The sequence below is a fragment of the Paracoccus yeei ATCC BAA-599 genome (assembly GCF_000622145.1).
In the GTDB taxonomy this organism is placed as follows: Bacteria; Pseudomonadota; Alphaproteobacteria; order Rhodobacterales; family Rhodobacteraceae; genus Paracoccus; species Paracoccus yeei.
The window spans coordinates 1-54,017 of record NZ_KK211404.1; the positions used below are offsets into that span (position 1 = coordinate 1).

At 69.2% G+C, this 54,017-nt stretch carries 56 protein-coding genes and 1 pseudogene (1 of these 57 running past the window's edge); 26 read left to right on the plus strand and 31 right to left on the minus strand.

What is annotated here, in order from left to right; all coding sequences use genetic code 11:
• Together BU28_RS25805 and pheT are read right to left on the minus strand one after the other, a co-directional pair.
• A pseudogene (locus BU28_RS25805) lies at positions 1-136 on the minus strand (IS110 family transposase); the annotation flags it as partial.
• A gap of 277 nt (positions 137-413) precedes the next feature.
• On the minus strand, positions 414-2,801 hold the full coding sequence (gene pheT, locus BU28_RS0120690; RefSeq protein WP_028721123.1) for a phenylalanine--tRNA ligase subunit beta: 2,388 nt from the start codon (positions 2,799-2,801) through the stop codon (positions 414-416).
• A 228-nt stretch (positions 2,802-3,029) separates the two neighbouring features.
• On the opposite strand from pheT, the gene BU28_RS0120695 reads away from it, so the two are divergent.
• From BU28_RS0120695 to BU28_RS0120705, 3 genes are all read left to right on the plus strand, one after another.
• The gene (locus BU28_RS0120695; protein WP_028721124.1) at positions 3,030-3,341 is read left to right on the plus strand and encodes a TM2 domain-containing protein; all 312 of its coding nucleotides are present in this window, start codon (positions 3,030-3,032) and stop codon (positions 3,339-3,341) included.
• A 123-nt stretch (positions 3,342-3,464) separates the two neighbouring features.
• Positions 3,465-3,977, plus strand: a complete 513-nt coding sequence (locus BU28_RS0120700; protein ID WP_028721125.1) for an AmiS/UreI family transporter — start codon at positions 3,465-3,467, stop codon at positions 3,975-3,977.
• Between the two features lie 104 nt (positions 3,978-4,081).
• Positions 4,082-4,408 (plus strand): TM2 domain-containing protein, encoded by a 327-nt coding sequence (locus tag BU28_RS0120705; protein ID WP_028721126.1) that lies wholly within the window; start codon positions 4,082-4,084, stop codon positions 4,406-4,408.
• Positions 4,409-4,534: 126 nt separating this feature from the next.
• Here BU28_RS0120705 and pheS read toward each other — a convergent pair whose 3' ends face one another.
• From pheS to pyk, 7 genes are all read right to left on the minus strand, one after another.
• On the minus strand, positions 4,535-5,617 hold the full coding sequence (gene pheS / locus BU28_RS0120710; protein WP_028721127.1) for a phenylalanine--tRNA ligase subunit alpha: 1,083 nt from the start codon (positions 5,615-5,617) through the stop codon (positions 4,535-4,537).
• A 46-nt stretch (positions 5,618-5,663) separates the two neighbouring features.
• The gene (locus tag BU28_RS0120715) at positions 5,664-6,020 is read right to left on the minus strand and encodes an arsenate reductase family protein (protein WP_028721128.1); all 357 of its coding nucleotides are present in this window, start codon (positions 6,018-6,020) and stop codon (positions 5,664-5,666) included.
• Positions 6,021-6,051: 31 nt separating this feature from the next.
• Positions 6,052-7,398, minus strand: coding sequence for a cytochrome P450 (locus BU28_RS0120720; protein ID WP_028721129.1), 1,347 nt, complete (start codon positions 7,396-7,398; stop codon positions 6,052-6,054).
• 169 nt (positions 7,399-7,567) lie between these two features.
• Complete coding sequence (gene rplT, locus BU28_RS0120725; RefSeq protein ID WP_028721130.1) at positions 7,568-7,927, minus strand: 50S ribosomal protein L20; 360 nt, start codon at positions 7,925-7,927, stop codon at positions 7,568-7,570.
• A 12-nt stretch (positions 7,928-7,939) separates the two neighbouring features.
• Entirely contained in the window at positions 7,940-8,140 is a 201-nt protein-coding gene (gene rpmI / locus BU28_RS0120730) for a 50S ribosomal protein L35 (protein ID WP_024843601.1), read from the minus strand.
• Between the two features lie 108 nt (positions 8,141-8,248).
• Positions 8,249-8,617 carry a hypothetical protein gene (locus tag BU28_RS24015; protein WP_036763959.1) on the minus strand — a complete coding sequence of 123 codons (369 nt, stop codon included), beginning with the start codon at positions 8,615-8,617 and terminating at the stop codon, positions 8,249-8,251.
• A gap of 41 nt (positions 8,618-8,658) precedes the next feature.
• On the minus strand, positions 8,659-10,104 hold the full coding sequence (gene pyk, locus BU28_RS0120740) for a pyruvate kinase (RefSeq protein WP_028721131.1): 1,446 nt from the start codon (positions 10,102-10,104) through the stop codon (positions 8,659-8,661).
• Between the two features lie 123 nt (positions 10,105-10,227).
• Here pyk and BU28_RS0120745 point away from each other — a divergent pair, with 123 nt between their 5' ends.
• Together BU28_RS0120745 and BU28_RS0120750 are read left to right on the plus strand one after the other, a co-directional pair.
• Positions 10,228-10,968, plus strand: a complete 741-nt coding sequence (locus BU28_RS0120745; RefSeq protein WP_036763962.1) for an N-formylglutamate amidohydrolase — start codon at positions 10,228-10,230, stop codon at positions 10,966-10,968.
• Between the two features lies 1 nt (position 10,969).
• Positions 10,970-11,893 carry a cation diffusion facilitator family transporter gene (locus tag BU28_RS0120750; RefSeq protein ID WP_028721133.1) on the plus strand — a complete coding sequence of 308 codons (924 nt, stop codon included), beginning with the start codon at positions 10,970-10,972 and terminating at the stop codon, positions 11,891-11,893.
• A 25-nt stretch (positions 11,894-11,918) separates the two neighbouring features.
• On the opposite strand, the gene BU28_RS0120755 is transcribed toward BU28_RS0120750, so the two are convergent.
• Positions 11,919-14,120 carry a primosomal protein N' gene (locus BU28_RS0120755; RefSeq protein WP_028721134.1) on the minus strand — a complete coding sequence of 734 codons (2,202 nt, stop codon included), beginning with the start codon at positions 14,118-14,120 and terminating at the stop codon, positions 11,919-11,921.
• Positions 14,121-14,291: 171 nt separating this feature from the next.
• Between BU28_RS0120755 and fsa the strand changes: the two genes are divergently transcribed.
• From fsa to BU28_RS0120775, 4 genes are all read left to right on the plus strand, one after another.
• Positions 14,292-14,945 carry a fructose-6-phosphate aldolase gene (gene fsa / locus BU28_RS0120760; RefSeq protein WP_028721135.1) on the plus strand — a complete coding sequence of 218 codons (654 nt, stop codon included), beginning with the start codon at positions 14,292-14,294 and terminating at the stop codon, positions 14,943-14,945.
• A complete protein-coding gene (locus BU28_RS0120765; RefSeq protein ID WP_081791497.1) occupies positions 14,942-15,691 on the plus strand; it encodes a DUF484 family protein in 750 nt (249 codons plus the stop codon). The genes fsa and BU28_RS0120765 overlap by 4 nt, the downstream gene beginning before the upstream one ends.
• A gap of 11 nt (positions 15,692-15,702) precedes the next feature.
• Positions 15,703-16,641 carry a tyrosine recombinase XerC gene (locus BU28_RS0120770; protein ID WP_028721137.1) on the plus strand — a complete coding sequence of 313 codons (939 nt, stop codon included), beginning with the start codon at positions 15,703-15,705 and terminating at the stop codon, positions 16,639-16,641.
• Between the two features lie 187 nt (positions 16,642-16,828).
• Positions 16,829-17,587, plus strand: a complete 759-nt coding sequence (locus BU28_RS0120775; protein ID WP_028721138.1) for a TSUP family transporter — start codon at positions 16,829-16,831, stop codon at positions 17,585-17,587.
• Between the two features lie 196 nt (positions 17,588-17,783).
• On the opposite strand, the gene BU28_RS0120780 is transcribed toward BU28_RS0120775, so the two are convergent.
• Positions 17,784-18,770 carry an asparaginase gene (locus tag BU28_RS0120780; protein WP_028721139.1) on the minus strand — a complete coding sequence of 329 codons (987 nt, stop codon included), beginning with the start codon at positions 18,768-18,770 and terminating at the stop codon, positions 17,784-17,786.
• A gap of 151 nt (positions 18,771-18,921) precedes the next feature.
• Here BU28_RS0120780 and BU28_RS0120785 point away from each other — a divergent pair, with 151 nt between their 5' ends.
• The 8 genes from BU28_RS0120785 (at position 18,922) to BU28_RS0120820 (ending at position 26,639) form a co-directional block, all read left to right on the plus strand.
• A complete protein-coding gene (locus BU28_RS0120785) occupies positions 18,922-19,449 on the plus strand; it encodes an invasion associated locus B family protein (RefSeq protein WP_028721140.1) in 528 nt (175 codons plus the stop codon).
• 110 nt (positions 19,450-19,559) lie between these two features.
• Positions 19,560-20,744: a dual-specificity RNA methyltransferase RlmN gene (gene rlmN / locus BU28_RS0120790; protein ID WP_028721141.1), complete on the plus strand. Its 1,185-nt coding sequence runs from the start codon at positions 19,560-19,562 to the stop codon at positions 20,742-20,744.
• 63 nt (positions 20,745-20,807) lie between these two features.
• Positions 20,808-21,215 (plus strand): OsmC family protein, encoded by a 408-nt coding sequence (locus BU28_RS0120795; protein ID WP_028721142.1) that lies wholly within the window; start codon positions 20,808-20,810, stop codon positions 21,213-21,215.
• Positions 21,216-21,321: 106 nt separating this feature from the next.
• The gene (gene gpmI / locus BU28_RS0120800) at positions 21,322-22,842 is read left to right on the plus strand and encodes a 2,3-bisphosphoglycerate-independent phosphoglycerate mutase (RefSeq protein ID WP_028721143.1); all 1,521 of its coding nucleotides are present in this window, start codon (positions 21,322-21,324) and stop codon (positions 22,840-22,842) included.
• Positions 22,839-24,047 carry a murein hydrolase activator EnvC family protein gene (locus BU28_RS24020; protein WP_036763967.1) on the plus strand — a complete coding sequence of 403 codons (1,209 nt, stop codon included), beginning with the start codon at positions 22,839-22,841 and terminating at the stop codon, positions 24,045-24,047. Before gpmI ends, BU28_RS24020 begins: the two co-directional genes overlap by 4 nt.
• Complete coding sequence (locus BU28_RS24025; RefSeq protein WP_051578364.1) at positions 24,044-25,498, plus strand: S41 family peptidase; 1,455 nt, start codon at positions 24,044-24,046, stop codon at positions 25,496-25,498. The genes BU28_RS24020 and BU28_RS24025 overlap by 4 nt, the downstream gene beginning before the upstream one ends.
• Positions 25,495-26,016, plus strand: a complete 522-nt coding sequence (locus BU28_RS0120815) for an RNA pyrophosphohydrolase (protein ID WP_223850349.1) — start codon at positions 25,495-25,497, stop codon at positions 26,014-26,016. The genes BU28_RS24025 and BU28_RS0120815 overlap by 4 nt, the downstream gene beginning before the upstream one ends.
• A 305-nt stretch (positions 26,017-26,321) precedes the next feature.
• Positions 26,322-26,639 carry a DMT family transporter gene (locus BU28_RS0120820; protein WP_028721145.1) on the plus strand — a complete coding sequence of 106 codons (318 nt, stop codon included), beginning with the start codon at positions 26,322-26,324 and terminating at the stop codon, positions 26,637-26,639.
• A 125-nt stretch (positions 26,640-26,764) separates the two neighbouring features.
• Here the strand turns inward: BU28_RS0120820 and urtE are convergent, their stop codons facing one another.
• From urtE to dapD, 9 genes are all read right to left on the minus strand, one after another.
• Positions 26,765-27,475, minus strand: a complete 711-nt coding sequence (gene urtE / locus BU28_RS0120825) for an urea ABC transporter ATP-binding subunit UrtE (protein WP_028721146.1) — start codon at positions 27,473-27,475, stop codon at positions 26,765-26,767.
• Between the two features lies 1 nt (position 27,476).
• A complete protein-coding gene (gene urtD, locus BU28_RS0120830; protein WP_028721147.1) occupies positions 27,477-28,220 on the minus strand; it encodes an urea ABC transporter ATP-binding protein UrtD in 744 nt (247 codons plus the stop codon).
• Entirely contained in the window at positions 28,217-29,449 is a 1,233-nt protein-coding gene (gene urtC / locus BU28_RS0120835) for an urea ABC transporter permease subunit UrtC (RefSeq protein WP_028721148.1), read from the minus strand. The genes urtD and urtC overlap by 4 nt, the downstream gene beginning before the upstream one ends.
• A gap of 1 nt (position 29,450) precedes the next feature.
• Positions 29,451-31,370 (minus strand): urea ABC transporter permease subunit UrtB, encoded by a 1,920-nt coding sequence (gene urtB / locus BU28_RS0120840; protein ID WP_028721149.1) that lies wholly within the window; start codon positions 31,368-31,370, stop codon positions 29,451-29,453.
• Positions 31,371-31,421: 51 nt separating this feature from the next.
• The gene (gene urtA, locus BU28_RS0120845; protein ID WP_028721150.1) at positions 31,422-32,705 is read right to left on the minus strand and encodes an urea ABC transporter substrate-binding protein; all 1,284 of its coding nucleotides are present in this window, start codon (positions 32,703-32,705) and stop codon (positions 31,422-31,424) included.
• A gap of 168 nt (positions 32,706-32,873) precedes the next feature.
• Positions 32,874-34,127: a lytic murein transglycosylase gene (locus tag BU28_RS0120850; protein ID WP_028721151.1), complete on the minus strand. Its 1,254-nt coding sequence runs from the start codon at positions 34,125-34,127 to the stop codon at positions 32,874-32,876.
• A 68-nt stretch (positions 34,128-34,195) separates the two neighbouring features.
• Positions 34,196-34,522, minus strand: a complete 327-nt coding sequence (locus tag BU28_RS0120855) for a hypothetical protein (RefSeq protein ID WP_028721152.1) — start codon at positions 34,520-34,522, stop codon at positions 34,196-34,198.
• 112 nt (positions 34,523-34,634) lie between these two features.
• A complete protein-coding gene (locus BU28_RS0120860; protein WP_028721153.1) occupies positions 34,635-34,889 on the minus strand; it encodes a GlsB/YeaQ/YmgE family stress response membrane protein in 255 nt (84 codons plus the stop codon).
• 68 nt (positions 34,890-34,957) lie between these two features.
• On the minus strand, positions 34,958-35,782 hold the full coding sequence (gene dapD / locus BU28_RS0120865) for a 2,3,4,5-tetrahydropyridine-2,6-dicarboxylate N-succinyltransferase (protein WP_028721154.1): 825 nt from the start codon (positions 35,780-35,782) through the stop codon (positions 34,958-34,960).
• Between the two features lie 92 nt (positions 35,783-35,874).
• Between dapD and BU28_RS0120870 the strand changes: the two genes are divergently transcribed.
• The gene (locus BU28_RS0120870) at positions 35,875-36,732 is read left to right on the plus strand and encodes an LOG family protein (protein ID WP_028721155.1); all 858 of its coding nucleotides are present in this window, start codon (positions 35,875-35,877) and stop codon (positions 36,730-36,732) included.
• On the opposite strand, the gene BU28_RS24390 is transcribed toward BU28_RS0120870, so the two are convergent.
• The 4 genes from BU28_RS24390 to BU28_RS0120890 form a co-directional block, all read right to left on the minus strand.
• Positions 36,729-37,304 (minus strand): hypothetical protein, encoded by a 576-nt coding sequence (locus BU28_RS24390; protein ID WP_051578365.1) that lies wholly within the window; start codon positions 37,302-37,304, stop codon positions 36,729-36,731. The two genes, BU28_RS0120870 and BU28_RS24390, sit on opposite strands and share 4 nt — an antisense overlap.
• A 99-nt stretch (positions 37,305-37,403) precedes the next feature.
• The gene (rlmH, locus tag BU28_RS0120880) at positions 37,404-37,871 is read right to left on the minus strand and encodes a 23S rRNA (pseudouridine(1915)-N(3))-methyltransferase RlmH (RefSeq protein ID WP_028721156.1); all 468 of its coding nucleotides are present in this window, start codon (positions 37,869-37,871) and stop codon (positions 37,404-37,406) included.
• Between the two features lie 12 nt (positions 37,872-37,883).
• Complete coding sequence (rsfS, locus tag BU28_RS0120885) at positions 37,884-38,294, minus strand: ribosome silencing factor (RefSeq protein ID WP_028721157.1); 411 nt, start codon at positions 38,292-38,294, stop codon at positions 37,884-37,886.
• Positions 38,295-38,418: 124 nt separating this feature from the next.
• Positions 38,419-38,664, minus strand: a complete 246-nt coding sequence (locus tag BU28_RS0120890) for a hypothetical protein (protein ID WP_028721158.1) — start codon at positions 38,662-38,664, stop codon at positions 38,419-38,421.
• Positions 38,665-39,061: 397 nt separating this feature from the next.
• On the opposite strand from BU28_RS0120890, the gene leuC reads away from it, so the two are divergent.
• Positions 39,062-40,498 carry a 3-isopropylmalate dehydratase large subunit gene (gene leuC / locus BU28_RS0120900; RefSeq protein ID WP_028721159.1) on the plus strand — a complete coding sequence of 479 codons (1,437 nt, stop codon included), beginning with the start codon at positions 39,062-39,064 and terminating at the stop codon, positions 40,496-40,498.
• Here leuC and BU28_RS0120905 read toward each other — a convergent pair.
• On the minus strand, positions 40,479-41,093 hold the full coding sequence (locus BU28_RS0120905) for a hypothetical protein (RefSeq protein ID WP_223251948.1): 615 nt from the start codon (positions 41,091-41,093) through the stop codon (positions 40,479-40,481). The two genes, leuC and BU28_RS0120905, sit on opposite strands and share 20 nt — an antisense overlap.
• 87 nt (positions 41,094-41,180) lie before the next feature.
• Here BU28_RS0120905 and leuD point away from each other — a divergent pair, with 87 nt between their 5' ends.
• Both leuD and BU28_RS0120915 read left to right on the plus strand, forming a co-directional pair.
• Positions 41,181-41,786 carry a 3-isopropylmalate dehydratase small subunit gene (gene leuD / locus BU28_RS0120910; RefSeq protein WP_028721161.1) on the plus strand — a complete coding sequence of 202 codons (606 nt, stop codon included), beginning with the start codon at positions 41,181-41,183 and terminating at the stop codon, positions 41,784-41,786.
• Positions 41,777-42,814: an endonuclease/exonuclease/phosphatase family protein gene (locus BU28_RS0120915; protein WP_036763972.1), complete on the plus strand. Its 1,038-nt coding sequence runs from the start codon at positions 41,777-41,779 to the stop codon at positions 42,812-42,814. The genes leuD and BU28_RS0120915 overlap by 10 nt, the downstream gene beginning before the upstream one ends.
• Here BU28_RS0120915 and mtgA read toward each other — a convergent pair.
• Together mtgA and BU28_RS0120925 are read right to left on the minus strand one after the other, a co-directional pair.
• Entirely contained in the window at positions 42,811-43,578 is a 768-nt protein-coding gene (mtgA, locus tag BU28_RS0120920) for a monofunctional biosynthetic peptidoglycan transglycosylase (protein ID WP_028721163.1), read from the minus strand. The two genes, BU28_RS0120915 and mtgA, sit on opposite strands and share 4 nt — an antisense overlap.
• Before the next feature lie 58 nt (positions 43,579-43,636).
• Entirely contained in the window at positions 43,637-44,257 is a 621-nt protein-coding gene (locus BU28_RS0120925) for a DUF1269 domain-containing protein (RefSeq protein ID WP_028721164.1), read from the minus strand.
• A gap of 170 nt (positions 44,258-44,427) precedes the next feature.
• Here BU28_RS0120925 and BU28_RS0120930 point away from each other — a divergent pair, with 170 nt between their 5' ends.
• Both BU28_RS0120930 and BU28_RS0120935 read left to right on the plus strand, forming a co-directional pair.
• Positions 44,428-44,766, plus strand: a complete 339-nt coding sequence (locus tag BU28_RS0120930; RefSeq protein ID WP_028721165.1) for an antibiotic biosynthesis monooxygenase — start codon at positions 44,428-44,430, stop codon at positions 44,764-44,766.
• Between the two features lie 3 nt (positions 44,767-44,769).
• Entirely contained in the window at positions 44,770-45,822 is a 1,053-nt protein-coding gene (locus BU28_RS0120935) for a glycosyltransferase 61 family protein (RefSeq protein ID WP_028721166.1), read from the plus strand.
• Between the two features lie 97 nt (positions 45,823-45,919).
• Here the strand turns inward: BU28_RS0120935 and betC are convergent, their stop codons facing one another.
• Together betC and choX are read right to left on the minus strand one after the other, a co-directional pair.
• Entirely contained in the window at positions 45,920-47,416 is a 1,497-nt protein-coding gene (gene betC / locus BU28_RS0120940; RefSeq protein WP_028721167.1) for a choline-sulfatase, read from the minus strand.
• Positions 47,417-48,361: a choline ABC transporter substrate-binding protein gene (gene choX / locus BU28_RS0120945; RefSeq protein WP_028721168.1), complete on the minus strand. Its 945-nt coding sequence runs from the start codon at positions 48,359-48,361 to the stop codon at positions 47,417-47,419. It lies immediately after the preceding gene.
• Positions 48,362-48,542: 181 nt separating this feature from the next.
• Between choX and fzlA the strand changes: the two genes are divergently transcribed.
• The 3 genes from fzlA to BU28_RS0120960 are packed head-to-tail and all read left to right on the plus strand — an operon-like array spanning position 48,543 to position 51,185.
• Entirely contained in the window at positions 48,543-49,223 is a 681-nt protein-coding gene (gene fzlA / locus BU28_RS0120950) for an FtsZ-binding protein FzlA (protein WP_028721169.1), read from the plus strand.
• A complete protein-coding gene (gene queG, locus BU28_RS0120955; RefSeq protein ID WP_028721170.1) occupies positions 49,204-50,247 on the plus strand; it encodes a tRNA epoxyqueuosine(34) reductase QueG in 1,044 nt (347 codons plus the stop codon). Before fzlA ends, queG begins: the two co-directional genes overlap by 20 nt.
• Positions 50,244-51,185, plus strand: coding sequence for a DMT family transporter (locus tag BU28_RS0120960; RefSeq protein ID WP_028721171.1), 942 nt, complete (start codon positions 50,244-50,246; stop codon positions 51,183-51,185). The genes queG and BU28_RS0120960 overlap by 4 nt, the downstream gene beginning before the upstream one ends.
• Positions 51,186-51,188: 3 nt before the next feature.
• Here the strand turns inward: BU28_RS0120960 and BU28_RS0120965 are convergent, their stop codons facing one another.
• Positions 51,189-52,583 (minus strand): hypothetical protein, encoded by a 1,395-nt coding sequence (locus BU28_RS0120965; protein ID WP_028721172.1) that lies wholly within the window; start codon positions 52,581-52,583, stop codon positions 51,189-51,191.
• A gap of 1 nt (position 52,584) precedes the next feature.
• On the minus strand, positions 52,585-54,017 hold the 3' portion of the coding sequence (locus BU28_RS0120970; protein ID WP_223850348.1) for a beta-1,6-N-acetylglucosaminyltransferase. Its footprint extends 274 nt past the window's final position; the window shows 1,433 of its 1,707 coding nt (coding positions 275-1,707); its start codon lies beyond the right edge, outside the window; its stop codon occupies positions 52,585-52,587.

The following is a 54,017-nucleotide window of genomic DNA, read 5'->3' on the forward strand; positions in this document are numbered from 1 at the left end:
GTAGCTGGCTGAAGAACGCCAGCACCTGGTCCCGCCGAAGCTTCTTGCGCAGCACCGCTCGCCCAGAAGCGTCGGCCCCGTGAAGCTGAAACACATGCTTCGCAAGATCGAGCCCGATCGTGGTAATCTCCGACATGACCTCTCCCCTCTGTGGATCGTCCCAGACCCACCCTGGCACAGCGAAGCCGTCGGGGGGGCGGTCACATCATCAGAGCCATATGCAGGGTAAATCTCTGTTCGGTCCGTTCTTTCGCCTACGTTTCGACCGGACTATCCGGTCACGCGACTTCCGCCGGAGGGTTTTCCTGACTCGACCTAGAGCCAAACAGAGCTGAGAATGCGAAAGCGGCCACTCTTGGCCGCTTTCATCTGTTAAATACAATCAAGAGCAGATTAGGCATCGCCTCGGCAGCCTAGCCCCGCAGCACGCCCCCGGTGGCCTTGCCGACCTTTTCGACGATCTTCGCCGAAACCGCCTCGATCTCGGCGTCGGTCAGGGTCTTGTCCCTGGGTTGCAGGCGGGCGGTGATGGCGATGGACTTGCGGCCGTCCTCCAGCCCGGTGAACTGGTCGAACACCGTCACCCGCTCGATCAGCGCCTTGTCGGCGCCGGCGGCGGCGTTGACCAGGGCCAGCGCCTCGACCTGCGGATCGACGACAAAGGCAAAGTCGCGCTCGACCGCCTGCAGGTCCGACAGCGCCAGCGCCGGGCGCGAGGGCGATTTCACCTTGGGCAGCGGCACCGCCGCGATGCGCAGGGTAAAGCCCACCGCCGCGCCCTTGATCCCGAAATGGCGCAGCACGCGCGGGTGGATCTCGCCGAAGGTCGCCAGCGTGTTCGGGCCCAGCGCGATGTTGCCCGCCCGGCCGGGGTGCCACCAGCCGTCCAGCCTGCGGTTGATCTGCGCTTTCGCCGGCGCGCCGATCTGGGCCAGCACCGCCTCGGCATCGGCCTTGGCGTCATAGATGTCCACCTTGCGGCGCGAGGCGAAGGGATCGCGCGGCGCGGTATGGCCGACCATGATCGCGGTCAGGTGCAGGTCCTGCTCTCCGGGCTCGCCGCCGCTGAACACCGGCCCGCATTCGAACAGCGCCAGGTCCATGAAGCCGCGCGCCTGGTTGCGCGCCGCCGCCGCCAGCAGGCCGGGCAGCAGGTCGGGGCGCATATGCGTCATCTCGCTGCTGATCGGGTTCTCGATCCGTACCGCATCGGACCCGCCGCCGAACAGCGCCGCCGCGGCCTGGTCGATGAAGCTGTAGGTGACGCATTCGTTATAGCCCAAGGCCGCCGCCATGCGCCGCGCCGCCGATTCCCGGCGCTGCAAGGGGGTCAGCACCGGGGCCGGCACGCCCGCCTGCGGGCGCGGCAGGGGCTGGCCCTGCAAGCCGCTCAGGCTGGCGATGCGCGCCACCTCCTCGACCAGATCGGCCGCGCCCTGCACGTCGGGACGCCAGCTCGGGACGAAGGCTTGCTGGCCCTCCAGGCGGAAGCCCAGCGCCTCCAGCGTGGCGCGCTGCCTGTCCTCGGGGATTTCCATGCCGACCAGGCTGGACACCTTGGCCGGGTCCAGCGGATAGCTGCGCGTCGTGTCGGGGATGGCGCCCGCCGTCACCACCTGCGACGCCTCGCCGCCGCACAGGTCCAGGATCATCCGCGTTGCCAGCTCCAGGCCCTTCTGGGTGAAGGCCGGGTCCGCACCGCGCTCGAAGCGATAGCGCGCGTCCGAGGTGATCTTCAGCGCTCGGCCGGCGGTAGCAATGGCGATCGGGTCCCAATAGGCGCTTTCCAGGAAGACCTCGGTGGTCTCCTCGGAACAGCCCGAAAGCTCGCCGCCCATGATGCCGGCAATGCTTTCCGGGCCTTGCTCGTCGGCGATCACCATGGTGCCGGGGGCAAAGGCATAGGTCTTGCCGTCCAGCGCCAGCAACTCCTCGCCCTCATGCGACGGGCGCACCACCAGGTCGCCCCGGACCTTGGCCGCGTCAAAGACATGCAGCGGCCGGTTCAGGTCGAAGATGAAGAAGTTCGTGATGTCGACCAGCGCATTGATCGGCCGCAGTCCGATGGCGGTCAGCCGCTTTTGCAGCCAGTCGGGCGACGGGCCGTTCCTGACGCCCCGGATCAGCCGGCCGCTGAAGAACGGCGCCTTGTCCGCCACCTCGGGCGCGATGCGGATCCCGATGGGCGAGGCGAAGCCGCCCGGCACCGTGACCTCGGGAACGGGCTTCAGCGTGCCCAGGCCCCGCGCGGCCAGATCGCGGGCGATGCCATGCACGCCCAGCGCGTCGGGGCGGTTCGGGGTGATCTTGATCTCGATGACCGGATCGACCGCTTCGGGACGGTTCGCCGCCAGCCAGTCGACGAATTTCTCGCCGACCTCGCCCGAAGGCAGCTCGATGATGCCATTGTGCTCGTCCGACAGTTCCAGTTCGCGTTCCGAGGCCATCATGCCATGGCTCTCGACGCCGCGGATCTTGCCCACGCCCAGCGTGGTGTCGATGCCGGGAACATAGTCGCCGGGCTTGGCCAGGACCACGGTGATGCCGGCCCGCGCATTCGGGGCACCGCAGACGATCTGTTTCTCGCCCTCGTCCGTCATGACCTTGCAGACCCGCAGCCGGTCGGCGTCCGGGTGCTGCACCGCCTCGATCACGCGCGCGATGGTGAAGGGGGCAAGTTTCGCGGCCGGGTCCGTCACCCCCTCGACCTCAAGGCCCAGGTCGGTCAGCGCCTCGGTGATCTCGTCCAGCGTGGCGGTGGTCTCGAGATGCTCCTTCAGCCAGGAGAGGGTGAATTTCATTGCGGCGGCTCCGTCGGGTTCGGGCGGTCCATGGGGATCGGCAGGTTCGGGCTCCCTTAGCGCATGGCGCGGCGGAATGGTAGGGGCGCGCGGGCGCCCCCCCCTCCCCCGGTCCGACGGCCGGTGTACGGCCTGTGTACGCGCGGTGTACGCCCGTCACGGCCCGGCGCTTGCAGGAAACCCGGCGCGCCCTATATGTAAGGGACATTAACATGGGCAAGGGAGCCAATGGACACGCAACGCGAGATGCTGATCGAACAACGGGTCGCCAATGACGCGAAATCCCCCCTGGTCGCCTATCTGCTGGCGATCCTGCTGTGGGGTTTCGGCGCACACCGGATGTATCTCGGCCGCTGGGTCAGCGGTCTGATCATGCTGGCGATGTCGGGCCTGGGCTGGCTGACCGCGCCCATCCTGATCGGCTGGCCGCTCCTGGGCCTGGTCTGGGTCTGGGCGGTGATCGACCTGTTCCTGATCCCCGGCATGATCCAGGAGGACAAGGACGAGATCCGCCGCAGGCTCGGCTCGGGCCTGTACTGATCCCGCATAACCTGCGGCGATTGCATCGATTTTCCTGATGCTGATTATCCGCGCCGGCCCATGGCGCCGGGGCGGTGGCCCGGCTAGAGCCTCGCCCAGCCTTCCGGCTGCGATGGGGGAAACATGCTGACCGGCTTCGTTCTGTTCTATGTGGGCGCCGTCCTGGTCATCAACGGGCTGTGGCTTCTGGACCGGATCGACGGGCGCGAGATCGTCGTCATCAACATCGTCACCGCGCTGGTCTCCGGCGCCGTGGTGCTGCACGACGCCTTCGGCCCTAAGGCCGACGCCGAGTCCATCCGCAACGCCACGCTGTCGCTGCTGTTCTGCACGACCTACCTGTGGGTCGCCTGGAACCGCCTCTCGGGCGCCGACGGCCGCGGCCTGGGCTGGTTCAGCCTGTTCGTGGCCGTAACAGCCCTGCCGGTTTCCGTGCTGGCCTTCCGCGACGCCCTGAACACCGGCGAAACCTGGATGGCCGCGAACTGGCTCGCCTGGGCGGGGCTGTGGTTCCTGTATTTCCTGATGCTTGCGCTGCGCTATCCGGTCACGCGGCAGGCCGGCTGGGTCACACTGCTGGCGGGGGTGTTTACCGGCTGGCTGCCGGGGTTTCTGATGATCCAGGGGGCATTGTGAGGGGGCGGTCGACCGACCGTTAACCACAAACCCGATCAGCCGTTTTGCGCTGGGACGGCAGGGGCTATTTTCAGGGATATTGTTTCTTTACACGGATTCCGGTCATGGCCCTTGATACCCACCAACAGATGCTGATCGAACAACGCATCAGCAATGAGGCGAAATCCCCGCTTCTTGCCTATCTTCTGCTGATCTTCGTGGGCGGCCTTGGCATTCACCGCTTCTATCTGGGGCGCACCGGCTCGGGCGTTGCCATGTTGCTGCTGCTGATCCTGGGCGCCGTCACCCTTCCGATCGGCGTGGGCCTGATCCTGCTGCTGGCCCTGGGCATCTGGATGCTGGCCGATCTGTTCCTGATCCCCGGCATGGTCAACCAGCAGCGCGACCTGCTGCGCCAAAGCCTGCGCAGCGAGTTTGCAGCGAACGCCTGAGGCTGCACCAAGGTCGGATGTGCCTGACCACGCACAGGCCAGACACAAGGGCCCGAGTTTCTTTCGTGCCGAAATATCCCGGGGGGGAGAGGAGCGTCAGCGACGAGGGGGGCAGAGCCCCCCCGATCACCGCGACAACCCGCCCGCCACGCTCGGCACATCCCCCGCCGCAAAGCCGTAGTGCTTCAGCCACCGCAGATCGCTCTCAAAGAACGCCCGCAAATCCGGGATCCCGTATTTCAGCATGGCGATCCGGTCGATGCCCATGCCAAAGGCAAAGCCCTGCCACTGGTCCGGGTCGATCCCGCCCGCGGCCAGCACCTTGGGGTGCACCATGCCCGAGCCCAGGATCTCCAGCCAGGAATTCCCCTGCCCCAGCGTCAGCTTGCCGCCCTCCCAGGAACAGCGGATGTCGACCTCGGCCGACGGTTCGGTGAAGGGGAAATGGCTGGCGCGAAAGCGCAGCTCGACCTCGTCCAGTTCAAAGAAGGCGCGGCAGAATTCCTCCAGCGTCCATTTCAGGTTCGCCATGGAAATGTCGCGGCCGAGCGCCAGCCCCTCGACCTGGTGGAACATCGGCGCATGGGTCTGGTCCATGTCCATGCGATAGACCCGACCGGGGGCGATCACCCGGATCGGCGCGCCGGTCGCCTGCATCGCCCGGATCTGCACCGGCGAGGTATGCGTGCGCAAGACATGCGGCGGGCGCGGGTCGCCCTCGGCCCGGGCCATGAAGAAGGTGTCGTGCTCCTGCCGGGCCGGATGTTCGGGCGGGATGTTCAGCGCGTCGAAGTTGAACCAGTCGGATTCGATCTGCGGCCCCTCGGCCACGCGAAAGCCCATGTCGGCAAAGATAGCGGTGACCTCCTCGGTCACCTGGCTGACGGGATGGATGGTGCCCTGCGGACGCGGCCGGCCGGGCAGGGTCACGTCCAGCCATTCCTCGCGCAGCCGGGCGTCCAGCGCCGCATCCTCCAGCCCCTGCTTGCGGGCGCGCAGCGCGGCATCGACCTCGTCCTTCAGGCGGTTCAGCGCGGCGCCGCGGGTCTGGCGCTCTTCGGGCGTCATGCGGCCCAGTTCCTTCATCATGCCGCTGATCTCGCCCTTCTTGCCCAGGGCGGCCAGCCGCACCTGTTCCAGTGCGTCGCTGTCGGCGGCGCCGGAAATGCGGTCAAGATAGGTCTGGCGAAGGCTGGTCAGGTCGGACATGGCAGGCTTTCCTTGCGGTTCCGCCGCCGATTAGCACGGCCGGAGATCAGGGAAAAGCCTGGCGGGACAGGGTTTCGCGGACCAGCTCGGCAGGGCGGCACAAACGCACCCCGCCGGGACCGCAGACGAAGGGACGTTCGACCAGGACGGGGTTCTCGACCATGGCGGCCAGGATCGCCTCGTCACCGGCATCGGGCAGGCCGCGCTCGGCCGCGTCGGTGCCCTTGACGCGCAGCGCCCCGCGCGGGGTCACGCCGGCGGCGGCGAACAGGCCCAGCAACTGGGCGCGGGTCCAGCCCTCGCGGACATAGTCGATGACCAGGGGTTCGAACCCCGCATCGCGGATCATCTGCAGGACCTTGCGCGAGGTCGAGCAGTTCGGCTTGTGATGGATGACGATCATGGCCGCGACCTTAGCGCCCCGCACGCCGGGATCAAGCCCGCGCGCGAACCGACAGCCACAGCCCGCCATGCGGGCGCAGCGTCAGGATCATGCGCGGCTGCGGCTGGCGGGCGGTCAGGTCGAACCGCAGCCGGGCGACCAGCGTGGCCAGGATGATCACCGCCTCCTGCAGGGCAAAGCTCGCGCCGATGCAGATGCGGGGACCGGCGCCGAAGGGCAGGAAGGCAAAGCGGTCGCGCGTCACGCCGGGGGCAAAGCGGTCCGGGTCGAAGGCGTCGGGATCGTCCCACAGCAGGTGGTGGCGATGCAGCGCATAGATCGGCAGCATCACCGTGTCCCCCGGCAGCACCTCGCGCCCGCCCAGGCTGTCGTGGATGCGGGCGGTGCGCGACAGGAACGCGGCCGGAGGGTAAAGCCGCAGCGCCTCGTCCACGATCTGGCGGACATAGGGCAGGCGCGGCAGGTCGACGGCCGTGGCGGCGCGATCCCCCAGCGCGGCCCGCGCCTCGGCGGCCGCCCGGTCCTGCACCGCCGGGTCGAAAGCCAGCAGGTAAAGCGCCCAGGCCAGCGTCAGGGCGGTCGTCTCGTGCCCCGCGACGATGAAGGTCAGCAGGTTGTCGCGCAGCTCGCCCGGGGTCATGCGGCGATGCGTCTCGGGATCCTCGCCCGCGCGCAGCAGATCCAGCAGATCCGGCACCGGGCGCGGCCCCGACCGGGCGCGGGCGCGGATCGCATCGTCGGCCACCCGCTTCATCCGCCGCAGGTCGCCCCCCGACCGCAGCCGCCCCGGGCGCGGGATCCAGCCCGGCAGGCCCAGGATGTCCAGGACCGAGATCCGCGCCGTACTCTCGATATAGGCGTCGATGGCATGGTGCACCGCGTCGCGGTCGAAGCCCTCGTCGCCGGAAAAGGTCACGTCGGAAATCACCTCGAAGGTCGCGGCGACGGTTTCGGCGAACACGTCGACCGTGCCGCCAGCCGCTGCCGACAGCCGCCGGGCGCTCGCCTCGGCGGCGGCGGTCATCACTGGCGCCAGGGCCTCGACATGGCGCTGGGCAAAGGCCGGGGCGGCGGCGCGGCGTTGCCAGCGCCAATGCGCGCCCTCGGCCACGAACAGCGACTCGCCCACCGCCGGCTCAAGCAGCAGCTTGGTGACCAGCGACTTCGGGTAATCCTCGACCCGGTCCTTCAGCACCACGCGCAGGGCGTCGGGGTCCATGACCATGTGCCAACGCTTGCCGACCTTGCCCGAGACCATGGGCTGGCGCACGGCGATCTCGGGGATCAGCTCCAGCACATTGCGCCGCGCGACCAGGGCGCTGCCGATCACGCCCAGGGGCTTGCGGTGCAGGGGAACGCGGGCTGGATAACGGCTCATGCCTTCAAAACCGCCGCGGCCTCGCCCGGTTCCTCGTGTTTTCACCGTTTCCCAAATACCCCCGGGGGTGCCGGGCCTGCCCGGCGCGGGGGCAGCGCCCCCCGAACGCAAAGCAAAAAACCCGCGCCGAGGCGCGGGTTTTTCCGTATTCCTGCAAGCCTGCCGGCAATCAGGCGGCGGCTTTCGCCTGCGCGACCACGGCGGCAAAGGCCTCGGGCTCGTGCACGGCCAGGTCGGCCAGGACCTTGCGGTCCACCTCGATCCCGGCTTTCGCCAGCGCGGCGATGAAGCGCGAATAGGTCATCTCGGCATCGACGGCGCGGACGGCGGCGTTGATGCGCTGGATCCACAGAGCGCGGAAGTTGCGCTTGCGCGTCTTGCGGTCGCGGGTCGCGTACTGGTTGGCCTTGTCGACCGCCTGGGTCGCGGTGCGGAAGTTGCGCGACCGGTTGCCGTAATAGCCTTTCGCCGCGTCAAGAACCTTCTTGTGGCGGGCGTGGGTGACTTTACCCGATTTGACTCGTGCCATGTCCGGTTCTCCTTAGCGGTTATAGGGCATGTATTTCTTGACGATCTTCGCGTCCGCGTCGGACAGGATCATGGTCCCGGTCACGTCGCGGATGAATTTCGTCGAGCGCTTGATCATGCCGTGGCGCTTGCCGGCCGGACCAGCTTTCACTTTGCCCGAGGCCGTCATCGAGAACCGCTTTTTCGCGGCCGATTTGGTCTTCATCTTCGGCATTTTACTCTCCTTGCGGTCAGAGTGAACGCGCGACTCGGCAATGCCATATCGGCCGGCCGCGCGGGTGGAAGCGCGCCCTATAAGGCCGCGCCGGCGAATTGGCAAGCCTTATTGGGCCGGAGCCGGGGTCTGGGGCGCCCCAGCAGACGTCGGAGCCGGAGCGGGTTCCGGCGCCGGCGCAGGCTCGGCCACAGGCGCCGCGGGCTCGGCGGTCGGCTCGGCAGCGGGGTCGGCCGGCGGCAGCACCGGGTCGGCGCCAAAGCTTTTCCCGCTGACCAGCCGCTCCCACGCGTCGCAGACGCTGCGCCAGCCAAAGGGCCGCTCGTCCAGCCAGCTTGCCGCGAACAGCGCCACGATGCCCAGCACCAGGGCCAGCGCGGCCCCGCGCGGCGCGCGCGTGCGCGCCACCGAAACGACGGCCATCACGACCGAGAGCGCGCAAAGCGCCACCCCCGCCAGCAGCAGAAGGTCGATCATCGGGGCCACCCTTTCCTTGCTAAATCCCTTGGCTCCGGGACTTATTCCGGATCGGTGCGATAGATCAAGCGTTCGTCGCAGGGCGCGATGCGCAGGATGTTGGTCGTGCCCGACTGGTTGAAGGGCACGCCGGCCATCACGACGATCTGGTTCGTCTCGTCGGCAAAGCCGAAATCGCGCGCCGCCTTGGCCGCGTTGACCACCGCCTGCTTGAAGCGCACCAGCTCGGGCGTCAGCACGCAATGCGTGCCCCAGGTCAGGCACAGCCGGCGCAGGGTGGTTTCCTCGGCGGTCATGGCAATGATCGGCACCCGCGGGCGTTCGCGCGCCACCAGGCTGACCGTGGTCCCGGACGAGGTGAAGGCGCAGATCGCGGAAATGTCGGTCGTCTCGGCGATCTCGCGCGCGGCGGCGACGATGGCGTCGGCCACGGTCTGGCGCTTGGCCTGGCGCGAGCTTTCGATGATCTCGCGATAGGTCGGATCGCTTTCGACCGAGCGCGCGACATTGTCCATGGTCGCCACCGCCTCGACCGGATAGCTGCCGGCGGCGCTTTCGGCCGACAGCATGATCGCGTCCGCCCCCTCATAGATCGCGGTCGCCACGTCGCTGACCTCGGCCCGGGTGGGCATCGGGCTTTCGATCATGGATTCCAGCATCTGGGTGGCGACGATCACCGGCTTGGCGGCCGCACGGCAGGCCCGCGTCAGGCGTTTCTGGATCGGCGGCACGGAATGGACCGGCAGTTCCACCCCCAGGTCGCCCCGCGCCACCATGATCCCGTCCGAGACCTTCAGGATCTCGGGAAAGGCCCGCACGGCGGCCGGCTTCTCGATCTTGCTCAGGATCGCGGCGCGGCCCTTGGCCAGTTCGCGGGCCTCGATCACGTCCTCGGGGCGCTGGACGAAGGACAGCGCCAGCCAGTCCACGCCCAGCTGGCAGGCGAATTCCAGGTCGTCGCGGTCCTTGTCCGACAGCGCCGCCAGGGGCAGCACCACGTCGGGCACGTTCACGCCCTTGCGGTTCGAGATCGGCCCGCCCGCCGTCACCACGCAATCGGCGAAATCCGGCCCGCAGCGTTCGACCCGCAGCCGGATCTTGCCGTCGTTGACCAGAAGCTCGGCGCCCGCGTCCAGCGCGGCGAATATCTCGGGATGGGGCAGCTGCACGCGCGCCGTGTCCCCCGGCGCCGGGTCCAGGTCAAAGCGGAAGCTCTGGCCGTCGTGCAGGTCGTGAGGCCCCTGGGCAAAGGTGCCGACGCGCAGCTTCGGCCCCTGCAGGTCGGCCAGCACCGCGATGGGGCGGCCCGATTCCGCCTCGACCCGGCGGATGATGTCATAGCGGGCGCGCTGTTCGTCGTGGGTCCCGTGGCTCATGTTCAGGCGGAACACGTCCGCCCCGGCCTCGAAAAGCGCGCGGATGGTGGCGAAATCGCTGGAGGATGGTCCCAGCGTTGCCACGATCTTGACCTTGCGATGCCGTCTCATCCCTGATCCCCCGGACTGTTTGCGCTATCACCTGCGCTGTCTTACGTCAGGCCCCGCCCCGCGGCAACTGGCCCCGTGGACATGGCTTGCACTAATGTTTGCCCCATGCAAGGCAAAGGGACCATGACGGCAGAACCATTTTCCATCCTGGGCGAGGACCGCCCCTCGCGCTGGCTGATCACCTGCGATCACGCCACGAACCGCGTTCCCGACTGGATCGGGGGCGGCGATCTGGGGCTTCCGCCCGAGGACATGGCCCGCCACATCGCCTATGACGTGGGCGCGGCGGGGCTGACGCGAAAGCTGGCCCAGCGGATGGGGGCGCCGGCGATCCTGTCGGATTTCTCGCGCCTGGTGATCGACCCGAACCGGGGCGAGGACGACCCCACCCTGCTGATGCGGATCTATGACGGCACCGTCATCCCCGCGAACCGCCACGCCGACGCGGCCGAGCGCGAACGCCGGCTGGACCGGCTTTACCGCCCCTATCACGCCGCCTATGCCGCGCTGGCCGCCCGGCGCCCAGACCGGGCGATCTGCGCCGTCCACAGCTTTACCCGCCAGCTGCGCGGCCGCCCGCGCCGGCCCTGGTCGGTCGGCGTGCTCTATTCCCACGACGACGCGCGGCTGGGCCCCGCCCTGATCCGCGAATGCCGCGCGCAGGGCTGGGTCACCGGCGACAACGAACCCTATGCCGGGCATCTGGCGGGCGATTCCATCGACCGCCACGCCATCGCCCACGGCCGCCCCAACGTGCTGATCGAGGTCAGGAACGACCTGATCGAGGACGACGCCGGCCAGACGCTCTGGGCCGAGCGGCTGGCCGGGGTGCTCGACGGCTTCCTGGAACGCTGCGGGGTCTAGGATGCGGTCCGAGCAGTCGATCCTGCGCCTGTCCATCGCAGTGACCTTTGCGCTGGCCGGGTTCGGGGTGATCTTCGGCGTGCTGACCGGCTCGTCCTCGATCATCTTCGACGGCATCTATTCGGCCATGGACGCCAGCATGACCATGCTGGCCCTGCTGGTCTCGCGCCTGATCACGCAGTCGCTGGCCGAGCGGACCCAGGCCCGGCTGCGGCCGCATTTCACCATGGGCTTCTGGCATCTGGAGCCGATGGTGCTGGGGCTCAGCGGCAGCCTGCTGATCGGGGCGGCGGGCTATGCGCTGGTCACGGCGGTCAGCAGCCTGATGGCGGGCGGGCGCGAGCTGCAGTTCGGCCAGGCCATCCTTTACGCCATCGTCACCGTCGTCACGGCGTCGGGCATGGCGCTTTACGGCCGCCGGGCGAACCGGCGCATCGGGTCGATGTTTCTGGAACTCGACGCCAAGGCCTGGGCCATTTCGGCCGCGATGACCGGGGCGCTGCTGACGGCCTTCGGCTTTGGCTGGGCGATCCAGGGGACGGCCTGGGACTGGATGTCGCCCTATGTCGACCCGACGATCCTGGCCGTGGTCAGCCTGGTCGTGCTGCCGATGCCGATCCCGACCGTGCGCCAGGCGCTGGCCGACATCCTGCTGGTCACGCCGCAGGACCTGAAAAGCCATGTCGACGACGTGGCCCGGGCCGCCGCCGCGCGGCACGGGTTCCTGGGCCACCGCGCCTATGTCGCGCGGGTCGGCCGGGGCCGCCAGATCGAGCTGTTCTTCATCGTGCCCCAGGGCGCCCCCGCCCGCACGCTGGAGGAATGGGACGCGATCCGGGACGAGGTCGGGGACCAGATCGGCGACGAAGGCCCCGACCGCTGGCTGACCATCGCCTTCACCACGGACCCCGAATGGGCGTCCTGACCGGGACGCGCGCGGGCCCTGCCCGTCAGAAAAAGCTTTGCGGGTCGATGTCCACCGACAGGCGCAGGTTGGTGGGCGGCTTCGGCGCCCCGGCCAGCCATTCGGCGATGGCCTGCTGCACCGGCGCCTGGCGCGGCGCGCGGATCAGCATGCGCACGCGGTGGCGGCCCCGGATGCGGGCGATGGGCGCGGGCGCGGGCCCCCAAAGCTCGGCCCCCACCGCCTGCAGGGGCGCGGCGCGGCGGGCCAGGGCGCGGGCGTAATCCTCGACCACGGGCTGGTCGGGGTGGGACAGGATGATGCCCGCCAGCCGGCCGAAGGGCGGCATCCCCGCCGCCTGCCGCTGCGCCGCCTCGGCATCCCAGAACGCCTCGTCCTCGCCCGACAGGATGGCGCGGATCACCGGGTGGTCGGGCTGATAGGTCTGCAGAAGCGCCAGCCCCCGCGCCTCGCCCCCCTCGCGCCCGGCGCGGCCCGCGACCTGGCGCATCAGCTGGAACGACCGCTCGGCCGCGCGCAGGTCGGCGCCCTGCAACCCCAGGTCGGCGTCGATCACGCCGACCAGCGTCAGGCGGGGAAAGTTGTGGCCCTTGGCGACGATCTGGGTGCCGATGATGATGTCGGTCTCGCCCGCGCTGATCTGGGCGATCGCCTCCTTCAGCGCGCGGGCCGAATGGAACAGGTCCGAGGACAGCACCGCCGCCCGCGCCTCGGGAAAGCGCTCGGCCACCTCCTCGGCCAGGCGCTCGACGCCGGGGCCGATGGCGGTCATCTTGCCCTCGGTCCCGCAGCTCGGGCAGGCGGTGGGGATGGGCTTCGTCGCGCCGCACTGGTGGCAGACCAGGCGGTTCTGGAAGCGGTGCTCGACCATGCGGGCGTCGCACTGGTCGCAGCCGATCTGCTGGCCGCAGGCCCGGCAGGCGGTGATCGGGGCATAGCCGCGCCGGTTCAGGAACAAAAGCGACTGTTCGCCGCGTTCCTTGCGCGCCGCCACCTCGGCAGCCAGGCGCGGGCTGATCCAGCGGCCGCGCTCGGTCTCCTGCGCGCGCAGGTCGATGGTGCCCATCTCGGGCAGTTCGGCGCTGCCATAGCGCGCGCGCAGGTCGATGCGTGCGTATTTCCCGGCCTGCGCATTGACCCAGCTTTCCAGCGACGGCGTGGCCGAGGCCAGCACCACCTGCGCCCCCTCGATGCTGGCGCGCAGCACGGCCATGTCGCGGGCGCTGTAATAGACCGCGTCCTCCTGCTTATAGGACGAATCGTGCTCCTCATCGACGACGATCAGGCCCAGGTCGGCAAAGGGCAGGAACAGGGCCGAGCGGGCGCCGACGACCAGGCCCACGTTCTGCGTCGCGGCCATGGTCCACAGCCGCCGCCGCTCGGCCCGGGTGATACCCGAATGCCATTCGCCGGGCCGCGCGCCGAAGCGCGCCTCGACCCGGTCCAGGAACTCGGCCGACAGCGCGATCTCGGGCAGCAGGACCAGCGCCTGCCGGCCCTGGCGCAGACATTCCGCGACGGCCTCGAGATAGACCTCGGTCTTGCCCGAGCCGGTGACGCCGCGCAGCAGCGTGGTGCCATAGCCCCGGCCCCGCAGCGCCCCCTGCAGCGCGGCCGCGGCCTCGGCCTGGTCGGGCGCCAGCGGCTTTCCGGGCAGCGCGGGGTCGAGCCGCGGATAGGGCAGATCGCGCGGCGCCAGAACCTCGGTCAGGGTGCCGGCCTTGACCAGCCCGTGGACGACCGAGGCGCCGACCCCGGCCAGCTGCGCCAGTTCGCCCGGGGCGAACCCCGCCCCGCCGTGGTCCTCGATCACCCGCAGCACGGCGGCGCGGGCGTCGGTCATCCGCTCGGGCGCGGGACCCGCGCGATGGACGATGCGCCGGGCACCGGGCGGCTGGTCCAGGTCCGGCGCCCGCGTCGCCATGCGCAGCATCGCGGGCAGCGGCGTCAGCGTGTATTCCGCCATCCGGGCCATGAACTCCAGCATCCCGGGCGCCAGCGGCGGGGCGTCGATCAGCCGCGCCACGGGCCGCAGCCGGGCCAGGTCGAAATCGCCCACCCCCGGCCCCCAGACCGCGCCCATGACCCGGCGCGGGCCCAGAGGCACGACGACCAGCTGGCCCAGCCGCACGCCGCCCTCGGGCGCCAGGTAGTCCAGGATGCCCACCACCTCCTGCGTCAGCACGGCGATGCGGGCGCCCTGGGGATAGAACGGCGGCCGGTTCATCAGGGCAGCGGGCGCGGCTGGGGTCTGGCGGTCAAGGCGGCCTCCGGGGAAACTGGACAGGGGCGGACTGTGCCACGGGCGCGACAGGCCCCGCAAGCGGCCCCCTGCGGACTTTCCGCCCTGCCGGTTTTGCGCTAAACCCCTGGGCAAAGCCTATGGAGGGGCCCGAGCATGAAATTCTTCGTCGACACCGCCGACACCGCCGCCATCCGAGAGCTGAACGACCTGGGCATGGTCGACGGCGTGACCACCAACCCCTCGCTGATCCTGAAGTCGGGCCGCGCCATCGCCGAGGTGACGCGCGAGATCTGCGAGATGGTCCAGGGCCCCGTCAGCGCCGAGGTGGTGGCCGCCGACGCGCAGGAGATGATCCGCGAAGGCAAGCACCTGGCGCAGATCGCGTCCAATATCGCGGTCAAGGTGCCGCTGACCTGGGACGGGCTCAAGGCCTGCAAGGCGCTGTCCTCCGAGGGCCACATGGTCAACGTCACGCTGTGCTTTTCCGCCGCGCAGGCGATCCTGGCGGCCAAGGCGGGGGCCACGTTCATCAGCCCCTTCATCGGCCGGCTCGACGACCTGAACCTGGACGGCATGCAGCTGATCGAGGACATCCGCACGATCTACGACAACTACGACGTCCAGACGCAGATCCTCGCGGCCTCGATCCGCTCGGTGAACCACATCACCGACGCGGCCCGCATCGGCGCCGACGTGATCACCGCGCCCCCCGCCGTCATCAAGGCGATGGCCAGCCACGTGCTGACCGACAAGGGGCTCGACCAGTTCAACGCCGACTGGGCCAAGACGGGGCAGAAGATCGGATGAGCGGCGCACCCGCCGACCCCGGGGCCGCCGCCGCGCCCACATCCGAAACCGCGCCCGAGGCGCTGTCCCCCGAGGACCGCGCCCGCCTGCTGGCCCGCCCGGACCTGATCCTCGGCGACCGCGACCTGATGCGGGCGCTGATCGGCGCGCGCGACGCAGACCTGGGCGACAATGTCATCGACATCCGGGGCCGCGCCATGCAGGCCCTGGAAAGCCGGCTCGACCGGCTGGAATCGGCCCATGAATCGGTGATCTCGGCCGCCTACGAGAACCAGTCGGGCATGAACACCATCCACCGGGCGGTGATCTCGCTGCTCGAGCCGGTCGATTTCGACGGCTTCCTGGAAAACCTGGGCAGCTCGGTCGCGCCGATCCTGCGCATCGACACGCTGCGGCTGCTGATGGAATCGGGGGCGGCGCCGGCCGCGGACCTGTCCGGGCCCCTGGTCATCACCCCCGCCGGCCGTATCGCCGAGCTGATTCGCGCCGGCCGCCGCACGCCGCGCGGCGACGACATCGTGCTGCGCGCCGCGGCCGCCGAAACCCTGCCCTATCACGAGGGCGCCCGCGCGCCCATCCGGTCCGAGGCGCTGCTGCCCATCGACCTCGGGCCGCAGCGCTTCCCCGCGCTGCTGCTGATGGGCTCGGCCGAGGCGGGGCGCTTCACCCCGGCCCAGGGCACGGACCTGCTGCGCTTCTTCGGGCAGGTGTTCCGGCTGGTGCTGATCTCGTGGCTGCGCGAGTAAGGGGCCAGGGCATGACCGGCCCCGAGCAGCCCCTGGCGCTGGCCCCGCTGATGGCCGACCAGCTGCAGCGCTGGCTGGACAGCGAACGGGGTGCGCGCGACCGCTCGGACCATACGATCAAGGCCTATCAGGGCGACCTGCTGGCTTTCCTGTCCTTCCTCGGCCGCCACCAGGGCGGGCCCGCCCTGCCCGCGACGCTGGGCAGCCTGACGCAAACGGACATGCGCGCCTTTGCCGCGTCCGAGCGGGCGCGGGGCCTGGGCGCGCGCTCGCTGGCGCGGCGGCTGTCGGCGGTGCGCAGCTTCCTGCGCTGGATGTCGGACCGGCACGGGTTCGACGCCTCCAGGGCGCTCGCCTCGCGCGGGCCGCGCTTTACCCGGTCCCTGCCCCGCCCGCTCGAGGTGGATCAGGCCCGCGAGTTGCTGGACCTTGCCGGCCATACCCACCCCGAGCCCTGGATCGCGGCCCGCGACGCGGCGGTGCTGACGCTGCTTTACGGCTGCGGCCTGCGCATCTCGGAAGCGCTGGGACTGACGGGCGCCGACTGGCCCTTCCGCGAGGCGCTGACCATCCGCGGCAAGGGCAAGAAGGAGCGCCAGGTCCCCGTCCTGCCGGTCGCGCGCCAGGCGGTCGCGGCCTATCTGGAGCTCTGCCCCCATCCCCGCGCGCCGGACCAGCCGCTGTTTCGCGGCGCGCGCGGCGGCCCGCTCAACGCCTCGGTCATGGCCAAGGCCATGAGCCTGATGCGCCAGTCCCTGGGCCTGCCGGACACGGCGACGCCGCATGCGCTGCGCCATTCCTTCGCCACCCACCTTCTGGCCGCCGGGGGCGATCTGCGCACGATCCAGGAATTGCTGGGCCACGCGAGCCTTTCGACCACGCAGGTCTATACCGGGGTGGACAACGCCCATCTGCTGGCCGTCTACCGCGCGGCCCACCCCCGGCGCTAGGCACCCCGCGCGCCCTGCCCGTGGCCGGCGCCGCAATGGGTATTTGGAAAACAGTGAAAGAGAGCCCGCCCGCGCCCTTGCAGACGTCAGGACCCAGGGGTTCTCACCGTTTTCCAAATACCCATGCGACCGCGCCATCCTCGCCGCCCTTTACAATTCCGCGCCCCCGCCGCATCACGCCCCGGCCATGTTCGAGCTTTCCCTTGATCTTGTCCTGATGCTGGTGGCCGCGGCCTTTGCCGCCGGCTTCGTCGATGCCATCGCCGGCGGCGGCGGGCTGATCACCGTGCCCGCGCTGATGCTGGCGGGCATTCCTCCGGCGCAGGCGCTGGCCACGAACAAGGTGCAGGGCGCCTTCGGCGCGGCGACGGCGGCGATCTCCTATGCCCGGCGCGGCCTGGTGGACCTGCGCGCGCAAAAGGGCGCGGCGGCCGTGGCCTTCGCCGGCGGGCTGGCGGGCGCGCTCTGCGTCGCGGCGATCCCCACCGACCTGCTGCGCTATCTCCTGCCGGTCCTTCTGATCGCCATCGCGGTGTTCTTTGCCCTGAAGCCGGGGCTGAACGACCTCGACCGCGCGCGGCGGCTTTCTCCGGGGCTTTTCACCGCCAGCGTGGTGCCGCTGATCGCCTTTTACGACGGGCTGCTCGGGCCCGGGACCGGGGCCTTCCTGATGCTGGGTTTCGTCATGCTGGCGGGCTACGGCATCCTCAAGGCGACGGCTCATACCAAGCTGTTGAACTTCGCCTCGAACCTGGGCGGGCTGGTGGCCTTTGCCGCGGTGGGCAAGCCGCTGTGGCTTCTGGGCGCGGCGATGGCCGTGGCCCAGATCGCCGGGGCCACGCTGGGCGCGCGCCTGGCCATGCGGATCGGCGCGCGCATCATCAAGCCCCTGCTGGTCGCGACCTCGACCCTGCTGGCGCTGCGGCTGATCTGGCAGATGCTGTGACCCGCCGCGGCCCGTTCAGGTAAAGTCGAACATCGAGGCGCCGAGCTGGGACAGCGGCACCCCTCCAGCACCAGGCTGTCGCCGCCATGGGTTCTCCTTGGGACAAAGTGCGGATGCCCCGACCTTATGCCACAGCCGTGACGCTGCGGCGACGCGCATCGCACGGATGGGCGGATTTTCGACGCGGCCGCCGCGATCAGGCCGGAAAGCCCGCCGCCAGGCGCAGCCCGCCCGTGACCAGCCCGCGCCAGTTCCGCTGCGGCCCGGTCAGCAGCGCATCGACCACCGGATCCCCGGCGTCGAGCAGCCCCAGGTGCAGCAGAAGCGCGGTGATCGCGGCCTCGGACCCGCGCGTCGCCCCGTCCGAGATCTTCAGCGCGATCCCCAGGCCGCGCTCGGGCACGATGCCGACGAAGACGCCCTCGGCCCCGGTCTTGACGGCGGCGCGCCCGCGCAGGGCGCGCATCAAGGCCGTGCAGGCCCGCCCCTCGCCCGCGACCAGGTCGGGATGGGCGATCATCGCCTGGACCAGCCGGGCCTGCGCCTCGCCCCGCCGGCCGGGGCCGGGCCGGGCGAACGCGGCCATCGCGCGCGCCAGACCTTCCAGCGTGCAGGCAAAGTTCGGGGCCGAGCAGCCGTCGATGCCCCAGCCCGCGGCGGTCTCGCCCGTCACCTCCTCGAAGGCGCGGCGCACGGCGCGCTGCACGGGATGGTCGATCGCGACATATTCCGGCCCGGCCTTCACATGCCGCACCAGCGTCAGAAAGCCCGCATGCTTGCCCGAACAGTTGTTGTGCGCCTGGCAGGGGCTTTCGTCCGAACAGACCACGCGCTTGCGCTCGGCCGGGTCGGCCGGCAGATGCGCGCCGCAGCGCAGGTCCTCGTCCTCGAGCCCGAGCCCCGCCAGCCAGGCCCGCACCCGCCCGACATGCGCCGCCCCGCCCTGGTGGCTGGCGCAGGCCAGGGCCAGATGCTCGGTGGACAGCCCCGCCGCATCGGCCGCACCGCTTTCGACCAGCGGCAGCGCCTGGATCATCTTGCAGGACGAGCGCGGATAGATCACGGCCGCCGGATTGCCCCAGGCCTCGACGATGCCGCCCGCGTCGGCGATCACCGCATGGCCCAGATGCGCGCTCTCGCACAGGCCGCCGCGCCACAATTCCACAAGTCTGGCCGCCGTCATGGGTCGTTTTCCTCTGACAATCGCGCGATTTTCTGAACGAGGGGGTTTTTCCCGCCGGGTTTTTCGCATTATCCTGCCGCCGGATGGTTGAAAACGCCACCACGATCAGCAACAAGCCCGGACAAACCGGACCATGGCAGGAGGCCAGAGCATGTTCACATCCGCGCCGCGTGTGGCGGCCGCAGCCACCGCATTCGCAATCGCGCTTTCCACCCCCCTGATGGCGCAGGAATCGACGAACGCCATCGGGTCCGAAGGGGACTGGACCGCGTTCTCGGCCGCCAGCCCCAAGGAATGCTGGGCCGTCTCGGCGCCGAAATCGACGCAGAACACCGACGCGAACGGCAATCCGCGCGAAGTGACGCGCGGCGACATCCGGCTTTACGTCGCCTATCGCCCCGGCCAGTCGGGCGAGGTCTCCTTCGCCGGCGGCTATCCCTTCGCGCCCGATTCCACGGTCGAGGTCAATGTGGGCGGCAATGTCTTCAAGCTGTTCACCGAAGGCGAAAGCGCCTGGACCGGCTCGCCGTCCGAGGATGGCAAGCTGATCTCGGCGCTGCGCGGCGGCTCCTCGGCCATCGTGACCGGGCGTTCGGCGCGCGGCACCGTGACCAAGGACACGTTCAGCCTGGCCGGCATCACCGCCATGACGAACAAGGCCCAGGCCGCCTGCAAGTAAGACGCCGGACCGGGACGACACAGACAGGGGCCTCGGCCCCTGTTTTCTTTTGGGGCGTTTTACCTTATATAGACGCCTTCGCCCCCCATCCGCCCGGACCTCGCCCAGCCATGAACGCCCCGATCACCCAAGACCTTCTGACCATTCCGCGCAAGCTGCCCGACACGGCGCTGACCAACATCGTCGGCCTGACCCGCGACCAGCTGCGCCAGGCGCTGATCGACGCCGGCACGCCGGAAAAGCAGGCCAAGATGCGCGTGGGCCAGATCTGGCAATGGGTCTATCACTGGGGTGTGCGCGACTTCGCGCAGATGACGAACCTGGCCAAGGACTACCGCGCCTTCCTGGCCCAGCGGTTCGAGATCGCCCTGCCCGAGATCGTGACCCGCCAGATCAGCGCCGACGGTACCCGCAAGTATCTGCTGCGCATCAGCGGCGGACACGAGGTCGAGACCGTCTACATCCCCGAGGAAAACCGCGGCACGCTGTGCATTTCCAGCCAGGTCGGCTGCACGCTGACCTGTTCCTTCTGCCACACCGGCACGCAGAAGCTGGTGCGCAACCTGACGGCGGGGGAAATCGTGGGCCAGGTCATGGTCGCCCGCGACGACCTGGGCGAATGGCCGCAGCCCGGCGCGCCCAAGGACGAAACCCGGCTGGTCTCCAACGTCGTGCTGATGGGCATGGGCGAGCCGCTTTACAATTTCGAGAACGTCCGCGACGCCATGAAGGTGGTGATGGACGGCGAAGGCCTCAGCCTGTCGCGCCGCCGCATCACGCTGTCGACCAGCGGAATCGTGCCCGAAATCGCCCGCACGGCCGAGGAGATCGGCTGCCTGCTGGCCGTCAGCTTCCACGCCACCACCGACGAGACGCGCAACATGCTGGTGCCGGTGAACCGCAAGTGGAACATCGAGACGCTGCTGAACGCGCTGCGCGACTATCCGCGCCTGTCGAACAGCGAACGCATCACCTTCGAATATGTCATGCTGGACGGCGTGAACGACAGCGACGAGGACGCCCGCCGCCTGGTCAGGCTGATCCGCGGCATCCCGGCCAAGATCAACCTGATCCCGTTCAACGAATGGCCGGGCGTGGCCTACAAGCGCTCAAGCTGGGAGCGGATCGAGGCATTCGCCGACATCATCCACAAGGCCGGCTATGCCAGCCCCATCCGCACGCCGCGGGGCGAGGACATCATGGCCGCCTGCGGCCAGTTGAAATCCGCGACCGAACGCGGCAGGAAATCGCGGGCCGAGATCGCGGCCGAGGCCGCGGGCGCCGCCCCGGCCTGACCGGCTGACAGAAGCCGCCATTCCTGCTAGCATCGACGCAGGCCCCAGCCCGGGATGTTTGCGATGCCGACGGTCCTTGCCGAGTTCACCGATCTGCCCGGAACGCAGGCGGCCGTGGGCCGGTCGGGCGGGCATGTCGTCGTGGCCGACCGCCCCGAGGGCGCGGCGGGGGGCGCGGGCCTGGGCTTCAACGGCGCCCAACTGCTGGCGCTCGCGCTGGGGGCGTGCCTGTGCAACGACCTGCGCTATCTGGCGCAACGCCGGGGCGTCGCCATCGCCGCGCTGTCGGTCCGCGTCGCGCTGCAGCTGGACGGCGATCCGGTCGTCGCGACCTCGGCGGAACTCACGGTCGATTGCCGGCTGGCCGATGGCAGCCCCGGCCTTGCCCTGATCGACGAGGCGCGGGGCAGCTCGATGGTCGCCCTGACCCTGGCCCGGGGCATCCCGGTCACGATCACGCCGCGGGCCTGATCCGGCGCTGGCCTGATCCGGCATCGAACCGCCCCCAGGCTGTGCGCCGAACTTGCCCCGCGCGCCGCACGGGCGTAGAAAGCGCCGACCCGCGAACGAGGCACCCATGACCCATCCGAAACCCGTCGTCCTGTGCATCCTCGATGGCTGGGGCATTTCCAACCGCCCCGACCAGAGCGCGCCGGACCAGGCCCGGACGCCGAACTTCGACCGGCTGATGCGCGATTGCCCGCATGGGACGCTGGTGACCTTCGGGCCGGACGTGGGCCTGCCGCGCGGCCAGATGGGCAATTCCGAGGTCGGCCACACCAACATCGGCGCCGGCCGGGTGGTGGCGATGGACCTGGGCCAGATCGACCTCGCCATCGAGGACGGCAGCTTCTACGAAAACGCCGCGATCCGCGAATTCGTGCGCAAGCTGCGCGCCAGCCACGGCACGGCGCATCTGATGGGCGTGGTGTCGGACGGGGGCGTGCACGGGCATATCCAGCACGTCATCGCCGCCGCCCGCGCCATCGCCGACAAGGGCGTGCCGGTCGTCGTCCATGCCATCACCGACGGGCGCGACGTGCCGCCGAGTTCCGCCCTGGCCTTCGTCAAGGAACTGCGGGCCGCCCTGCCCGAAGGCGCGCGCATCGGCACCGTGATTGGGCGCTACTACGCGATGGACCGCGACAACCGCTGGGAGCGCGTGGCCCGCGCCTACGCCGCCATGGTCCGGGCCGAGGGGCTCTCGGCCGCCGATCCGGTCGAGGCCGTGACCGCCTCCTATGCGCGCGAGGAAACCGACGAATTCATCCGGCCCACCGTGATCGGCGATTACGCAGGCGCGCGCGACGGCGACGGCTTCTTCTGCCTGAACTTCCGCGCCGACCGCGCGCGCGAGATCCTGGCCGCCATCGGCCAGCCGGGCTTCGACGCCTTCGACACCGGCACCCGGCCGCAATGGGCGGCGCTGCTGGGCATGGTGGATTATTCGGCGAAACACGACGCATACATGCAGGCCGCCTATCCCAAGCGGCAGGTCGAAAACACGCTCGGCGCCTGGGTCGCGCAGCGCGGCCTCAGGCAGTTCCGCCTGGCCGAGACCGAGAAATACCCCCATGTCACCTTCTTCCTGAACGGCGGCAAGGAGACGCCCGAACCCGGCGAGGACCGCTTCATGCCGCAAAGCCCCAAGGTCGCGACCTATGACCTGGCGCCCGAGATGGCCGCGCCCGAGGTCAGCGCCAGCCTGGTCGGCGCGATCGAGGCGGGCTACGACCTGATCGTGGTGAACTACGCCAATCCCGACATGGTCGGCCATACCGGCAGCCTGCCCGCCGCCGTCCGCGCCTGCGAGGCGGTGGACCGCGGCCTCGGCCAGATGCTGGACGCGCTGGAGCGCGCGGGCGGCGCGGCCGTCGTCATCGCCGACCACGGCAATTGCGAAACCATGATCGACCCGGAAACCGGCGGCCCGCACACCGCCCATACCGTGAACCCGGTGCCGGTCATCGTCTATGGCGGCCCCCAGGGCGCCAGCCTGCGCAACGGCCGCCTGGCCGACGTCGCGCCGACGGTCCTCGACCTGATGGGCCTGCCGCTCCCGCCCGAGATGACCGGCCGGTCGCTGATCGTCCGATGAACCGTCCCGCCCTTGCCCTGCTGCTGGCCGCATCCCTGGGCCTTGCCGCCCCCGCCGTCCCCGCCCAGCCGGCCGAGCCGCTGGGCCAGGCCGCCGACGAGGCCGCCCGCGCCGCCGAGATGCTGCGCCAGGCCACCGGCCAGCTTGACCAGGCCCTGACCAAGGAGGATCAGGTCGCCTCGCTGACGCAGATGATCCGCGCCTATGAACAGGGCCTTGCCGCCCTGCGCGAGGGGCTGCGCCGCGCCGGTGTCCGCGAACAGGAGATCCGCGCCGAGTTCGACGCCCGCCGCGACAGCCTGGGCCGCGTGCTGGGGGTGATGACCTCGATGCAGCGCTCGCCCGAAACCATGCTGCTCCTGCACCCCTCGGGGCCCGAATCCTCGGCCCGGGCGGGGATGATCCTGTCCTCGGTCGCGCCGGGGCTGCAGGCCGAGGCGCAGGCCATGCAGGACAAGCTGCAGGAAATCCGCACCGTCCGCACCATCCAGCTGAACGCCGCGAACACCCTGGCCCAGGGCCTGGGCCAGGTGCAGGAGGCGCGCCGCCTGCTGGCCTCGGCCACCACCGACCGCTCGGACATGCCCGCCCGCTATGGCGAGGACCCCGAGGAGCTGCGCCAGCTGGTGCAGTCGGCCGACACGCTCGACGCCTTCGCCTCGGGCATCACCAGCATGGAAAACGACGTCGGCGCCCCCATGGCCGATTTCGAGGGGGCCCAGGGCAGCCTGGCCCTGCCGGTGATCGGAACCGTGCTGCGGCGCTACAACGAACCCGACGCGGCCGGCGTTACCCGGCCCGGCCTGGTCATCGCGACCGGCCCCGCGGCGCTGGTCACCACGCCCTGGGCCGCCACCATCCGCTATCGCGGCCCGCTGCTGGATTACGGCAATGTGATGATCGTTGAACCCGCGCGCGGCTATCTGATGATATTCGCCGGGCTGGCGCAGGTTTTCGGCGAAACCGGCGACGTGCTGGTGGCGGGCGAGCCGGTCGGCCTGATGGGCGGCACCGAGCCCCCCGCGCAGGAGTTCGGCGCCCAGTTCGTCGCCGACGCCGCCACCGGCACCGGCGCTGGACAGACCGAAACACTGTATGTTGAACTCCGCAAGGGCAAGGAAACACTGGACCCGGCGGAATGGTTCGTGATGAATCCCATTGTGGCCCAGACAGGCGACGCAACCGCGCAGGACGCAACCGAATGAAACATTATCTTCTGGCCGGCGCGATCGGCACCCTTGCAGGCGCGGTCGCGGCCACGCAGCTGGCCGGCCCGCTGATCGCGCAGGAAACCGGCAAGAACGCCTCGGTCTATGAACAGCTCGACCTGTTCGGCAACGTGTTCGAACGCGTGCGCTCGGATTACGTCGAACAGGTCGACGACAAGAAGCTGATCGAATCCGCGATCAACGGCATGCTGACCTCGCTCGACCCGCACAGCTCGTTCCTGTCGGCCCGCGACTACGAGGACATGCAGACCCAGACCCGCGGCAGCTTCGGCGGCCTCGGCATCGAGGTCGGGCAGGAGGACGGCCTGGTGAAGGTCATCTCGCCCATCGACGACACCCCGGCGGCCGAAGCCGGCGTCAAGGCCGGCGACTACATCACCCATGTCAACGGCGAATCGCTGATGGGGCTGAACCTCGACGAGGCGGTCGAGAAGATGCGCGGCCCGGTCGGGTCCGAAATCAAGATCACCATCCTGCGCGAGGGCGAGAAAGAGCCCTTCGACCTGACCATCACCCGCGACGTGATCAAGCTGACCGTGGTCAAGACCCGCATCGAAGGCCATGCGGTCGTCCTGCGCGTCACCACCTTCAACGACGAAACCATGTCGACCCTGCGGACCGAGATGGAAAAGGCGATCCAGCAGGCCGGCGGCATCGACAAGGTGACGGGCTTCGTCCTCGACCTGCGCAACAACCCCGGCGGCCTTCTGAACCAGGCCATCGAAGTGTCCGACGCCTTCCTCGACAAGGGCGAGATCGTGTCGACCCGCGGCCGCAAGCCCGAGGAATCGGAACGCTGGAACGCCAAGCTGGGCGATCTTGCGCAAGGCAAGCCGATGGTCGTGCTGATCAACGGGGGCTCGGCCAGCGCGTCCGAAATCGTGACCGGCGCGCTCCAGGACCACCGCCGCGCCATCGTCGTGGGGACGAAATCCTTCGGCAAAGGCTCGGTCCAGACGGTGATGCAGGTGACACCCGACAGCGCCATCCGCCTGACCACGGCGCGCTATTACACGCCCTCGGGCCGGTCGATCCAGGCGCTGGGCATCCAGCCCGACATCATCGTCGAACAGCCCGCGCCCAAGCCCAAGGACGAGGAGGACGCCGACACCCCGCGCAGCGCCTCGAAATTCTCGAACTCGGAAGCCGACCTGCGCGGCGCGCTGAACAACGACGCCGTGTCGGACGAAGAGAAGAAGCAGATCGAGGAAGAGGCCCGCCAGGTCGAGGCCACCGCCAAGCTGCGCGAAGAGGACTACCAGCTCGCCTATGCGGTCGACATCCTCAAGGGCCTGTCGGCGGTCGATTTCCGCGCCGATGCCGTGCCGGAAAGCGTCAAGCCCGCCGTGACCGGCGAGGGCGCGGCCGATGGCGACGCCCCCGGCGGGACGCAGGGCGGCGACAGCGGGGGCGCGTTGCGGCAATGATCGACCCGATCCACGACAACCTGATGGTGGGCCCCTCGGGCCTGCCCTATCGGCCCTGCGCGGGCGTCCTGCTGATCAACGACCAAGGCCTGGTCTTTGCCGGGCAGCGCATCGACCAGGGCGGCGGCGAGCCGGGCGGCGCCTGGCAGATGCCCCAGGGCGGCATCGACCGGGGCGAGACCCCGCGCGACGCCGCGCTGCGCGAACTGGGCGAGGAAACCGGCATCACCGACCCCGACCTGGTCGAGATCCTGGCCGAATCGCCCCGCTGGGTGACCTATGAACTGCCGCCCGAGCTTCTGGGCAAGATCTGGAAGGGCCGCTACGGCGGCCAGCAGCAGAAATGGTTCGCCATGCGCTTCCTGGGCGAGGATTCGCAGGTCGACATCAAGACCGAGGAACCCGAGTTCCTGCGCTGGCAATGGATGCGCGCGGGCGACCTGATCGGCGCCATCGTGCCCTTCAAGCGCGCCGTCTATGAACAGGTCTTCGCCGATTTCCGCGACTATCTGGCCTGAAGGCCCAAGTCTGAGGGCGCTGGCCTGTCGGCCCGCGCCGGGCCGGGGCGCCTTGCCCCCCCATCAGACCTGTCAGCCCCTTCCTCGCTGAAAAAGGCGCGCCGGACCGTTTTCCCGGGGCGTTCGGAGGCCCCCAAGGATATTTGCGCACGAAAGAAGCCTTGGGATCGTCGCGCCGGGGGGCGTGGCGCGCGCGTGGCGGCGGCGCTTGTCCTTGGCCCCGGCCTGTTTCATAGTGGCGGCGGGGACGGCCCCACCATCACGGTCAAGCGCGCGGGACGGCCCGGCAGGACAAGGATTGTGTCGTGGCCTGGTTCTATCTTTTCACCGCAGGCATCCTGGAAATCGTCTGGGCCTTCGCCATGAAGAAATCGGCGGGCTTCACCCTGCTGGTGCCCAGCATCGTTACCCTGGTCGGCATGGTGGCCAGCTTCGGCCTGCTGGCGCTGGCGATGCGCTCGCTGCCGCTGGGGACGGCCTATACGGTCTGGACCGGCATCGGCGCGGTCGGCGCCTTCGTGCTGGGCGTCCTGCTGCTGGGCGAGGGGCTGAGCCCCGGACGGGTTCTGGCGGCGGCGCTGATCGTCGCGGGGATCGCGATGATGAAGCTGTCTAGCCCCTGACGCGTCCGACGCGCGGTGTACGCCCCGTGTACGCGCGGTGTACGCATGTCACGGGCGGTTTTCGTTGCATTTGAAAGGCTTGGGCCGGGGGCGTTGCGCCCCCGGCGCACGCTTGTTGCGCGCCCTCAGGCCGCCGCGCCCAGTCCCGCCAGCCGCGCCTTGAGCGTGTCGCGCGCCACCTCCGCGCGGCTGCCCGAGATAACCGCCCGGCCCCGCTCCAGCATCAGGAAGCGGTCGCCCAGGTCATAGGCGAAGTCGAAGAACTGCTCGACCAGCACGATCGCCATGTCGCCCCTGTCGCGCAAGCCCTTGATGACGCGGCCGATCTGCTGGATGATATTGGGCTGGATGCCCTCGGTCGGCTCGTCCAGCAGCAGGACGCGCGGCCGCGTGACCAGGGCCCGGGCGATGGCCAGCTGCTGCTGCTGGCCGCCCGACAGATCGCCGCCGCGCCGGTGGCTCATCTCGGCAAGCACCGGGAAGTGCTGGAAAATCTCCTCGGGCACCTGGCGTTCGCCGCGCGGCAGCAGGCCAAAGCCGGTCTCGAGGTTCTCGCGCACGGTCAGCAGCGGAAAGATCATCCGCCCCTGCGGCACATAGGCCAGGCCGCGCGCCGCCATGGCTTGGGCGTTGACGCGGCCCAGTTCCTCGCCATTCAGCCGCAGGCTGCCGCCCGACCGCGGGTGGCTGCCGGACAGGACCTTGAGAAGGCTGGTCTTTCCGACCCCGTTGTTGCCCATGACGCAGGTGACCTCGCCCGGCCGGGCGATCAGGTCGACGCCGTAAAGGATCTGGCTGCCGCCGTAATGCAGCGTGATTCCGGTCGCTTCCAGCATGTCAGCCCCTTCCCAGATAGACTTCGACAACCTGTGGATTGGCGGTGACGTGGTCCAGGCTGCCCTCGGCCAGGACCGAGCCTTCATGCAGCACGGTGACCTTGCACTCCAGCCGCCGCACGAAATCCATGTCATGTTCGACCACCACCACCGCGTGCCGCTGCGCCAGCCGGCGCAGCAGGGTCGTGGTCTGTTCCCGCTCGGCCAGGGTCATGCCGGCGGCCGGCTCGTCGACCAGCAGCAGGCGCGGTTCCTGCGCCAGCAGCATCCCGATCTCAAGCCATTGTTTTTGCCCGTGGGACAGCTCTCCGGACTTACGGGAAAGCTGGTCGGCGAGCCCCACCTCGGCGGCCAGCTCCGCCACCCGCGCCAGGCTGTCGGCCGATGGTTTCCACCACAGCACGCTGAACGGGCCCCGCGCCGCCTTCAGCGCCATGGTCAGGTTCTCGGCCACGGTCTGGTCCTCGAAGACCGTGGGGCGCTGGAACTTGCGGCCGACGCCGGCTCGGGCGATCTGCGCCTCGTTCATCTTCAGCAGGCTGCGCGAGGTTTCGCCCCACAGGACCTGGCCTTCGTCGGGCCGGGTCTTGCCGGTCACGATATCCATGAAGGTGGTCTTGCCGGCGCCGTTCGGGCCGATGATGGCGCGCAGCTCGCGTTCGGCGATGGCGAAGCTGAGGTTGTTGATCGCCCTAAATCCGTCGAAACTGACCGAGATTCCGATGACTTCCAAAAGCGCGCTCATTCCGTGGCCTCGCGTTCCTGCAATGCGCCCATGTCGGGGCCAAGGGGGGCGCCGCCGCGTTTCGGGGGCCGCAGCCCTTCCAGCAGGTCGACCAGCCCGGCGATGCCCTTGGGCGCGAACAGCGTGACCAGCACGAAGGACAGGCCCAGCAGCACCTGCCACCAGTCCACCCATTTCACCGTATAGAAGCCCAGGTTCAGGTCGGGCGCGCGGCCCCCGGTGAACCAGCTGGACACCAGCGAGACGAAGACCGCCCCGATCGCCGCGCCGTAAAGCCGGCCCCGGCCGCCGATCGCCACCCAGACCGCCAGATAGATCGAGGCGATGGGGGCAAGCTCGGCCGGGTTGATGATGCCCGCCTGCGGATAGTACAGCGCCCCGGCGATGCCCGTGATGACGGCCGCCAGCACGAAGATCACCAGCTTGTAGCCCTCGACCGAATAGCCCAGGAAGCGGACCCGCGCCTCGTCGTCGCGGATGGCGCGGGCGACGCTGCCGAACTTGCCGGACGCCACCCAGGCGATCATGAGATAGCCCAGTCCCAGCGCCAGGGCCGAGGCCCAGAGGAACCAGACCGACAGCCGTTCCTGCCCCACGCTCTCCAGCCCCGGGATGTTCTGCAACCCCGACAGCCCGTTGTTGCCGCGCAGGCCGGAATCGTTCTGGAACAGGTAAAGCGCCAGGGCCAGCGTCATCGCCTGGGTCAGGATCGACAGGTAAACCCCGTTCACGCGGCTGCGGAACGCCAGCCAGCCAAAGACCAGCGCCAAGAGCCCCGGCACCAGCACGACCAGCGCCAGCTGGCCGATGAGCGAGCCCGACAGCGCCCAGATCGCCGGGAACTGGTCCGAGCCCACGACGCCAAAGATCTGCGTGGCGACGGCCTGGGAAATCTCGGCCTCGGTCGGCGGGATCGGCAGGTTCGCCAGCGATCCAGTGACGATGCCCTCGGTCCGGGCGACCATCAGCCACATGCCGATCATGTAGCCGCCAAGCGCAAAGAACGCCATCTGGCCCAGGGACAGGATGCCGACATAGCCCCAGACCAGATCCATGGCGACGGCGGCCAGCGCCAGGCACAGGGTCTTGCCCAGCGTCTTGACCATGCTGGTGGAAATCGCGCCCGTGCCATAGCCCGCCGACAGCATGGTGACGGCCAGGGTAAAGACCGCGAGCACGGCCAGGAACACCAGGATCGAGGGATGGCGAAGCACCAAGGGTTTGCGCATGTCAGGCCCCCACGGCGGCGCGGCCCCGGGCGGCGATGATGCCGCGCGGCCGGAACTGGATGAAGATGATGATGAACAGGATCATGTAGGTCTGCGCGGCCAGCGTGTTGGCGGGGTTCAGCCACTCGATCCCCTTCTGCAGGAAGCCGATCAGCGCGGCGCCGGCGAGCGTGCCCCAGATGTTGCCGACCCCGCCCACGACGACCGTCATGAAGCTTTGCACGATGTAGTCGCTGCCCAGTTCGGACGTGACCTTGGCGAACAGGCCGATGGCCACCCCCGCGATGCCGGCGATGCCGGAACCCAGGCCGAACGTCAGCATGTTGATGCGGTCGGGACTGATGCCCATGCTGGCCGCCATGCCGGGATTCTGGGTCACGGCCCGCACCTCGAGCCCCAGCCGGGTGCGGTTCATGATGAACAGGTAAAGCCCCAGGAACACCAGCGCGAGGACAAAGATCGCGATGCGGATATAGCTGACCCCGACGATGTCGTTCAGCGTCCAGGCCCCGTCCAGCCAGGCGGGCGCGGTCAGCGGCCGGGCCTGCGTGCCGAAGATGTTCTTGGCCAGCTGTTGCAGGGCGATGCTGACGCCGAAGGTCGCAAGCAGCGTTTCCAGTGGGCGCTTGTAGAGGTGGCGGATCACCAGCCGCTCGAGCGCGACGCCGGCGGCGAAGGTGACGATAAAGGCCAATGGCAGCGCCACGATCAGCGACAGCGTGCGGTCGGCGATGAACTGCTGCGTCACATAGCCGGTATAGGCGCCCATCATGATGAATTCGCCATGCGCCATGTTGATGACGCCCATCACGCCAAAGGTGATGGCCAGGCCGATGGCCGCCAGGAAATAGATCGAGGCGAGCGACAGCGCGTCCAGCGACAGGTCGGCGGCCTGCATCAGGCCGATGCGCGTCTCGGTTCCACGCAGGGCGGCGCGGGCGGCGTCGGTAACGGTCTGGTCAGGCTCGGCATAGACGTCCAGGAAATGAAAGCGGTCAAGCGCGGCGGTCACCTCGTCCTCGCTGGCGGCGGGCTGGACGAGGCCCTGGCTCTCCAGTGCGGTCCAGGCGCGGTCGCGGGCGGCATCATGGCCCAGCTGCGCCAGGGGAACGCCGCCGACCATGCCGCCCTGGATGTGCTGGGCCAGCATGGCGCGTTCGGCCTGGGGGGTCAGGCGGGCGGGGGCAAGCCCGGCCTCGACCAGCATGGCATAGGCGGCATCGCGCGAGATGTCGTCGCCCGGGCTCAGCTCCGCCGCGACATTGGCGCCCGGCGGGACGGTTTCCAGCGCCACGCGGCGGGTCGCCAGGATCGGGTTCAGGGCGGCGCGGAAATCAAGCCCCGTGTCGCCGCCAAAGCCTTCGATGGCGGCGATCCGCGCCGCCGGGTCGGGGTCGTGCTGGATCGTCAGCAACCGTTCCAGCCGCGCCTTGCGGGCGGCCAGGCCAGGGTCGGGATCGTCGAGCGCCGCGCGCAGCAGGACAAGCTGGCTGGCGTCGGCGCGGCGCGACAGCGCATCCAGCGCCTGGGCCCGGCGCGCCGGATCGGGGTCCGACAGCGCCGCCCCCGCCAGCGCGTCCGAGATCACCCCCCGCACGCCCGAGTTCGGCCGCAGCAGCGTCACTTCGGCCGGGGGCAGGTCGGCCCCGGTCGCGGCATCGGTCAGCCGGTCGCCATCGACGATCACCAGAAGCCCGTCGGATTTGCGCAGACCCAGCGCCCGGTCGCCCCAGGCTTGCAGCAGCGCCGCGCCCTGCGGGCCGGTCGCGGCGATGGCCTGGACCACCGGGCCGATGCTTTGGCGCGAGGGCTTTTCGATCTGACCGCGATGCTGGGCGATCACCGCCCCCAGGTCGGGGGCCTGGGCCGCAGCCGGCAGGGCCAGCGCCATGAGCGCCAGGGCAATGAAAATGAAGCGCATGAAATCCTCGCGACCCGGAAAGGGGGGCGGCGGGCGCCGCCCCGTCAGCGGTCAGTAGTTCGACTTGACCTGCACGCAGGCGTTGGTTTCGGTGTTCCACATGCCGCATTGCTTGCCCGGCCAATCGCTGTCGAGCTTGGCGCTTTCGGGCAGGAAGTCGGTCCAGGCGTCGCCCGGCACCTCGGGGGTCTGGCTGACGATGTCGAACTGGCCATCCTCGCGGATCTCGCCGATCAGCACGGGCTTGGTCAGGTGGTGGTTCGGCAGGACCTTGGCCGTGCCGCCGGTCAGGTTCGGCACCTCGACCCCGACGATGGCATCGAGCACCTTGTCGGTGTCGGTGCTGCCGGCCTTTTCCACCGCCGCGACCCAGGCGTTGAAGCCGATCATGGTGGCCTCCATCGGGTCGTTGGTCACGCGCTTGTCGTCGCCGGTGAACCTGTGCCAGCCATCAATGAAGGCCTTGTTTTCGGGGGTGTCAGCGGATTCGAAATAGTTCCAGGCCGCCAGATGGCCGACCAGGTTCGCGGTATCCAGGCCCGCCAGTTCCTCCTCGCCCACGGAAAACGCCATGACGGGGATGTCATCCGCCGACACGCCCGCGGCGGCCAGTTCCTTGTAGAAGCCGATGTTCGCGTCGCCGTTGACGGTCGAGACCACGCCGACCTTCTTGCCGTCCGCGCCAAGCGCCACCACGTCGGCAACGATCTTGGACCAGTCGGAATGGCCGAAGGGGGTGTAGTTGACGAAAATGTCCCCCGTCGCGACGCCCTTGCCCTTCAGATAGGCGTCCAGGATGTTGTTCGTGGTGCGCGGATAGACGTAGTCGGTGCCCAGCAGCGCCCATTTCTCGACGCCCAGTTCCTCCATCATGTAATCGACCGCCGGGATCGCCTGCTGGTTCGGGGCGGCGCCGGTATAGATCACGTTCTTGGACGACTCCTCGCCCTCGTACTGCACGGGATAGAACAGCAGCCCGTTCAATTCCTCGATGACCGGCAGGACCGACTTGCGGCTGACGCTGGTCCAGCAGCCAAAGATCGCGTCCACGCCGTTCACCGAGATCAGCTCGCGCGCCTTTTCCGCGAACAGCGGCCAGTCCGAGGCCGGGTCCACCACGACCGCCTCGATCTTCTTGCCCAGGACGCCGCCCTTGGCGTTCTGCTGATCGACCATCATCAGCACGGTGTCCTTCAGCGTGGTTTCCGAAATCGCCATCGTGCCCGACAGCGAATGCAGCACGCCGATCTTGATCGTGTCGTCCTGTGCCCAGGCGGCGCCCGCGCAACCGGCCAGAATGGCAAGACCGGCGCAGGCACTGGTGAACGTGTTCATCCCTGTTTCCCTCTTGTTGGTGCCGCATGACGGCAAGGGGATCAGGGCAGGAAACGGGCGGCGCTGCCACGTTCCGGGGCAGTTTGCGCGCAAGGCTTTGTTCGTTGCCCGGTTTTTGGTCCATGCCGGATGCAGATGACCGAAAACCGGGCGACGGTGGTGCGCGCCTTATCCGCGCAGCAGCGCCAGCAGGTTTGCGTCGGCATAGCCGTCCGGCACCATCCCGCGCGAGCGCTGGAAGCCCTTGACCGCCTCGACCGACTTCGCGCCCAGCTTGCCGTCGGCGCCGCCGGTGTCGAAGCCGCGCGCCATCAGCAGGCGCTGGATCTCGGCCTTTTCGCTGTTCGACAGGGTGCGGTCGCCGCGCGGCCAGGCGCCCTGGATGCCCGGGCGCCCGGCAATCGCGTCGCCCAGGAAGCTGACCGCCAGCGCATAGCTGTCCGAGGCGTTGTATTTCAGGATCGCCCGGAAGTTCTGCGTGATCAGGAAGGCCGGCCCCCGCGCCCCCGCCGGCGCGATGATCGCGCCCGAGGGCACCGGCCGGCCGCTTGCCGTCCTGACCCCCATCGCGGTCCACTGGCTGCCCGATTTCTCGACCGACTTGCTGACCTGGTTGTAGTCGAAGCCCGAGGGCAGGATCACCTCGGCCCCCCAGGGCTGGCCGGGCTGCCAGCCGTTCTGGCGCAGGTAATGCTCGGTCGAGGCCAGCGCGTCGGTCGGATCGTCCGACCAGATGTCGCGCCGCCCGTCGCCGTTGAAATCGACCGCGTGCGACAGGAAGGAACTGGGCATGAACTGCGTGTGCCCCATGGCGCCCGCCCAACTGCCCACCATATGGGCGCTGTCCACGTCGCCCGCCTGGATGATGCGCAGCGCGGCGACCAGTTCGCCGGCGAAGAACTCGCCCCGCCGCCCGTCATAGGCCAGCGTGGCCAGAGCCGGCACGATGGGCGTGCTGCCCCGGCCCGCCCCGAAGTTCGATTCCATCCCCCAGACGGCCAGCACGATCTCGCGCGGGACGCCGTAGCGCGCCTCGATGGCCGCCAGCGTGGACGCGTATTGCGCCGCCTTGGACCGGCCGGTCCCGACGCGGGTGCCGATGGCCCCGTCCAGATAGTCCCAGATCGGCTTGGAGAACTCGGATTGCTTGCGGTCCAGCGCGATCAGGCTGGGCATGAAATGCGCCTGCCCCATCGCGCTGTCAAAGACCTGGGGCGAAATCCCGGCGGCCAGCGCCCGGGGGCGGAAGCTGGCGACCCAGGTCTGGAACCCTGCCTCGGACCCCTGCCCGTTCGCGGTCGGAAGCCCGCCGAAATGGCCGCCACCCAGGGCGCCGGGCGACTGGTTCATGGATGCGCCGCAGCCCGCCAGCGCCAGGGTCAGCAGCCCGGTGGCCGCCATGCGATAGATGCCTTTGTTCATGCCTGTCCTTGCCCGCGCTCTTGTTATGGTTGCGGGCAGTCTAGCGCAGGCCGCGCCGGGTGGATAGGTCAGTCCTGATCGGGAAACAGGGGCTCCATCTGGGCCACGATCACCGCGTTCTCGGCCAGCGCGCGGTCCATCAGGTCCCGCTCCTCGGTCGGGATCTCATGCCCCTCGGCCAGGCGTTCGTCGATGCTGCCGTGGCCCGTCACCTCAAGCGGCGCAAGGCCCGCCTGCTTGAGGATGGCGACGGTCTCGCGCACCGCCTCGTCCTCGTCCCGGCCCGAGGCGTAGCAGACCAGCGCCGCGCCCGTCGCGCCCTCGGGCAAGCCGTCGTCAGCGGCGCGTCCGACCTGGACCAGAAGCGTATAGACCTGTTGGCTGGCGTTCGTCATCGCGTCCTTCCCATCGTCCTTTCCGGATGTGACAGGCCCCGGCCCGATGCGCAAGGCGGCAAAAAGGGCGGCCCCGGCAGGACCGCCCCGTTCTCGATCAGCCCGCAGGGGCTTAGCGGTTGCGTCGCAGCATCCGACCCAGCGCAATCAGGATGCAGGCGCCGATCACGCCGACCACAAGCTGTCCAAGCCAGCCGCCCAGGGTCGACCCCAGCAGGTTGATGAAGATGAAGTTCATCAGAACCGCACCCAGGATGCCCAGGATGATGTTCATCAGCAGCCCGTGTTCGGACTTCATGAGGTTTTCCGCAATCCAGCCCGCCAGAGCGCCGACGATGATCGCGGCGATCCATCCCATTCCTTCCATATTCCCTTCCCCTTCATAAGGTTGTCTTGGTCGGGCAACGCGGAAACGGGCGGCGCGGTTCCGCGTCCTCAGTCGCGCAGAAGCTCGTTGATCGAGGTTTTCGAGCGCGTCTGCGCGTCCACCCGCTTGACGATCACTGCGCAGTACAGGTTCACGCCGTTCTTGGACGGCATCGAGCCCGCGACCACGACCGAACCCGCCGGCACCTCGCCATACATGACTTCGCCGGTCTCGCGGTCCACGATCTTGGTCGATTTGCCGATGAACACGCCCATGCCCAGGACCGAGCCTTCGCGCACGATGCAGCCCTCGACCACCTCGGAGCGGGCGCCGATGAAGCAGTTGTCCTCGATGATGGTCGGGCCGGCCTGCATCGGTTCCAGCACGCCACCGATGCCGACGCCGCCCGACAGGTGGACGTTCTTGCCGATCTGCGCGCAGGACCCGACTGTGGCCCAGGTATCGACCATGGTGCCTTCGTCGACATAGGCGCCCAGGTTCACGAAACTGGGCATCAGGACCACGCCCTTGGCGATATAGGCCGAGCGGCGCACGACGCAGTTCGGCACGGCGCGGAACCCGGCCTCGCGCCAGCGCGCATCGTCCCAGCCCAGGAACTTGCTGTCCACCTTGTCCCACCAGCCGCCGCCCTGCGGACCGCCCGACTGCATCTCCATGTCCTTCAGGCGAAAGCCCAGCAGCACGGCCTTTTTCGCCCACTGGTTCACATGCCAGTCGGCGCCGCGCTTTTCGGCCACGCGCAGGACGCCCTTGTCCAGCGCCTCGAGCGTCGCCTCGATGGCATCGCGGGCCTCGCCCCGGGTGTCGGGGGTGATCCGGTCCCGGGTCTCCCAGGCGGATTCGATGGCGGCTTCTAGGGCGTCATTCGACATGGGTCTGGCCTCTCTCGGGTGGAAACTGTCACGCAAGGGCTATAAGCCCAGGGGTGCGGTCGCGCAATCCGCGCCGCCTGCCAGAGGTTTCGATGATCGACGAAGACGAGCGCGCCCACCCGTTCCGCGACAGCCAGCAGGATGCCGCCGCCATCCGGCAGGTGCCCGACACGCCCCAGACCCGCGCTCCGGCCTATCGGCTGGCCTTTACCGACAACGAATTCCTGCTGCGCGAGGAATTGCGCCCGGTGCGGCTGCAGCTGGAGTTGCTGAAGCCGCAGATGATCATGGATGCCCTAGGCGTGCGTTCGACCATCGTCATGTTCGGCGGCGCGCGCATCCCCGCCCCCGAGGCGCGGGCCGGTGCGCGCACCCCCGTCCTGGCCGAACTGTCCCGCTATTACGAGGAAGCGCGGATCTTTGCCCGGCTGGTGACGCGGCGCAGCCTGGAGAGCAAGGGCGCCGAGAACGTGATCTGCACCGGCGGCGGCCCCGGCGTGATGGAGGCGGGCAACCTGGGCGCGGCCGAGGCCGGGGGCGTCTCCATCGGCCTGTCGATCGTGCTGCCGCACGAACAGGCGCCGAACGCCTATGTGACGCCAGACCTGTGCTTCAACTTCCACTATTTCGCGATCCGCAAGATGCATTTCCTGATGCGGGCGCGGGCGGTCACGGTGTTCCCCGGCGGCTTCGGCACCATGGACGAGATGTTCGAGGCGCTGACCCTGATCCAGACCGGCCGGATGACGCGGGTGCCCTTCATCCTGTTCGGCAAGGAGTTCTGGGACCGGGTGATCGACTGGCAGGCCCTGGCCGAGGCCGGCACCATCAGCCCCGAGGACCTGGACCTGATCAGCTTTGTCGACACGGCCGAGGAAGCGCTGGCGATCATCGACGCATGGCCCGATCCGGAGCCCGATCCGGAGCCCGATCCGGGGCCTGAGGCCTAATGCGGCCACCAGGCCACGAAGTCGTTACTGTCCACGCCCTCGCCCGGCAGCGGCGCGCCTGAACGCAGCGCGCCGCTGCGATAGACGGCGTGGGTCAGTTCGGGCTGCATCTGCGGGTCCTCGTCGCCCGCTGCGGGGCGGACGACGATGGTCCCGCGTTCAAGCGCGCGGGCAAAGGCCGGATCGCTCAGGTAGATCGCCTTGAGATAGTCGATGACCTCGGCGCGGAACGCGGCCTGATCCAGGGGCGTGTCGGCATTGGCTGCCATCGCGCGGGCGCGGGCCAGCGCGGCCTCGGCCTCGGCGCGGATGCGCGCCTCAAGCGCGGGGTCTTCGCGTCCCAGCCGCTCGATGGCATCGTCGCTGAGCCGGAAGCCGTCGCGGGGCGCGGTGTCGTCCCGGGATCCGGCCTGGTCGCGACCGGGCCGCAGCCTGACATCCTCCTCGCCCGGGCGGGTGGCTTCGGGGGGCACCACAACGCGGCCGGGGCTGACGGAAGGGTCCCGCGCCGCGCCCGGGGCGGGGGCCAGGGCCGGAACCGGAGAAGAGCTGCTGATCGAAGGCGAGGCCATGCCGAAACCCGGGAATCATCATGCGGACAGGATCATGTTAACCTTCGTCGCGCGATTTTAACCCATTGTTAAGGTTAAATATTCCTAAAGTTTTAACGATCAGGCGCGGTGATAGGGGCTGCCGGCCAGGATGGTGGTCGCGCGATAGATCTGTTCGGCCAGCATGACACGCACCAGCATATGGGGCCAGACCATGCGGCCCAGGCTGACCGACAGCGCGGCGCGGGCCCGCAGGGCGGGGTCGATCCCGTCGGCGCCGCCGATGACGAAGGCGATGTCGCGGGCCTGGTCCCGGAACCCCGCGATCCGGTCTGCGAATTCCGGCGAGGTCAGCATCTGGCCGCGTTCGTCCAGCGTCACCAGCGCCGCATCGGAGGGAATGACCCGATCCAGCAGTGCCGCCTCGGCCGCCATGCCGCCGCCGCGCTTGTCCTCGACCTCGGCGATGGTCACGGGGGGCAGGCCCAAGGCGCGGCCCGCCTTGGCGTGACGGTCGAGATAATCGGCGATCAGCGTCGCCTCGGGGCCCTGCCGCAGCCGCCCGACCGCGGCAATGACCATCCGCATGCGTCCGGCCCGTCAGCCCTGCGGGCGTTGGGCGGCTTCGTCGGCGGCGTGATCGGCGCGCAGCCTGTCCAGCGTGGCCGAGCGCAGCGCATCCGCCGGCATCCACATCTTTTCAAGCTGATAGAACTCGCGCACCTCGGGGCGGAAGACATGGACGATCACGTCGTCGGTGTCGATCAGCACCCAGTCGCCGGTGTCCTTGCCTTCGACGCGGGCCGAGCGGCCGGTCTGCTCCTTCAGACGCTCGACCAGCTTTTCCGCGATCGACGCGACCTGGCGCGCGTTCCGGCCCGAGGCGATCACCATGTGGTCGGCCATGGCCGAGCGGCCGCGCAGGTCGATGGTCACGACCTCTTCGGCCTTGTCGTCGTCGAGCGAGGCAAGAATGCGATCCAGAAGCTGATCGCTGGTCAGCCCGGGCATCGCGGCGGTCGCAGCCGGTGCAGTCACCGGCGAGACGGTATTGGACAGGGGTTCATCCTCCGGTCATCGCGCCGCTCTCCCCCGGCGCCGGGGCCCTTATAATGTAGCATGGAATTGCCCCGGCTCAATGCGGGGCGGCCAGATTTGTGGGCAGGACGCGGGCCGCGGCTTGGACCCGGCAGGCCGACAGCGGAAGATTATCCCATGTTTCCGGGCATTTGACTAAGCCTTCGGCCCAGGCCAGGCGGTCGGTTTCCAGCCGCAACAGTTGGCGCGCGCGTTCCGCCGGGGTTTGCGCGACGAAGACGGCGAGCGTGAAGAGCGCGGCGCAAAGCAGCGGAAACGCCCGCAGGAAAATACGAATCATCATGGCAGATCACCTTTCGTCCGGGCTTGACCATAGGGACCGGATGCCAAGAATGAATTAACAGAACCGTGCCCGCCGCGTGACCGAAGGCCCCTCGGGGCGCCCGCACCGGGCGTACACCGCGCGTACACAGGGCGTGCACCGCCGGTCCTCCGCCCCGGCCTGCCATATTGCCTGATGGCGAAAACCGGCGTAAAACGGCGCTCATGCAAGGATTCGTCTATTTCGACATCCATGACCGCGCCCGGCTGCCGGGTCGGTTCTACGGCGAAAGCCTGTCCGTCACCGCCCGACTTTGACGGCAGCGGGCGCATGCTTGTGCGCGCCCCTGGGACACCCCCCGACAGGCGGGCGGTCCGATCCATGACCCCACCAGCTACTCTTTCGGAAAGAGAAAGCCATGACAGGCACCATGAACGCGGGCGCGCCCCGCACGCTGTACGACAAGATCTTTGACGCCCATGTGGTCGAGCGGGCCGAGGACGGCACCTGCGTGCTGTACATCGACCGCCACCTGGTCCACGAGGTGACCTCGCCCCAGGCCTTCGAGGGGCTGCGCATGGCCGGGCGCAAGGTGCGCCGGCCCGACCAGACCATCGCCGTGCCGGACCACAACGTGCCGACCACGCCTGACCGCGTGAACGGGATCGAGAACCCCGAGGGCCGCATCCAGGTCGCGGAGCTGGACAAGAACGCCCGCGAGTTCGGCCTGAACTATTACCCGATGAGCGACATCCGCCAGGGCATCGTGCATATCGTCGGCCCCGAACAGGGCTGGACCCTGCCCGGCATGACCGTCGTCTGCGGCGACAGCCACACCGCGACGCATGGCGCCTTTGGGGCGCTGGCGCATGGCATCGGCACCTCCGAGGTGGAGCACGTCCTGGCCACCCAGACGCTGATCCAGAAGAAATCGAAGAACATGAAGGTCGAGATCACCGGCCGCCTGATGCCCGGCGTCACCGCCAAGGACATCACGCTGGCGGTGATCGGCAAGACCGGCACCGCCGGCGGCACCGGCTATGTCATCGAATACTGCGGCGAGGCGATCCGCGCCCTGTCGATGGAAGGCCGCATGACCGTCTGCAACATGGCGATCGAGGGCGGCGCCCGCGCCGGGCTGATCGCGCCGGACGAAAAGACCTTCGAATACTGCATGGGCCGCCCGCATGCCCCCAAGGGCGCGGCCTGGGAAGCCGCCGTCGCCTGGTGGAAGACGCTGTTTTCCGACGAGGGCGCGCATTGGGACAAGGTCGTCACCATCCGCGGCGAGGACATCGCCCCGGTCGTGACCTGGGGCACCTCGCCCGAGGACGTGCTGCCGATCACCGCCGCCGTCCCCGCCCCCGAGGATTTCGAGGGCGGCAAGGTCGAGGCCGCGCGCCGCAGCCTGGACTATATGGGCCTGAAGCCCGGCACGCCGCTGGAGGAGATCAAGATCGACGCGGTCTTTATCGGGTCCTGCACCAACGGCCGGATCGAGGACCTGCGCGCCGCCGCCGGCATCCTGAAGGGCCAGAAGCTGGCGCCGGGCGTGCGGGGCATGGTCGTCCCCGGCTCGGGCCTGGTCCGCATGCAGGCCGAGGAGGAGGGCCTGGACAAGATCTTCACCGATGCCGGGTTCGAATGGCGGCTGGCGGGCTGTTCCATGTGCCTGGGCATGAACCCCGACCAGCTGGCGCCGGGCGAGCGCTGCGCCGCAACCTCGAACCGCAACTTCGAGGGCCGCATGGGCCGGGGCGGGCGCACGCATCTGATGTCGCCGGTGATGGCGGCGGCGGCGGCGATCAGGGGCCACCTGACCGACGTGCGCGCGCTTATCTCTGAAACGGTCTGACGGCGGCTGGGCGGGGCGCGCTGTCCCGCCCGGCCAGCCACAGGGCATTGACGGCGATCAGGAAAAGCCCCGCGTTCTCGAACCAGAAGTTGAACGGGAGACGCGCGAAATCCATGCTGATGAGTTGGTCCACGTGATGAAAGCCCACCGCCCGCACCAGGACGAAACCGCAGAGCACGGCAAGGCCCAGAAGGGCCAGCCCGTTCATGCGCAGCCGTCCCTTGAGCGAACGGAGCGCGACCGTCAGGACCAGCACCACCAGCAGGATGAGGCCCGCGATGAAGCCCAGCTGCACCAGCGCGCGGTTGTCGTACCAGCCCTGGGCATGGGCCATGCAGCGCCCGGTCGCGGTCAGCGCGGTCTGCAGGTCGAGCTGCTTGTTCAGCGCCAGAAAGCCCATCAGCGGCGCGATGCCCAGCCACAGCCCGCGCGCGGCCTGGGGCGGGCGGCGGGTCAGCACCCGCACCGCCAGAACCATGCACAGCAGATAGGCCAGGACCGTCAGCCAGCCCGTCACCTCCGGGTCGCCGATGGCGGGCGTCCAGTCGCGGGACACGCAGGCGCGCAGCGCCGCGAAACTTGCAAAGCCAAACATATGAAACATCCTTGCGGCGGAACTCGGAAACCGGCGCGAAAAGGTTAACGGCCGCAGGGGCGGCCAGTCAATTCCACGAGGACATCCATGGACAAGTTCACCACCCTGACCGGCATCGCGGCCCCCATGCCGCTGGTCAACATCGACACCGACATGATCATCCCCAAGCAGTTCCTGAAGACGATCCATCGTTCGGGCCTGGGCAAGAACCTGTTCGACGAGATGCGCTACAACCCCGACGGCAGCGAAGTCCCGGATTTCGTGCTGAACCAGCCGGCCTATCGCCAGGCCGAGATCATCGTGGCGGGCGACAATTTCGGCTGCGGGTCGTCGCGCGAGCACGCGCCCTGGGCGCTGCTGGATTTCGGCATCCGCTGCGTGATCTCGACCAGCTTTGCCGACATCTTCTTCAACAACTGCTTCAAGAACGGCATCCTGCCCATCGTCATGCCGCCCGAAGTGGTCGAGGTGCTGATGGAGGATGCCCGCAAGGGCGCCAACGCGCGCATGACGGTCGATCTGGAAAACCAGACCGTGACGACCTCGGACGGGCAGAGCTTTCCGTTCCAGGTGGACCCGTTCCGCAAGCACTGCCTGCTGAACGGGTTGGACGACATCGGCCTGACCATGGAGAAGGCCCCCGCCATCGACGCCTACGAGGCGCAGATGGCCCAGAGCCGGCCTTGGGTCTGATCCGGCTGATCGCGCTGCTGTCGGCGCTGGCCGCCCCGGCGGCCTGGGGCCAGCCGCTGCGGATCGCCACGTTCGACCCCGGCCTGTCGCGCGACGGGCCGGGGCTTTTGTTGCGCGATCTTGGCCGCAAGGACGCGCAGATCGACGCGGTTCTGGGCGTGATCGCGGCGGTGCGGCCCGACATCCTGCTGCTGACCGGCTTTGACTGGGACCACGAGGGGCGCGCGCTGGCCGCCTTTCGCGCCCGGCTGGCGGCGGCGGGGGTGGACTACCCCCATGCCTTCGCCGGGCGGCCGAACGCGGGCATGGTCACCGGGCTGGACATGGACGGCGACGGGCGGCGCGGCACGCCCGACGACCGGCAGGGCTTTGGCCGGTTTTCGGGCCAGGGCGGCATGGTCCTGCTGTCGCGCCACCCGATCGGGCCGGTCACGGATTACAGCGGTTTCCTGTGGCGCGACCTGCCCGGCAACCGGATGCCCCCGGCCCCGCCCGAGGTGGCGGCGGTGCAGCGCCTGCCATCGGTGGCGCATTGGGATGCGGTGGTGACGGTCGGCGGGCGGGGGCTGCATGTGCTGGCGATGGCGGCCTCGCCCCCGGCCTTCGGGCGGGGCGAGCGCAACATCGGGCGCAACCACGACGAGCTGGCCTTCTGGCTGGGGCACCTGCCGGACGCGCCCTTCGTGCTGGCGGGCAAGCTGAACATGGATGCCCTTGACAGCGCGGGCGACCCGGGCGCGCTGGCGCGGATCATGGCGCGGGTGCAGGACCCCCTGCCCCGCAGCGAAGGCGGGCGGCGCGCCGGCGCGCTGGGGGTGAACGCGGCGCAGAAGGGGGACCCGGGGCTGGACACCGGCGACTGGCCCGACGACAGGCCGCCGGGCAACCTGCGGGTGGATTACGTCCTGCCGGGAAAGGGGCTGGGCGTTCTGGGCGCGGGCGTCCACTGGCCCGAGGACGGGACCGCCGAGGCCGCCTCCAGCCATCGGCTGGTCTGGGTGGACATCGACTGGCCCCTAGCGCCCTAGCGGCCGGGCGGCAGCAGCACCAGGCAGCTGTCGCGCCCGTCGGCCTGGATGGTGCGCGCGCCCGAGACGATGGCCCGGGTCCGGGCCGAGCCGGTCTGCGGGTTGCGCGTCTTGGGCGCGGGCAGGATCGAGGCCAGCGCCGCCGCCTGCGCCATCGTCAGCCGGTCGGGGGTGGTCTTGAAATAGTGCTGCGCCGCGGCGTGGACGCCGAAGACGCCGCGCCCGAACTCGGCCAGGTTCAGATAGACCTCGACGATGCGGCGCTTGGACCAGAGCGCCTCGATCATCGGGGTGTAGAGCGTTTCCAGCGCCTTGCGCGGCCAGCTGCGGCCCTGCCACAGAAAGACGTTCTTGGCGGTCTGCTGGGTGATGGTCGATGCCCCCCGGCTGGAGCCCGAGGCGATGACGCGGCGGATCTCGACCATGTCGAAGCCCCAGTGGCGGCAGAAATTGGCGTCCTCGGCGGCGACGACGGCGCGCACCATCTGGGGGGCGATGTCGTCGATGTCGGTCCATTGCCGTTCGGCGCGGCCCGGGAATTCGCGCTGGCCGGCGATGATGGTCCAGCTGGTCGGCGGGTTCACGACCGAGAACAGCAGGACCAGCGCCGCCATCAGCGCCAAGAGCCGCAGCCCGATCCAGCGCAGCCAGCCGGCCAGCCACCAGGCGCCCCGGCGCAGCGGGCGCAGGCGGCGGCGGGCCCTTGGCGCATCGCTCTGGGCCAGGGCCTCGGGGTCGGGAAGGGTGTCGCTGCGGCGGGGCATGGCCGCGTCCTGTCACGGCCAGCCCCTTTGCGTCAAGCGTCCCGCGCCCGCGCCCCCGTCACGAGGACGAGGCGAAGCCCGAGGAGCTGGTGCCCTGGCCCGAGGCGGGGGCGGTTTCGGATTCCGCCGCGGCGGCGCCGGAGGCGGGGGCGGTGTCGGCCGCCGGAACCCCGAGCGCGCTGCCGAGCTTGCCGCCGGCGAAGGCCTCGCGCAGCCGCTCCTCCTGGGCGTCGGGCAGCGAGGTCTGCAGCACGCGGCCGCGCAGGCGGAAGCTTTCCAGCCGCGCCAGCACCTTGTCGGCCGTCATCTTGCGCACCAGGATGAACACCGCCGAGCCGCCGGGCGGGATCGACTGGCCGAGGCTGCGCATGAAGTCGTCGTTGATCCCGACATCGCTGAGCTTGCCCGCGATCGCCCCCGAGGCCGCGCCGACCGCCGCGCCGAGCAGAGGGTTCAGGAACAAAAGCCCGACCAGCGTGCCCCAGAAGCCGCCGCCCACCGCGCCGGCGGCGGTCAGGTTCACCGCCTGGTGCAGCTGGATGTCTTCGGCCGAGGGACGGGTGACGACCACCGCGTCCTCGAGCTGGATCAGGTATTCGGTCTGCATCTTGACCAGTTCGCTGCGCAGCTCGAAGCCCGTCGCCTCGTCATCGAAGGCAATGACCACAAGATCGGACATGCTGAAAATCCTTTCGGTTGTGCGGCGGGGATCGCCGCGAGGGAACACCCGGGCCCTGACCGGGTTTCGTTGACACAGGCACCGTTGCGGCGCTTCGCCCTTGTCTCGGCCCGGCGTTATGGTGCCAAATGCAAGCGTCGCTCGCCAGACCCATTGACCCAGGAGTTTTCATGTTGATCCAGCTTGTCCAGTTCGAGGTGCGCCCCGGCCAGCGGGACGCCTTTGTCGCGGCCTTCCGGATCAACTGGGAGGGGACGCGGGCCGAGCCGGGCAACATCCGCTTCGACCTGCTGGCCGACCCCGAGGACGAGAACCGCTTCCATTGCTACGAGATCTTTGCCGACGAGGCGGCGCTGGACGCCCATCGCGCGACCGAGCATTACCGGCGCTGCGTCGAGCTGATCGGGCCGCTGACCACGGGCAGCCGCAGCAAGCGGTTCTTTTCCCCGGTGCTGGTCGAGGGGGCGGCCGGGGAGCGGGCGGCCGAGAGCACGGGGGACCGCGCCTGAGCCATGCCCAACCCCCTGCGCCCCTATAGCGCGCGCCTGCGCAAGCTTGCCCGTCGCCCCGAGCCGCATTTCACCGACGGCGCCGTCGAGACCTGGGAGGAGGCGTCGGCCTCGACGCTGGTGTTCCGCCCCTCGGTCAGCCTGCCGGGCCAGGTCGGCCGCATCCGGGCCAGCGTCTTCGCCACCCTGCCCGAGACCATCGAGGCGCTGACCCGCGACGGCGAGGCCTGGGAAGGGCCGACCATGGGCTGGCGCTTTCGCGACGTCGACCTGGTGGACGGGGTGCTGTACCGGCCCGGAGCCGAGCTGCATCTGCGCAGCCGCCGGAACCGGCTGGGGCTGGCGTTCCAGCCCCGGGAAACGGTCAGCGCGGCGCTTTACGAGACCTGGACCACGAACCGCTGGTTCGGAAGCTGGCTGATGGACGGGCTGGTGACCTGGCCCCTGGCGCAGGCGACTGGCATGGCGATGACCACGGCCCCCGCCCCCGCGCCGAACAGCCATGCCGCGCGCTACGAGGCGTTGCTGGGCGTGACCCCGGACCGCATCGCGGGCGACGTGCATTTCGACGAGCTGGTGCTGTTCGGCGATCTGTCGAACAACGCCGACAAATGGCGCCGCCAGCGCGAACTGCGCGACCGGCTGCTGGCCGGGCGCAGCCCCGCGCCGGTGCCGGGCGTGTTCCTGCTGCGCGGGCGCGGCGGCGACCTGCGGCTGCTGCGCAACGAGGCGGAGTTGGCCGAGCGGCTGGAGCGCGAGCGCGGCTTTCTGGTCATCGACCCGCTGAAGGTCACGGCGGACGACCTGATCGAGGCCTGCGGGAACGCCCGCGCCATCGTCGGCGTCGAGGGCAGCCATCTGGTCCACGGCATCAACGTCGCGCCCCCGGACGCCGCCATCGTGCCGATCCAGCCGCCCGACCGGGTGGCCGCCACGCTGAAGCAGCTGTCCGACCGGCTGGGCCAGCGTTACGGCCTGCTGGTGGCCGAGGGCAACGACACGGTCTTTACCCTGGACTGGAGCGATCTGGCGCGGACGCTGGACCTGTTCGACTGAAGCGTTCCGAGGACGGCGCGGGGTCGGGTGGGTATTTGGGCAACAAGGAAACCCTGCCATGTTGCCCTGCCGGGCGACCCGCGCGCTTCGTCCGGCCCTATTCCCCGCGCGGGAAGCGTTTGGAATCCTCGAGCACGTTCAGGTCCATGTGGTTGCGCATGTAGCGTTCGGAGGCCTGCATCAGCGGCTGGTGGTCCCAGGGGAAATAGGCGCCGTTGCGCAGCGCCTCGTAGACCACCCAGCGGCGGGCCTGGCTTTCGCGCACCTCGGCGTCATAGGCGTCGAGATCCCAGCGGTCGGCCGCCATCGCCCGCAGGCGGTCCAGCGCCGGGGCGCAGGCGGGGTCGGCGGCGCGGTTCACCTGTTCGGCGGGATCCTCGGCCAGGTTGAAGAGCATTTCGGGGTCGGCCTTGCAGGCGATGTATTTCCAGTCGCCGTCGCGCAGGCAGACCAGCGGCGCGATGCTGCCCTCGGCCGCATATTCCATCGCCACCGGGCCGCGGTCGGCCGCGCCGCGGGCCAGCGAACGGCCGTCGGTCCAGGGCATCACCTCGTCCATCGAGATGCCGGCGAGGTCGCAGAGCGTCGGCAGCACGTCGATGGTCGAGACGGGCGTGTCGATGCGGCCGGGCGCCATGCCGGGGGCGGCGATCATCAGGGGCACGCGGGCCGAGGGTTCGAAGAAGTTCATCTTGAACCACAGGCCGCGCTGGCCCAGCATCTCGCCATGGTCGGACAGGAAGAGGACGATGGCCTCTTGCCGGGTGCGCGTGAGCACGTCCATCAGCTCGCCCAGCTTGTCGTCGATATAGCTGATGTTGGCAAAATAGCCCTGGCGCGCGCGGCGGATGTGGTCGGGCGTGACGGTCAGGCCGCGCCAGTCGCAGGCGTCCATCAGGCGCTGCGAATGGGGGTCCATGTCCTGGTAGTCCATGCCTGCGGGCGGTTCGAGTTCCGGGATGCCGTCGTACAGGTCCCAATACTTGCGCCGGGCGACGAAGGGGTCGTGCGGATGGGTAAAGCTGACCGTCAGGCACCAGGGCCGGTCGTCATTGCCGCGCGACAGGTCGTAGAGCTTGCGGGTGGCGTTGTAGGCCACCTCGTCGTCGTATTCGTACTGGTTGGTGATCTCGGCCACGCCGGCGCCGGTGACCGAGCCGAGGTTGTGATACCACCAGTCGATCCGCTCGCCCGGCTTGCGATAGTCGGGGGTCCAGCCGAAATCGGCGGGATAGATGTCGGTGGTCAGCCGCTCCTCGAACCCGTGCAGCTGGTCGGGGCCGACGAAATGCATCTTGCCCGACAGGCAGGTGTGATAGCCCGCCCGGCGCAGGTGGTGGGCATAGGTCGGGATGTCCGAGCAGAACTCGGCCGCGTTGTCATAGACCCGGGTGCGGCGGGGCAGCTGGCCCGACATGAAGCTGGCCCGGCCCGGTGCGCAAAGCGGGCTGCCGGTATAGCAGTTCGCATAGCGCGTCGCGCGTTCGGCCAGCGCCCGCAGGTGCGGAACATGCAGGAAATCGGCGGGGCCGTCGGGGAACAGGACCCCCGACAGCTGGTCCGCCATGACGATCAGGATATTGGGTCGTTTCACTTATTCCACCGAGGCGAGGACTGCATCCGCGCCGGGTTTTCCATCCAGAGTGGTGACGCCGTCAAGCCATGCTTTCGCCGCATCGGGATTGGCCTTGATCCAGTCCTTCGCAGCATCGGTCGCATCCGCGCCCTCGTCCAGGATCTTGCCCATCAGCTGGTTTTCCTGGTCCACGGTAAAGACCATCTGCCGGAAGAGCTTGGCGACATTCGGGCAGGCCGCGACCCATTCCTTGCGGGCGACGGTGTGGACGGTGGCGCCGCCGAAGTTCGGGCCGAACTCCTCGTCGCCGCCCGACAGGTAGGTGATCTTGAGGTTCACGTTCATCGGATGCGGCGCCCAGGCCAGAAAGACCGAAGGGGTGCCCGCGCCGTCGTTGCGCGCAACCTGCGCCAGCATCGCCTGTTCGCCCGATTCGACCAGTTCCCAGTCGCCCAGGCCGAACTTGTCCTCGGCGATCATCTTGGCGATGGACTGGTTGGCGGGGGCGCCGGGCTCGATGCCGTAGATCTTGCCCTGGAAGGCGTCCTTGTGCGCGTCGAGATCGGCGAAGTCCTTGACGTTCAGGTCCTTGGCGGCGTCGGTCACGGCCAGGGTGAACTTGGCGCCCTCGAGGTTCTGGACCAGCACCTCGGTCACGCCCGAGGCGTCGAGGTCGTCGCGGAACTTCTGCTGGGCCGGCATCCAGTTGCCCAGGAAGACGTCGGTGTCGCCCTTTTTCAGCGCCTCGTAGCCGACGGGGACGGACAGGGTGGCAACGTTGGGCTTGTAGCCGAGGCCGGTCAGCACGGCGGTGGCGACGCCGTTCGTGGCGGTGATGTCGGTCCAGCCCGGGTCGGACAGGCGGACGGTTGCGCAGTGCGCCGGGTCCTGGGCCAGGGCGGGCAGGGCGGCGGCGGCGGTCAGGAGAGCGGCGGCGGCGGTGATCCTTGCGCTTCGGGTCATGGCGTTCCTCTGCTGTTGGGCGGGCCTTGGCGCCCGGCACTGGCGGACATCAGCCCACAGCCCGCAGCGGCACGCAAGCGGTTTCCGGCGGGCGGGCGCGCGCGCCACCCATCCCGGTTGAAACCCGGGCCCCCGAGGCGTATCAGACGGGATGGTTCGCGACAAAGCCGGTTTTCCCCAGATGAACAGTCAGTCCACGATTCGCCTTTACCACATTGCGCTGTCGCCGTTCTGCCGCAAGGTGCGGCTGGTGCTGGCCGAGAAGCGGATCGAGGTCGAGCTGGTCGAGGACCGCTACTGGGAGCCGGGCTCGGAAATCTGGCGCCGCAACCCGGCGGGCAAGCTGCCGGTCTTGCGCATGGATGGCCGGCTGCTGGCCGAAAGCCAGGCGATCTGCGAATACCTGGACGAAAGCGTCCCGACCCCCGCGCTGATGCCCCATGCCGCCATCGACCGCTACGAGGTGCGGCGGCTGTGTTCCTGGTTCGACGACAAGTTCAACGCCGAATGCACCCGCCCGGTGATGAACGAGCGGGTCTGGAAGAAGGTCATGCGCGCCGGATACCCCGACAGCCGCACCGTCAAGGCCGGCCTCTCGGCGATCCGCTATCACATGGACTACATGAAATCGCTGCTGGAGCACCGGCGCTGGCTGGCGGGCGACGTGATGACGCTGGCCGATTTCACGGCGGCGGCGCATATTTCCTGTCTCGACTACATCTCGGACGTGGACTGGACCCATTCGACCGAGGTGCAGGAATGGTATGCCAAGATCAAGTCGCGCCCGGCCTTCCGCAGCCTGCTGGCCGACCACCTGCCGGGGGTGCACCCGGCGCCGCATTATGCGCTGCTGGATTTCTGACCCGGTCGAGATCCGTTCGCGGCTGACCGAGCAGGCCCGGGCCGAGGGGTTTTCGGCCCTGGGCATCTGCGCCCCCGACGCCAACCCGCAGCTGCCCGAACGGCTGGCGGCGTTCCTGGAGCAGGGCCGCCACGGCCAGATGGACTGGATGGCGGATCGCGCGCATTGGCGTGCCGATCCGTCCGCGCTGTGGCCCGAGGCGCGGTCGGTCATCATGCTGGCCGAGCTTTACACCCCGGGCCACGACCCGCTGGCGGTGCTGGACCAGCGTGATCGCGGCGCGGTCAGCGTCTATGCCCAAGGCCGCGATTATCACGACCTGGTCAAGAAGCGGCTGAAGCGGCTGGGCGGCTGGCTGGTCAACCTGACCGGGTGTGAGATCAAGGTGTTCGTGGACACCGCCCCGGTGATGGAGAAGCCGCTGGCGCAGGCGGCGGGGCTGGGCTGGCAGGGCAAGCACACCAACCTTCTGTCGCGGACCTTAGGCAGCTGGTTCTTCCTGGGCGCGATCTTCACCACGCTGGAACTGCCCCGCGACGCGCCCGAGGCCGAGCGGTGCGGGTCCTGCCGCGCCTGCCTGGACGCCTGCCCGACCGGCGCCTTTCCCGCGCCCTATCAGCTGGATGCGCGGCGCTGCGTGTCCTATCTGACGATCGAGCATCGCGGCCCGGTCGATCCCGAACTGCGCCCGGGCTTGGGCAACCGCATCTATGGCTGCGACGACTGCCTGGCCGCCTGTCCCTGGAACAAGTTCGCGCAAGAGGCCAGCGAGATGCGCTATCACGGCCCGCATGGCGCGCCGGCGCTGGCCGAGCTGGCGCAGCTGGACGATGCGGCGTTCCGAGCGCGTTTTTCGGGCAGTCCGATCAAGCGGATCGGGCGCGACCGCATGGTTCGAAACGTGCTTTACGCCATCGGCAATTCGGGGCTTGCACATCTGCGGCCCTTGGCCGAAGCCTTGCGCGATGATCCCGATCCCGCGGTCGCCGACGCGGCCGGCTGGGCCTGCGAACGGTTGCCATGATCCCGACCCAATCAAGCCCGCTGCGCGGCATCCTGCTGAAAAGCCTCAGCGTCGTCGTGTTCACGGTGATGTCGTCCCTGGTCAAGGCCACTGCCGGGGGCGCGCTGCCGATTCCGCCGGGGCAGCAGATGTTCTTCCGCTCCTTCTTTGCCATCCCGGTCATCCTGGTCTGGCTTGCGATGCGCGGGGAACTGGGCGTCGGCCTGCGCACGCACCGGCCGATGGGGCATTTCTATCGCGGGCTGGTCGGCAGCGCCGCCATGTGCATGAGCTTCTGGGCCTTGGCGCTGCTGCCCCTGCCCGAGGTCACGGCCATCGGCTATGCCGCGCCGCTGCTGACGGTGATCCTGGCCGCGATGTTTCTGGGCGAGCCGGTGCGCCTGTTCCGCTTGTCGATGGTGGCGCTGGGCCTGCTGGGGGTGGTGATCGTCTTGTCGCCCCGGCTGGGCGCCGGCGTCACGGGCGACCCGCGCCACAGCCTGGGCGCGGTCGTCACGCTGACCGGGGCGGCCTGCACCGCCATGGCCATGATCTTTGTGCGCAAGCTGGCGCAAGAGGAGCGCACCTCGGCCATCGTGTTCTGGTTTTCGGTCACCTCGACGCTGCTGGGCCTGCTGACGCTGCCGTTCGGCTGGGTCATGCCCGACGCGGGCACCCTGGCCATGCTGGTCGCGATCGGGCTGCTGGGGGGCGTGGCGCAGATCCTGCTGACCTCGGCCTATCGCTATGCCGATGCCTCGCTGATCGCGCCCTTCGACTATGTGTCGATGGTGCTGGCGCTGCTGATCGGCTGGTTCGTCTTTGCCGAGGCCCCGACCGGCGCCATGCTGGCCGGCGCCGCCCTGGTCATCCTGGCGGGCATCCTGATCATCTGGCGCGAACGCCAGCTGGGGCTGGAGCGCAACCGCCAGCGCAAGGCGATGACGCCGCAGGGCTAGGGATCAGGGCTGGCCCGAAAAGCCGAAGGCCACATAGTCGCGCAGATAGGCCCGCTTGGCCGCGCCGCGCAGTTTCTGGTCGTTCAGAAAGGCGGGCATCGGCTCGGGCACGGGCAGATCGGCCGGGGCCTTGATCCCGGCGCTGGCCGCAAGCCAGGACAGGTCGCGCGCCAGATCGCTTTCGCGCAGCACCATGTCGGGCGCGCCGAAGCGGGAAAACCCGGCCAGGACCTCGGACTGGCTGGCCCAGCCGGGATAGGTCGGCAAGGTGGTCTGGGCGTTCAGGTTGCGGCGCAGGAAATCCAGGAACGCCTCGAACAGCTCGGCCTGCCGGCCTTCCGGCAGGTCCGCCAGCGCCTCCTCGGGCGGCAGCGGCACGCGGTGGATGCGGCGCATCAGCTCGCGCAGTTCGGCGTTCTTGCCGTGGATGAGCGAGGCGAAGGCGGTCCAGGCGCGGCGCAGCGGGTGGCGCAGCACGGTGAAGCTGCGGTGGCCGGGGTGGTCGCGCTTCCACTGGCGCAGGCCGTTCTGGTTCAGGTCCCCCGCGACCGCGCCCATCGCCCTAAGCCAGGTCTCGACCGGGCCCGAGGGGCCGCCCTTGATCGGCATGAAGACCAGCCCCCGCCCCGCCTCGGCCGCCAGGAAGCTGGGCACGTTCGGGCCCTTGCGCGGCTCGAAGTTCGGGATCTTGCGCAGCGCGAAGGGGTCGAGCCGGGCCAGTTCCGCCTGCATCTGGTCGAAGTTCTGGACCTTTTCGGACAGTTCGCGCGGGTTTTGCGGCACCTGATCGTTGGCCGGCTCGACCCGCTCCAGTTCGGTGCGGCCCAGCCAGTGCAGCAGGCCCGTCATCACGTCCGCGTCGCGCAGATCCTCGTACCCCAGCCAGAAGGCGGTCTGGCCGGTGACCTGCAGGCGGTGCTGGATCTTCAGCTGGAACTCCTCGACCTCGGCCAGGACCTGGCGGAACTCGGCCCCGTCGAAGGGGACCGAGGCGGGAATCGGGGTCTCGGTCTCGTTCAGCTTCCACTGGTTGGTCTGGCGGGCGAGCGCGGTCGAGACGTAGCTGTCGACCGGGTTGCGGGTCAGCACGATCTTGGCGCAGGCGCGGTCGTCCAGGATCGCGTCGAGGACGCGGGGATCGTGGTCGTGGAAATAGCGAAAGCCCGACAGGTGGTTGGGCTTGTCCCACAGCGCCCGCAGCAGGCGCATCGGGTCGGCCTCGCGCTCGGCGCGGGTGATGCCCTTCAGTTCGTCCTTGTCGGGCCAGCCCATCATGTAGGGGTTGAACGCCTCGCCAAAGCAGGTGACGCGCTTGACGGCGTTCAGCGTCGCCTCGAGCAGGTTCGAGCCGGTGCGCATTTCCGCAAAGATCACGAAGCGCTGGAAGGTCTGGGTCATGTCAGGCGGGATCCTTGGTCGGAAGGGTGTCGGTCACGGGGAAATCCCCCATGAGCTGGGGCCGCAGCCCCGCGTTGCGCAGCCGTTGCAGGAACCGCCCCATGCCCGCCAGTTCGCGCATCGCCGGCAGGTTGGCGGCGGATTCGGGATCGCCGCCCAGATCGCGCAGCACCGATTGCAGCGCACCGGCGGGGCGGGCGCAGAAATCGCCCAGGTTCCAGATCCGGGTGCGCGCCTTGAGCCAGACCGAGTTCAGCACGTCGATCTGCGCCAGTTCGGTGCGCTGCAGGATGGCCGCGACCCGGCGGATGTCGTCGAAGGGCATGCCCGAATGCAGCAGCGGCACTGCCCAGGCGCCGGTGATGACGAAGATCCGGGCGTTCGGGTCGGTCGCCATCAGCCAGTTCAGGTTCTGCTGGTCGCGCGGGCTGTACTGGATGACCTGCATCCGCGGCGACACCCGGATCAGGTTGGCGATGAAGCCGCGCGGGTCCATGTCGCGCAGCTGCGCGCTGTCCGAGAGCCCCCCCGGCCCGATCCGGCGCTGACCGGCGTATTCGACCCCGTGCTGGGCCATGACATGGCCGTGGACATCGGCATCCAGGCGCTGGCCCAGCCAGTCGGGGAAATCGGGAAAGATGTCGGTAAAGCCCTGCATCACCGCATAGGCGGCCGAGGTCTTGCCGTTCTCGCGGTCCTTCAGCGGATAGCGGCTTTGCATGTAAAGCCCGGGGCGCCCCAGGCGGCGACGCGCGACGGCCTGGCCGATCACGCGGTCGATGCGCTCGGGCTGCGGCTCGGCGGCCGAGGGCGCGCCCTGCGCCGGGCGGGGGAAATGGGCGTAAAGCGTGGTCGCGTTGGGCCAGATCTTGCGGGCGACGAAGCAGCGCGATTCCTCGAGCATCTGGCAATGGTCGTTGTAGAAGATATAGGGCTTGCCCTGATCGTCGAACTTGGAGAGCGTCAGCGACCGGCTTTCGATGCGGTTGGAATGCAGCCGCGCCAGGGTCTGGAAATAGCTTTCGTCGGGGATCCAGACGCGGTTGAAATACTGGTCGTATTCCGGCCGCCGGGGGTCCTGCAGGATCGCCAGCAGCGTCTGGCGGGTCAGGCACCACCATTGCGACCCCAGGTGCGGGACCAGCCCCTCGGGGATCTTGCGGCGGATCTTCCAGCGGCGCTGGAAATCGACATAGCGGTCGAACAGCCGGCGGTGGCGGCGATAGGCAAAGGGAAAGCGCAGGGTGAAGCGTTCCTCGTTCAGCCCGCCGACGGTCCAGCCCACGTCCTCGGCCGTGACGCTTTCGATGAAGTCGCGCCGCGGATAGCGCGACAGGAAGGCCACCAGATCCGCCACCGGCCGCAGCGGCAGGCACGAGCCCGAGACGGTCAGCACATGCGTCACCTCGGGGAAGCGCTCCAGCAGCAGTTCCG

What these genes read in the sequence shown, in the direction of transcription:
- BU28_RS0120765 (WP_081791497.1), top strand. Translation starts at nt 14,942, where the DNA reads ATGAGCGGCGCACCCGCCGACCCCGGGGCCGCCGCCGCGCCCACATCC.
- rlmH (WP_028721156.1), bottom strand. Translation starts at nt 37,871, where the DNA reads ATGCGGATGGTCATTGCCGCGGTCGGGCGGCTGCGGCAGGGCCCCGAG.
- BU28_RS0120960 (WP_028721171.1), top strand. Translation starts at nt 50,244, where the DNA reads ATGATCCCGACCCAATCAAGCCCGCTGCGCGGCATCCTGCTGAAAAGC.
- BU28_RS0120705 (WP_028721126.1), top strand. Translation starts at nt 4,082, where the DNA reads ATGGCCCTTGATACCCACCAACAGATGCTGATCGAACAACGCATCAGC.
- BU28_RS0120870 (WP_028721155.1), top strand. Translation starts at nt 35,875, where the DNA reads ATGATCGACGAAGACGAGCGCGCCCACCCGTTCCGCGACAGCCAGCAG.
- dapD (WP_028721154.1), bottom strand. Translation starts at nt 35,782, where the DNA reads ATGTCGAATGACGCCCTAGAAGCCGCCATCGAATCCGCCTGGGAGACC.
- leuC (WP_028721159.1), top strand. Translation starts at nt 39,062, where the DNA reads ATGACAGGCACCATGAACGCGGGCGCGCCCCGCACGCTGTACGACAAG.
- leuD (WP_028721161.1), top strand. Translation starts at nt 41,181, where the DNA reads ATGGACAAGTTCACCACCCTGACCGGCATCGCGGCCCCCATGCCGCTG.
- BU28_RS0120935 (WP_028721166.1), top strand. Translation starts at nt 44,770, where the DNA reads ATGCCCAACCCCCTGCGCCCCTATAGCGCGCGCCTGCGCAAGCTTGCC.
- urtC (WP_028721148.1), bottom strand. Translation starts at nt 29,449, where the DNA reads ATGCGCAAACCCTTGGTGCTTCGCCATCCCTCGATCCTGGTGTTCCTG.
- BU28_RS0120720 (WP_028721129.1), bottom strand. Translation starts at nt 7,398, where the DNA reads ATGAGCCGTTATCCAGCCCGCGTTCCCCTGCACCGCAAGCCCCTGGGC.
- BU28_RS24015 (WP_036763959.1), bottom strand. Translation starts at nt 8,617, where the DNA reads ATGATCGACCTTCTGCTGCTGGCGGGGGTGGCGCTTTGCGCGCTCTCG.
- urtB (WP_028721149.1), bottom strand. Translation starts at nt 31,370, where the DNA reads ATGCGCTTCATTTTCATTGCCCTGGCGCTCATGGCGCTGGCCCTGCCG.
- mtgA (WP_028721163.1), bottom strand. Translation starts at nt 43,578, where the DNA reads ATGCCCCGCCGCAGCGACACCCTTCCCGACCCCGAGGCCCTGGCCCAG.
- pheS (WP_028721127.1), bottom strand. Translation starts at nt 5,617, where the DNA reads ATGTCCGACCTGACCAGCCTTCGCCAGACCTATCTTGACCGCATTTCC.
- pheT (WP_028721123.1), bottom strand. Translation starts at nt 2,801, where the DNA reads ATGAAATTCACCCTCTCCTGGCTGAAGGAGCATCTCGAGACCACCGCC.
- queG (WP_028721170.1), top strand. Translation starts at nt 49,204, where the DNA reads ATGCGCTGCTGGATTTCTGACCCGGTCGAGATCCGTTCGCGGCTGACC.
- choX (WP_028721168.1), bottom strand. Translation starts at nt 48,361, where the DNA reads ATGACCCGAAGCGCAAGGATCACCGCCGCCGCCGCTCTCCTGACCGCC.
- BU28_RS0120745 (WP_036763962.1), top strand. Translation starts at nt 10,228, where the DNA reads ATGACGGCAGAACCATTTTCCATCCTGGGCGAGGACCGCCCCTCGCGC.
- BU28_RS0120905 (WP_223251948.1), bottom strand. Translation starts at nt 41,093, where the DNA reads ATGTTTGGCTTTGCAAGTTTCGCGGCGCTGCGCGCCTGCGTGTCCCGC.
- fsa (WP_028721135.1), top strand. Translation starts at nt 14,292, where the DNA reads ATGAAATTCTTCGTCGACACCGCCGACACCGCCGCCATCCGAGAGCTG.
- BU28_RS0120795 (WP_028721142.1), top strand. Translation starts at nt 20,808, where the DNA reads ATGCCGACGGTCCTTGCCGAGTTCACCGATCTGCCCGGAACGCAGGCG.
- rsfS (WP_028721157.1), bottom strand. Translation starts at nt 38,294, where the DNA reads ATGCCCGGGCTGACCAGCGATCAGCTTCTGGATCGCATTCTTGCCTCG.
- BU28_RS0120785 (WP_028721140.1), top strand. Translation starts at nt 18,922, where the DNA reads ATGTTCACATCCGCGCCGCGTGTGGCGGCCGCAGCCACCGCATTCGCA.
- BU28_RS0120770 (WP_028721137.1), top strand. Translation starts at nt 15,703, where the DNA reads ATGACCGGCCCCGAGCAGCCCCTGGCGCTGGCCCCGCTGATGGCCGAC.
- BU28_RS0120850 (WP_028721151.1), bottom strand. Translation starts at nt 34,127, where the DNA reads ATGAACAAAGGCATCTATCGCATGGCGGCCACCGGGCTGCTGACCCTG.
- BU28_RS24020 (WP_036763967.1), top strand. Translation starts at nt 22,839, where the DNA reads ATGAACCGTCCCGCCCTTGCCCTGCTGCTGGCCGCATCCCTGGGCCTT.
- BU28_RS0120930 (WP_028721165.1), top strand. Translation starts at nt 44,428, where the DNA reads ATGTTGATCCAGCTTGTCCAGTTCGAGGTGCGCCCCGGCCAGCGGGAC.
- BU28_RS0120890 (WP_028721158.1), bottom strand. Translation starts at nt 38,664, where the DNA reads ATGATGATTCGTATTTTCCTGCGGGCGTTTCCGCTGCTTTGCGCCGCG.
- gpmI (WP_028721143.1), top strand. Translation starts at nt 21,322, where the DNA reads ATGACCCATCCGAAACCCGTCGTCCTGTGCATCCTCGATGGCTGGGGC.
- BU28_RS0120815 (WP_223850349.1), top strand. Translation starts at nt 25,495, where the DNA reads ATGATCGACCCGATCCACGACAACCTGATGGTGGGCCCCTCGGGCCTG.
- fzlA (WP_028721169.1), top strand. Translation starts at nt 48,543, where the DNA reads ATGAACAGTCAGTCCACGATTCGCCTTTACCACATTGCGCTGTCGCCG.
- BU28_RS0120855 (WP_028721152.1), bottom strand. Translation starts at nt 34,522, where the DNA reads ATGACGAACGCCAGCCAACAGGTCTATACGCTTCTGGTCCAGGTCGGA.
- urtE (WP_028721146.1), bottom strand. Translation starts at nt 27,475, where the DNA reads ATGCTGGAAGCGACCGGAATCACGCTGCATTACGGCGGCAGCCAGATC.
- BU28_RS24025 (WP_051578364.1), top strand. Translation starts at nt 24,044, where the DNA reads ATGAAACATTATCTTCTGGCCGGCGCGATCGGCACCCTTGCAGGCGCG.
- BU28_RS0120780 (WP_028721139.1), bottom strand. Translation starts at nt 18,770, where the DNA reads ATGACGGCGGCCAGACTTGTGGAATTGTGGCGCGGCGGCCTGTGCGAG.
- BU28_RS0120715 (WP_028721128.1), bottom strand. Translation starts at nt 6,020, where the DNA reads ATGATCGTCATCCATCACAAGCCGAACTGCTCGACCTCGCGCAAGGTC.
- BU28_RS0120755 (WP_028721134.1), bottom strand. Translation starts at nt 14,120, where the DNA reads ATGAACCGGCCGCCGTTCTATCCCCAGGGCGCCCGCATCGCCGTGCTG.
- rpmI (WP_024843601.1), bottom strand. Translation starts at nt 8,140, where the DNA reads ATGCCGAAGATGAAGACCAAATCGGCCGCGAAAAAGCGGTTCTCGATG.
- BU28_RS0120695 (WP_028721124.1), top strand. Translation starts at nt 3,030, where the DNA reads ATGGACACGCAACGCGAGATGCTGATCGAACAACGGGTCGCCAATGAC.
- urtD (WP_028721147.1), bottom strand. Translation starts at nt 28,220, where the DNA reads ATGAGCGCGCTTTTGGAAGTCATCGGAATCTCGGTCAGTTTCGACGGA.
- BU28_RS0120925 (WP_028721164.1), bottom strand. Translation starts at nt 44,257, where the DNA reads ATGTCCGATCTTGTGGTCATTGCCTTCGATGACGAGGCGACGGGCTTC.
- BU28_RS0120860 (WP_028721153.1), bottom strand. Translation starts at nt 34,889, where the DNA reads ATGGAAGGAATGGGATGGATCGCCGCGATCATCGTCGGCGCTCTGGCG.
- BU28_RS0120775 (WP_028721138.1), top strand. Translation starts at nt 16,829, where the DNA reads ATGTTCGAGCTTTCCCTTGATCTTGTCCTGATGCTGGTGGCCGCGGCC.
- BU28_RS0120965 (WP_028721172.1), bottom strand. Translation starts at nt 52,583, where the DNA reads ATGACCCAGACCTTCCAGCGCTTCGTGATCTTTGCGGAAATGCGCACC.
- BU28_RS0120700 (WP_028721125.1), top strand. Translation starts at nt 3,465, where the DNA reads ATGCTGACCGGCTTCGTTCTGTTCTATGTGGGCGCCGTCCTGGTCATC.
- rplT (WP_028721130.1), bottom strand. Translation starts at nt 7,927, where the DNA reads ATGGCACGAGTCAAATCGGGTAAAGTCACCCACGCCCGCCACAAGAAG.
- pyk (WP_028721131.1), bottom strand. Translation starts at nt 10,104, where the DNA reads ATGAGACGGCATCGCAAGGTCAAGATCGTGGCAACGCTGGGACCATCC.
- BU28_RS0120750 (WP_028721133.1), top strand. Translation starts at nt 10,970, where the DNA reads ATGCGGTCCGAGCAGTCGATCCTGCGCCTGTCCATCGCAGTGACCTTT.
- urtA (WP_028721150.1), bottom strand. Translation starts at nt 32,705, where the DNA reads ATGAACACGTTCACCAGTGCCTGCGCCGGTCTTGCCATTCTGGCCGGT.
- BU28_RS24390 (WP_051578365.1), bottom strand. Translation starts at nt 37,304, where the DNA reads ATGGCCTCGCCTTCGATCAGCAGCTCTTCTCCGGTTCCGGCCCTGGCC.
- rlmN (WP_028721141.1), top strand. Translation starts at nt 19,560, where the DNA reads ATGAACGCCCCGATCACCCAAGACCTTCTGACCATTCCGCGCAAGCTG.